Origin of the sequence: Streptomyces sp. yr375, from assembly GCF_900110755.1 — a bacterium.
In the GTDB taxonomy this organism is placed as follows: Bacteria; Actinomycetota; Actinomycetes; order Streptomycetales; family Streptomycetaceae; genus Streptomyces.
Genome location: NZ_FOFF01000031.1, coordinates 1 through 56907 on the forward strand (window position 1 = coordinate 1; position 56907 = coordinate 56907).

A 56907-nucleotide genomic window follows, 5' to 3' on the forward strand; every position below is an offset into this window, starting at 1 on the left:
AGCGCCTGCGGCACCGTCCACGACCGGGACACCAACGCCGCGATCAACGTGAAGACGGCCGCCGGACTGGCGGTATCGGCCTGCGGAGCGCCGGTAAGACCAGAACTCGTTCTGGCACAGCGTGAAGAAACAGGAAGCCACGGATTCCCCATCGGAAACTGTGCCGCGTAGCGGCACAGCAACCGGTAGAGAAGGCCAGAATCCTCGTCCTTCAGGACGAGGAGCATGTCAAGACAGCTCTTCCTCGACTACGACCACGCGCACGACCTCGACCCCGACGATCCCCGCATCGACGACCTCGCCCGCCGGATCGCCGAGGCACATCGGGAACGCTACGGATCCGACGAAGCGCCCCAGATGGACACGGCCTCCGAGATCCCGGCGCTCATCCAGGGCACGGTCAGCGCCTCGTCCCCGGCATGGCAGCGACTCGACACACTCATCCGCGCACACCTGGACGCGTGACCTCAGGCAAGTCCAGACTCCCGCAGAACCGCCTGTACCGTCTCGTCGTCGATGCGTCGGACCATTCGGTCGAGGACGTCCGCTCCGTGGCGAAGCGTTCCGCGTCCCACGGAGCGGCGGACGCCCGTGTCCGGTTCGTGCCAGAGCAGGGGATTGGCGGCGAGGACCCGGGGGTCGAGCTCCAGGCTGTGGCCGTGGACGTCCCGCAGGACCAGGTGGGAGGAGACGCCCTCGTACTGTCGTACGGCTGCCAGCGCGTCCGTGTGGACCAGGTGTCGGCGCCACGGGGTGCGTACCGCCAGCCAGCCGGGGCCCGCACTCACCCGCTGCGGCAGGAGGACGACGCATACGGCGGCCGACATGGTGATCCAGAGCAGGCCGCGGAGCGGATTCAGGATTCCCGCGTCCGAGTCGACCAGAAGGCTCATGACGCAGAACAGCAGGGCGCAGCTCACCGCGAGCCGCGCGCTGCCACGCCAGTGGCGGTCGCCGGCCTGGACCACCGGTTTGTTGTGCCGCATGGAGCTGACGCTAGGCACGTGTGTGCCTTGAGCGGCCGACGCTGACGGGCCCCTGACGGAGAGCGGCTGGTGCGTGCCGAGAGAACATCGGGACGAGGAGGTCGGGGCCGGACACCCGACGTCGCTTCGTCGTGGGGTCGGCTGCCTGCGGCCGGGCGGAACGCTTCGAGAGGTTCCGTCCGACCGCAGGGGGTGTGTCAGTGCTCAGCGGGTTGCGGTGACGGTTTGCCGGGCGGTGTGGATGCAGGTGTCGAGGATGTCGATCGCGGTGTCGACATCGGCGTCCGTGTGGTCCGCCATGGCCTGCATACGGAAGCGCGCCGCGTCGGAGGCGACGGCCGGCTGTTCGACGAGGTGCGCGACGAGGCCGGCGCGGGCGATGAGGCCCGAGGCGGTGCGGCCGGTGGGGGTGTCGCCGATGAGGACCGGGACGACCGGGCAGACCACGTCGCCCATGACCTCCAGGCCGCGGGCGGTGAGTCCCTCGCGCAGCCGGGTGGCGACGGCCGCGACCGCCGCCCGGCGCCGGGCACCTTCGGGCGAGGTCACGATCCCGAGGGACGCGAGGGCCACCGCGGTCTGTACGGGGGTGATGGCGCTGGAGAAGGTCTGCGGACCGCCGAACATCCGCACGAACTCCCGCGCCGAGGCGGACGGTGTGGCGAGGAAGCCGCCGGTGGTGGCGAAGGTCTTGGAGAAGGCGCCGACCACGAAGTCGACCTCGCCGAGGATGCCGTGCACCTCGAGCTGGCCGCCGCCCAACTCGCCCATGGCACCGAAGTCGTGGGCCACGTCGACCATCAACTGGGCGCCGAACTCCCGGCAGATGCCGAGCAGTTCGGCCAACTGCGGGGTGTCGGAGTCCATGGAGAAGACGCCCTCGGTGACGACGAGGACGGCGTTGGTGGTGTCGGTCGCGCGGATGCCCTCCAGATGGCGCCGTACGGCCTCGTTGTCGAGGTGCCGGAAGAACTCCACGCTCGCCCCGCTCGCGGCGGCGCCCTGGCGCAGCGAGTCGTGGGAGAGCTTGTCGAGCAGGATGTGGTCGCGGCGGTGCATCAGGGCCCGGATGGTGCCGAAGCCGGACGCCCAGCCGGTGGGGAAGAGCGCCACGTGCTCGGTGCGCAGGGCCTCGGCGAGGCCGGCTTCCAGCGCCCTGCTGATGGGGGTCGCGCCGCCGAGGGCCGGGGAGCCGGCGGTGAGGGGGCCGTAGTCGCGCAGGGCCTGGTGGGCGGCGTCGAGGACGGCGGGGTGGCCGGTGAGGGAGAGGTAGTCCTGGCCGCCGAAGTTGGGGCCTTCGGTGATCACGCCGGTGTCGGAGACGACGGTGGCGCGGGTGGTCAGGGCGGTGTCGTAGCGGCGGAAGTACGGCCACAGGTCAGCCTGTTGGCGGTCGAGCTGCCAGGCAAGGTAGGCGTCGTTGCGGGTGGTCAGATCCGGTCCGGACACCGTGCGGAAGCGCATGATGTCCTTTTCCCGGGCATCGGTCCGCCGGTCGCCCAGCGGCCCGGCCGCAAGGGTGGTGCCGGGCACGGTGGTGGTCATGTTCGTTCAGCTCCTCGGTGCGGGCATGTGGGGCCCGCTGCGCAGGCGCCGGTCGGGCGCCCACGGCGACGCTACGGCCCGGATCAGGGCCGACTGCCTCTCGTTGACGGGGCTTTGATGGGGCGGCAAGACCTTCCTAACGGCGGCCTTACCGAGGCTTTGAACTTCACGTCGACGCAGGCCATGGCCCCGTCAGCCGCCCCGCACCACCCGATACGGCCCTGGGTCGCGCAGCCGGACCACGTTCGCCGCGCCTTCGGCGGGCGACACGCCCTCGTGCGAGTACAGGGAGAGCAGCGCCGTGTCGCAGACGCCGGGGTCGGTGACGCGGGGGTCGGTGACGCGAGGGTCGGCCGCGAACACCGCCTCTCGTCGGCCAGGGACGACATCTGGGCCGCGTCGGCGAGTTGCCGTTCGTCGATGCCGGGCAGCGGAACGAAGGCGACGGCCTCGCGGTTGCCGAGGGGATGGTGCCGGTCTTGTCGAGCAGCAGGGAGTTCACGTCACCGGCCGCCTCGACAGCCCGGCCCTGCGACATGGCGACCACGTTGCGCTGGACCAGGCGGTCCATGCCGGCGATGCCGATCGCGGACAGCAACGCGCCGATGGTCGTGGGAATGAGGGTGACGAGCAGGGCGACCAGGACGGTCGTCGGCTGGGCGGCGTCGGCGTACTCGGTCATCGGCTGGAGGGTGACACGGCGACGCGCGCACGTCGGCGAGGGAAGACGACGGGACGCCACACGCCGGTGCCTGCCGTTCGGTGGCACACACGAGGCCGCCGCGAGCCGCTCTTCGGATGGGGGACTCCGGAGCGGGTGAGGCGAGGCCGTCGACGCCCCGGCCCTCGGCGGCGGACCACAGGAGTCCAATCGCGACCAGCGGTCGAACAACCTTGCTCAGCAAGGAATTTGCGGCTTTCATGCGGATCCGGCGTGAACGCCGTCAAGGCCCCGTCAAACAAACCTGGCCAGCCGTCAGGAAGGTGTCAACGCAGTCCGTCCATGGCCTGATCCGGTCGCAGACTGAGCGGCAACGGGGGGCGGGGTCACCGTCCTCGGCATGGCGGGGGAGGGACCGTGACCATCACGGCCGGCGCATCGCACAGACCTCAGCCGGAGGCCGGTGCGCGGTCATCGCAGCCGGCGATCACCCCGCCAGTGGGCAGCCCCGGACCGCAGCGACAAGAGGCGTCGCGGACGGGCGGTCCGGGGCACCGCCCCGCGCAGCGGACCGTGGCCGCGTGGGCCGCTCTGCGCCGCCGCTACTGGGCCACCGTGCCCGCGCGGCTGCGCCTCCTGCGCGCGGCCACGGTCGTGCTCGCCGCGGCCCTGGCCCTGTTGCTGACACTCGCCGGACTCGCGGCCCTGGGCACCTGGAACAGCGTGGCCGACCGCGACGCGCCCCGGACCACCAGCGCCGCCGACCTCGATCTCGCCCTCAACGACATGGACGCGCAGGCTGCCAACATCCTGCTGTCCAACGGCGACGCCGGCAAAGGACGCCTGCAGACGCCCTACCAGAAGGCTGTCGGCTTCTACGGTGGCGCGCGCAAGGAGATCGGCCACGATCTGCGCACGCTCGCCGTCGCCGCGCAGGGCGACAAGACCGATGAGAAGAGCGTGGAGTCCCTCACCGACGACTTCGCCGAGTACCAGGAGCTGATCGGCCGGGCCCTGGAGAACGACGGGCACCACGGCGGCAAAGCGTCCGCGCTTGTCGACTACCGCAGGGCCACCGATCTTCTGCAACAGCAACTCGTCCCGGCAGCACGGACGTTGGTGTCCTCCAACGACAAGGCGTTCGACGCGGAGTACAGCTCCGCCCGATCCGCCCTGTCCTCCCAGCCCTCCAACGCGCACTTCGGGGCCTGGATGGCCGCGCTGGACAAGGTGACCGACATCAACCGCGCCCACTTCACGGCCTCGACCGACGCGGGCCGCTCGGCGGTCACCGGCCAGCTGCCCTGGGCGGGTGGACTGCTGCTCGCCGCGATGGCTCTCACGGCCCTCGGACTACGGCCCAGGCTGGCGGAGTTCCGTTAGGACCTGTCTGCCGGATCATCCTGGATGCAGGGCTTGGCAGCCCCCTTTTTTTGGCGCGGGGCTGTATCAATATGCGGCTCCGCCGCGTGGGCGCGACAAGCCACGACGTCGCCGCAGACGACCAACGACCGTATCTCGGCCCCCCAGCGGAGCGCTCACGAATCGGCCAGCCGAGCCTCCTCCAGGTCCAGTGACCGCTGCAGTCGGCGGCGGGTGGTGTCGCTGATGGCGTGGCCGTCGTAGAGGCGCTGGAGTTCGCCCGTCTCGACGGCGATCAGGTCGCGGCGCAACTGTCGGTACACCAGGTCGGCGGACTCGGTCGTGGCTCCGTCGCCGTCCTGCTCCGCGAGGCGGTCGCGGGCGTCGTCGAGGCGGGCGGCCAGGCCGCGGCGGAGCCGGTCGAGGACGACGTCCGGTACGACCTCGAGCTCGCCCAGTTCTTCCAGGCGGGCCAGTCCCGCGTGGGCGAGGTGGGAGCGGGCCTCGGCCTCCTCGCGCGCGGTGTGGGCGGGCTCCAGGGCGATGCCGGCGCGGTGGACGACGGGCGCCAGGGTGAAGCCCTGCACCACGAGGGTGACGACCACGACCGAGGTGGTCAGGACGAGGACGAGCGGCCGTTCCGCGAGAGCGGTGCCGTTCTGCGCGACCTCCGGGATGGACAGGGCGGCGGCCAGCGGCATCACCCCTCGGGTGCCGGCCCAGGTCAGGACCACGGGGATCCGCCAGTTCATGCGGGTGATGCCGCCCTTGCGCTGCACCACCGCCGACAGGGGGGCCAGCCACAGCATGCGCACGGCGACGAGCGTGACGGCCACGGCGAGGGCGTACAGCGGCCAGGCACCGTCGCCGTCGTCCAGTGCCCGCACCTGGGCGGGCAGGGCCAGCCCGATGAGGCTGAAGACCACGCTCTCCAGCAGGAACACCACCGTGCCGTACACGGCGTGCAGTTGGAGCCGGATGCGGGCGTTGGTGAGGCGGTCGCCCCGGCCGCCCAGGACCACGCCGGCCACCACGCACGAGGTCACGCCGGAGGTGTGTGCCGCCTCAGCCAGCAGATAGGCCGCGTACGGGGTGACCAGGGCGATCACCGTTTCCAGGACCGGGTCCTCGGTGCGCCGCCGGATCAGGGCGATCACGCCGGCCACCGCTGTTCCGATCAGGGTGCCGCCGCCGGCCAGCAGCAGGAACTCGCCGCCCGCCGCGCCCCAGTTCGCGGCGGCGGACGCCACGGCGATGCCCGCGGCCACCCGGACCAGCACCAGGGAGGTCGCGTCGTTGAAGAGACTTTCCGCCTGCACGAGGACCTGGACCTTCGGCGGCAGGGCGAGGCGTCTGCCCAGCGCTGTGACGGCGACCGGGTCCGTGCTCGCCAGAATCGCGCCCAGGACGAAGGCCATCTGCCACGACAGCGGCGTCACCAGCGCCGCCACCGCGCCGACTGCCGCCGCGGACGCCAGGACCAGGCCGATGGAGAGGATCCCGACCGGTTTCCACACCGCGCGCAGCTCACGCCAGGGCATCTCCTCCGCGGAGGCGTAGAGCAGCGGCGGGAGTACGACGAGGCCGATGATCTCCGGGCTGATCTCGATCTGAGGGGTGCCCGGCAGCAACGCCACGCCGAGGCCGGCGACCACGAGCAGGGACGGGGCCGGGATGCGCCACCGGCGCGCGAAGGTGGCCACCATCGTGGCGAGGACCACGAGGGCGAGAACCGTACCTACGCTGCGCATGCCGCCTCCTGGAACTACGAGGGGAACCGACTTGGCTCCCCTGCCGACCAGGCTTCCCGGCACACCGCTTTCACCCTATCCGCTGCAGGTCACGTCAAGACAGTGTCAAGGTCCGCGGGACCGGCGCCAAGGAAGCGCTAACACGCGTACCTCCCGGCCCCCGGAGGGGCTTCCTTAGGAACAGCCCCCTTCATGAGAGGGGGAGTTGACCCAGTGATGGAGCGCGTCGGCGGCGATGAGTGACGTACGGCCCGGACGACTGAAGGTCTACCTCGGGGCAGCCCCGGGAGTCGGCAAGACCTACCGCATGCTCGACGAGGGACGGCGCCGCGCCGCCCGAGGGGCGGACGTGGTGGTGGGATTCGCCGAGTGCCACGGCCGCCCCGGTACGGAGGCGATGCTCGACGGCCTGGAGGTCGTCCCCCGCGCCCGCTGCTTCTACCGCGGCGGACACTTCCAGGAGATGGACCTGGCCGCGGTCCTCGCGCGCCGCCCGCAGGTCGCGATCGTCGACGAGTTCGCCCACAGCAACGTCCCGGGCGACGGCCGCAACGCCAAGCGCTGGCAGGACATCGAGACACTGCTCGACGCCGGCATAGACGTCGTCACCGCGCTGAACGTCCAGCACCTGGCCTCACTCAACGACGTGGTCGAGAAGATCACCGGGGTACCGCAGCACGAGACGGTCCCCGACGAGGTCGTACGGCGCGCCCACCAGGTCGAGCTGGTGGACATGCCGGCCGAGGGGCTGCGCCGCCGCATGGCGCACGGCAACATCTACACCCCCGAGAAGATCGACGCGGCGCTCGCGAACTACTTCCGGCCCGGAAACCTGACCGCGCTGCGGCAGCTGGCGCTGCTGTGGGTGGCCGACCGGGTCGACGAGGCGCTCCAGGAGTACCGCTCCCAGCACGGCATCGGTGGGGTGTGGGAGACCCGGGAGCGGGTTGTCGTGGCTCTGACCGGCGGCCCGGAGGGCGACACGCTGATCCGCCGGGCCGCCCGTATCGCAGCCCGCTCGGCCGGGGGCGATCTGCTCGCCGTGCACGTGGCCCGCAGCGACGGCCTCGCGGCCGGAGTCTCGCACGCCTCCCTGGCCCGGCAACGGCGGCTGGTGGAGGACCTGGGCGGGAGCTACCACTCGGTCGTCGGCGACGACGTGTCCACCGCGCTGGTGGACTTCGCCCGTGCCGAGAACGCCACCCAGCTCGTCCTCGGCACCAGCCGCCGCGGCCGCTTCGAGCGGTTCCTGACCGGACCCGGCACGGGGGAGACGGTGACCGCCCTCTCCGGTGACATCGACGTCCACCGGGTCACGCACGAGCGGGCCGGCCGCGGGACCCTGCTGCCGTCCCGGCGACGCACCCTGTCCACGCGGCGGCTGATCGCGGGTCCGGTCGCAGGGCTGGTGCTCCCGGTGCTGCTCACGGCCGTCCTGGCGCAGGTGCGCGGGACGGTGAACCTGACCAGCGAGGCGCTGCTGTTCCTGCTCGCCGTGGTGGGGGTGGCCTGCATAGGCGGGGTCACCTCGGCGGTGATCGCGTCGTTGACGGCGTCGCTGCTGCTCAACTACTGGTTCATCCCGCCCATCGGGCAGTTCACCCTGGACGATCCCAACGCCCTGTTGGCGCTGGGAGTGTTCGCGGTCGTGGCCGCCACCGTGGCCGCCGTCGTCGACCGCTCCCTGCGCCTGTCACGCCGCTCGGCCCGTGCCACCGCCGAGGCCGAGACCATGTCGTCCCTGGCCGGCACCATCGTGCGCGGCGGCGCGACCATTCCGGCGCTGCTGGAACGTACCCGGGAGACCTTCGGCATGGAGTCTGCGGAACTCGTGGACGAGCCGCCCGATGCCAACGGCGTGACAGCCGTGCCGGCCGGTCCCGACGCGTATCTCGTCCTGGCCGGCCGCACTCTGTCGTCGTCCGAGCGGCGGGTGCTGGCCGCCTTCGCCGCACACGTCGGAGCCGCGGTGGAACGGGCCCGGCTCGCCGAGGCCGCCGCCGAGATCGAGCCGGTCAAGGCCGCCGACCGGATGCGTACGGCGCTGCTGCGGGCCGTCGGCCACGACCTGCGCACACCGCTCGCCGCGGGCTGGGCCGCGGTCACCTCGCTGCGCAGCCGGGACGTCGAGTTCTGCGCCGAGGACCGCGAGGAACTCCTCGCCACCGCCGACGAGTCCATGGCCAAACTCAACCGGCTGGTGGAGAACCTCCTCGACCTCAGCCGTCTGGAGGCCGGAGTCCTCACCCTGAACCTCCGCGCCACCACGCTTGAGGAGGTGCTCCCCATGGCGCTCGCGGACACGACCGGCGTCGAAGTGACGGACACCCAGGGGATTCCCGCGGTGCAGGCCGATCCGCCCTTGCTGGAGCGCGTGATCGCCAGCCTGGTCGGAAACGCCGCCCGCCACACGCCTGAGGGGCAGAAGGCGCTGGTGACCGCCAGTGCACTGGCCGGCCGGGTCGAGTTGCGTGTCGTCGACCGGGGGCCCGGCCTTCCCGCCGACAGCCGGGAGCGGCTCTTCGAGCCGTTCCAGCGGCTCGGCGACACGGACAACACCACCGGGCTCGGCCTCGGGCTGGCCCTCGCCCGTGGTCTGACCGAGGCGATGAACGGCACCCTCACTCCCGAGGACACCCCGGGCGGCGGCCTGACCATGGTCGTGTCGCTGCCCTTCGCCGAACAGGCCGAATCGTCGGAGTACCCGGACCCCAGCGGTGCGCAGAGATTAGGAGGTGCCTGACGATCATGGAGACCGGCACAGGCCGGCTGTCGCACCGCACGGCAGGACCGCGCGTCGCGTCGGCGGGTGCCTGGCCACTGCGGGACCGGCTCGCCCTGACGGCGGGCCTGGCCGCTCCGTTCCTGGTGGCCCTCGCCCTGGTCCCGTTCCGCACGGACCTGTCCCACACCAACGCCGCCCTCATCCTCGTCGTGGTGGTCGTCGCGGTCGCCGCGCTGGGGAGCCGTACGGCGGGTGCGCTCGCGGCGCTCTCCGCGGCGGCCTGGTTCGCCCGCGGCGTAGCCGCAATCGGACACAGCTTCCTCACGCGGCCGTACGAGACGTTCGACATCACCGCGTCCGCCGACGTCGAGACGGCCGTGCTCCTGTTGCTCGTCGGCATCATCGTGTCCCAACTGGCGGCCCGGGCGCGCCGGTTGGAGGTCATCACGGTGACCGACGCGGATCACCTGTCCCGGATCCACCGCACAGCCGCCCTCGCCCAGTCGGCCGACTCCGCGGACACCGTGGTCGACCACGTCCGCCGGGAACTCACCGACCTCCTCGCCCTGAGCGCCTGCCGCTTCGAGTACGGCACCCTCATCGGCCGCCCGCCCCGACTGTTGAAGGACGGCAGTGTGACGGGGGCGAGCGCCTGGCCACAGGATGAGATCGAACTGCGGACCTACGGCAACGGCCACTACCTCGGCCGCTTCATGCTGACCCCCGGCCCGGGCCCCGTACCCCTGCTCCAGGCACGCCTGGTGGCACTCACCCTGGCCGACCAGACGGGCGCGGCGCCGGACACGGCGGGGCCGGTGCGGGAGGACTGACAGCGGTGGCTATTACTCCAGGCCGGAGATCCTGAACACGGACTCGGCGGTCTCGCGGTCCACGCGCTCCGAGACACGGCGCAGCGCGGTCTCGCCGCACACCAGCGTGCCGACCGCCACCGACTTCCGTGCGTCCTCGTCGAGGCGGTACCAGAGCTGGGGATTGGTCACGAGGACGTCCGGGTCGATCTCGACGCGTCCACCGAACGCGTCCCGCAGCAGGAGCCGTTGCGAGATGCCGTCCAGGCAGCGGACGGATACCAGCGCATCCGTACGGACCCGGTGCTCCCGCAGCATCCGACGTGAGGACAGCCAGCCCTCGCCGGCGGACACCCGGGCGGGAAACAACGCGACGAACAGCAGCCCTGCCAGGCCCAGCCACAGTGCGGCACGCCAGGGGGCGAGCCGCCCGGAACCCCAGTCGATCAGGAGGAGCAGGACGAGCAGGACGCCCGCGCAGCGGACGGAACTCCACAACTCCTGTACCCACTGGAGGCCGTTGGTTGCCTCACCGGGCTTCTCTCCGTGTGCGTCGACCGGTTCGTGTCGCGCGTCGTCGCGGCGTCCCATACCGGTGACGGTAGAGATCCGGAGAACCCGATCGGCACACTTTGATGCGCCTCTGACGGATATCCGCCGCTTCTTGACGCCCTGACTGCGGTGTACGGCAGTCCCGAGCGACGGAACGACAGTCGCCTGGATCACACGGCCGTCAAGATCCCGTCAGGGTCTGGCTCTTCAGCGCGAAGATGCCGCAAGGACCAGTCGGGAGCGACGGGATTCGGACAGAACCTGGAGTGCACCGCGCACTCCTCAGCCCCTGTGCGTGGCCTTGGAAGAAGGAGCACGCACCCATGTCCGTCCTGACGACCGAGCCGGACGCCGTCCCCGCCGGTGAGGAACCGCCGGATACCGGCGAACGTCATCGCCTGACCACGCTCACCGGCCTCGCCGCGCTGTCGCTGGACGCGATGGCGTCGGTGGCGTACGGCCCCGAGGCGATCGTCCTCGTCCTGGCCGCCGCGGGTGGGCACGGACTCGGCTTCACGCTCCCGGTGACGCTGGCCATCGCGGGCCTGCTGGCGGTGCTGGTCGCCTCGTACCGGCAGGTGATCGCAGCCTTCCCGGACGGCGGCGGGTCGTACGCCGTCGCGAAGACGCACCTGGGCGCCCGTACGAGCCTGGTCGCGGCAGCCTCCCTCGTCCTGGACTACGTCCTCAACGTGGCTGTCGCCGTCACGGCCGGCGTAGCCGCCCTGACCTCCGCCTTCCCGTCCCTCTACGACGACCGGCTGTGGCTCTGCCTGGCGGTGCTAGCCCTGATCACGGGCGTGAACCTGCGGGGCATCGTGGAGTCGGCGAGGGCGTTCATCGTGCCGACGGCGGTCTTCGTAGGCTCCATCTTCGTCCTCATCGCGGTCGGCCTGTTCCGGTCGGAACCGGTGAGCACCGCCACCGCGGCGGGACACGCCACGGCACTCGCGGACAACGCCTCCACGGTGGGCGCGCTGCTCTTGCTGAAAGCTTTCGCCTCAGGTTGCGCCGCACTGACCGGAGTGGAGGCCATCGCCAACGCCGTGCCGTCCTTCCGCCGCCCGCGCGTGAAGCGGGCCCAGCGCGCGGAGGTCGCCCTCGGCGCGGTGCTCGGCGTGATGCTGATCGGGCTGTCGGTGCTGATCTCCCGCTTCCACCTCCAGCCGGTCCAGGGCGTCACCGTCCTCGCCCAGCTCGCGGACGCCTCGCTCGGCCACAACTGGGCTTTCTACGTCATCCAGTTCGCGACGATGATCCTGCTCGCCCTGTCCGCGAACACGTCCTTCGGCGGCCTGCCGGTGCTGCTGAAGCTGCTGGCCCGCGACAACTACGCGCCGCACGTGTTCGCGCTGAAGGCCGACCGCCAGGTGCACCGGCACGGCGTCCTCGCCCTGGCCGTGGTCTCGGCCGCGCTGCTGGTGTTCTCCGGCGGCGACACCAACACCCTGGTGCCGCTGTTCGCGATCGGTGTCTTCGTCGGCTTCACCGTCGCGCAGGTGGGCATGGTCCGGCACTGGCGGTTGGAGCGTGGGCCCGGCTGGAAGGGCAAGGCGCTGCTCAACGGGTTCGGCGCGCTCCTCACCGGCGTCGCGACCGTCGTCGTCACGGCGTCGAAGTTCGAGGAGGGCGCCTGGCTGATCGTGATCGCGCTGCCCCTGCTGGTGCTCGCCTTCGAGACCGTCCACCGCGCTTACCGCCGGATCGGTGAACGCCTCGGCCTCGGCAGCATCCCCGAGCACCCCCACCGCGACCGCTCGGTGGTGATCGTGCCGGTCTCCTCACTGTCCCGCCTCACCTCGGAGGCCCTGACCGCCGCCGCCTCCCTCGGCGACGAGGTCCGTGCGGTCACCGTCTGCTACCCCGACCCCGAGGACCGGGCCCAGATGCACACCCTGGAGCGTGCGTGGGCGCAGTGGGACCCGGGCGTCCCGCTGGTCCGGCTGACGTGCGAGCGCCGCACCCTCGGCCGACCCATCGCCGCGTACGTCCGCGAGGTGACGGCGTCGGAGCCGGCCACCCGGGTCACCGTCCTGATCCCGGAACTGGAGCCGGAGCGGCTGTGGCAGCGGCTGCTGCAGAACCAGCGCGGCGCCGTCGTCGCGCACGCGGTACGGCGGGAAACCGACGCCGTGATCTGCAGGCTGCGCTTCCGGTTGTTCTGACGCACCCCGACGCGCCCGACAGCGGCCCCTTGTCACAGGTCGGCGCAGGTGCCGTAAGAGTTCCGTCAAAGGTGTACGACACGCCGTAAGGGACCCGTCAACGGCACTCGATTCCGGCCAGAGACGGGGTTTCCTCTAGTCGTCCGATCCGCTCGCGGACGAATCGCTGCGGATTCCAGAACCTCCTCTAGGAGCTCGCGATGGCCGATCTGGCCTTCGTCGTCACCACGATCGCGGTGTTCGCGTTGGTGGCCCTCGTCGCCAAGGGGGTGACCAAGCTGTGACCGCCGAGAACATCGTCGGCCTCGTCGTGGCCGTCGCCCTGCTGGGCTATCTCGTCCTCGCCCTGATCTTCCCGGAGAGGTTCTGAGACACGACATGGGTCCCGTACTTGCCGGCTTCCTCCAACTGCTCGCCCTGATAGGAGCACTGGCGCTCGCCTACGTCCCGCTTGGCAACTACATGGCCAAGGTCTACTCCTCCGACAAGCACTGGCGTGTCGAGAAGTGGATCTACAAGGGCATCGGTGCCAACCCCGACACCGAGATGCGCTGGCTCGCCTATCTGCGCGGCGTGCTGGCCTTTTCCGCGATCGGCGTCCTCTTCCTCTACCTGCTCCAGCGGATCCAGGGCGTGCTCCCCGGTTCGCTGGGCTTCTCGTCGATCTCGCCGGCGCAGGCGTTCAACACCGCCACGTCGTTCGTCACCAACACCAACTGGCAGTCGTACTACGGCGAGCAGGCCATGGGCCACGTCGTACAGACCGCCGGTCTGGCCGTGCAGAACTTCGTCTCCGCGGCCGTCGGCATCGCCGTCGCGGTGGCTCTCGTACGGGGCTTCGCGCGCTCCCGTACCGGTGAGCTGGGCAACTTCTGGGCCGACCTGGTGCGCGGCATCATGCGCATCCTGATCCCCGGCTCGATCATCGCGGCGATCGTGCTGGTCGCCTGCGGTGCCATCCAGAACTTCTCCGGGATCCACGAGGTCGGCCAGTTCATGGGCGGCCACCAGCAGTGGAACGGCGGCGCGGTCGCCTCGCAGGAGGCCATCAAGGAGTTCGGCACCAACGGCGGCGGCTACTTCAACGCCAACTCCGCGCACCCCTTCGAGAACCCGACCCCGTTCACGAACCTCTTCGAGATCTTCCTGCTGCTGGTGATCCCGTTCTCGCTGACGCGTACCTTCGGCGTGATGGTCGGGAGCGTGAAGCAGGGCTACGCGATTCTCGCCACCATGGCCACCATCTGGCTCGGCTTCGTCCTCCTGATGATGTGGACCGAGTTTGCGCACCACGGCCCGGCGCTGCAGGCCGCGGGCGGTGCGTTGGAGGGCAAGGAAACACGCTTCGGTGTCGGGGCCTCGTCCATCTTCGCGGTGTCGACCACGCTGACCTCGACGGGCGCGGTGGACTCCTTCCACTCCTCGTTCACCGGTCTCGGCGGCGGAATCACCATCCTGGGCATGCAGCTCGGCGAGATCGCACCCGGTGGTACCGGCTCCGGCCTCTACGGCATGCTGATCATGGCGGTCATCGCGGTGTTCATCGCCGGTCTGATGGTGGGCCGTACGCCCGAGTACCTGGGCAAGAAGATCGGCACCCGCGAGATGAAGCTCGCGGCCTGCTACATCCTGATCACACCGGCCCTGGTGCTGATCTTCGCGGCGGCCTCCATGGCGCTGCCGACCCCGCCGCACTCGATGCTGAACTCCGGCGCGCACGGCTTCTCCGAGGTGCTGTACGCCTTCACCTCCGCCGCCAACAACAACGGCTCCGCCTTCGCGGGCCTGAACGCGAACACCGACTGGTTCAACACCATGACCGGGCTCGCGATGGTGCTCGGGCGCTTCCTGCCGATGGTGTTCGTGCTGGCGCTGGCCGGTTCGCTCGCCGAGCAGAGGCCGGTCCCGGCGACCGCGGGCACCCTGCGCACCGAGAAGCCCCTGTTCACGGGGTTGCTGGTGGGCGCGATCCTGATCATCACCGGTCTGACCTACTTCCCGGCGCTGGCGCTGGGACCGCTGGCCGAGGGGCTGGCGTCATGAGCACTCGTATAGAGAAGTCAGAGGACTCGATGTCCACAGCCACCCCGACCAGGGCGCCGCACAGCGATGTGCCGACCGGTCACAAGGACGAAGGCAAGGTCGGCGCGGGCCTGTTCGACCCGAAGCAGTTGCTGAAGTCACTGCCCGACGCCTGCCGCAAGCTCGACCCGCGGGTGATGGTCAAGTCACCCGTCATGTTCGTGGTCCTCGTCGGCTCGGTGCTGACGACGATCTTCTCCTTCAAGGACCCGGGCGACTGGTTCGGCTGGACCATCAGCGCCTGGCTGTGGCTCACGGTCATCTTCGCCAACCTCGCGGAGGCGGTCGCCGAGGGCCGCGGCAAGGCGCAGGCCGACACCCTGCGCAAGGCCAAGACCGACACGGTCGCACGCCGTCTGGGCAAGGACGGCAAGACCGAGGAGCAGGTGCCTGGCACCGAGCTCACGATCGGTGACCTGGTCGTGTGCGAGGCGGGCGACATCATCCCCGGCGACGGTGACGTCGTCGAGGGCGTCGCGTCCGTGGACGAGTCGGCCATCACCGGCGAGTCCGCGCCCGTCATCCGTGAGTCCGGCGGCGACCGCTCGGCCGTCACCGGCGGTACGAAGGTCCTCTCCGACCGCATCGTCATCAAGATCACGACGAAGCCGGGCGAGACCTTCATCGACCGGATGATCGCCCTCGTCGAGGGTGCCGCCCGGCAGAAGACGCCGAACGAGATCGCGCTGAACATCCTGCTCGCCTCGCTGACGATCGTCTTCCTGCTGGCCGTGGCCACGCTGCCGCCGTTCGCGGACTACGCGGGCACCCACCTCACGATGATCGTGCTGGTGGCCCTGCTGGTCTGTCTGATCCCGACCACGATCGGCGCGCTGCTCTCCGCGATCGGCATCGCGGGCATGGACCGGCTGGTGCAGCGCAACGTACTGGCCATGTCCGGCAGGGCAGTCGAGGCGGCGGGTGACGTATCGACCCTTCTCCTGGACAAGACCGGCACCATCACCCTCGGTAACCGCCAGGCGTCGGAGTTCGTGCCGGTGACCGGCACCACCGAGGCCGAGGTGGCGGATGCCGCCCAGCTCTCCTCGCTGGCCGACGAGACGCCCGAGGGCCGCTCCATCGTCGTCCTGGCGAAGGAGAAGTACGGGCTGCGCGAGCGCCACCAGGGCGAGCTGGCCAACGCCGAGTGGATCGCGTTCACCGCCCAGACCCGCATGTCGGGTGTGGACGTGGACGGGCGCAGGATCCGCAAGGGCGCCGCCGGTTCGGTCATCACCTGGGTCAAGGAGCAGGGCGGCACCGTTTCTGAGGACGCCGACACTCTCGCCAACCGGATCTCGGAGGCCGGCGGCACCCCGCTGCTCGTGGCGGTCGAGGACGAGCAGGGTGCCCGGATCCTGGGCGTCATCCACTTGAAGGACGTCGTCAAGGAAGGCATGCGAGAGCGGTTCGACGAACTGCGGCGCATGGGCATCAAGACCGTCATGATCACCGGCGACAACCCGCTGACCGCCAAGGCGATCGCCGAGGAGGCGGGCGTCGACGACTTCCTCGCGGAGGCCACGCCCGAGGACAAGATGGCCCTCATCAAGCGGGAGCAGGCCGGCGGCAAGCTCGTCGCGATGACCGGTGACGGCACCAACGACGCGCCCGCGCTCGCGCAGGCGGACGTCGGCGTGGCGATGAACACGGGCACGTCGGCCGCGAAGGAGGCCGGCAACATGGTCGACCTCGACTCGAACCCGACCAAGCTCATCGAGATCGTCGAGATCGGCAAGCAACTCCTCATCACCCGGGGCGCCTTGACGACGTTCTCCATCGCCAACGACGTAGCGAAGTACTTCGCGATCATCCCGGCGCTGTTCGCGGCGGTCTACCCGGGCCTGGACAAGCTCAACATCATGAACCTGTCCTCGCCCGACTCCGCGATCCTGTCCGCGGTCATCTTCAACGCGCTGGTCATCATCGCGCTGGTCCCGCTCTCCCTGCGGGGCGTGCAGTACAAGCCGGTGAGCGCGGACAAGATGCTGCGCCGCAACCTCACGATCTACGGCCTCGGCGGGCTGATCGCGCCCTTCATCGGTATCAAGATCATCGACCTGCTCATCTCCCTCATCCCCGGAATCGGCTGATCGGCTATGAACAACTCGGTTACGAACACGGCCCGGTTGCTCTGGGCCGGTCTGCGGGCCCTGCTGGTACTCACCGTGGTGACGGGCGTCATCTACCCGCTCGCCGTCACGGGGATCGCCCAGGCGCTGTTCAACGGCAAGGCGAACGGCTCGGAGATCAAGTCGGACGGCAAGGTCGTCGGCTCGTCCCTGATCGGGCAGTCGTACAACCTGCCGTTGAAGAAGGGGCAGGAGACCCCGGACCCGGATCTGAAGTGGTTCCAGGGCCGGCCGCAGAACGGGCTCGGCGCCAACAGCGTCAACACCCAGTACAAGCTGCTGCTGTCCGGTGCCACCAACCTCTCCGCCGACAGCAAGGTGCTCCTCCAGCAGGTGAAGGACGCCAAGGCCGCCGTCGTCAAGGACAACTCGGTGCCCGGCTACACGGTCAGGGCGTCCCAGGTGCCCGCCGACGCGGTGACCTCGTCCGGCTCCGGTCTGGACCCGGACATCTCCCCGGCCTACGCGGACATCCAGGTCCACCGCATCGCAGAGAAGAACGGGCTGTCCGTCACCCAGGTGCAGAAGCTGGTCAAGGACCACACCGACGGCCGTACCCTCGGCTTCATCGGTGAGCCCACCGTGAACGTGCTGGAACTCAACATCGCGCTCAAGTCCCTTGTGACGAAGAGCTGATGGCGTTAGGCGACGATCCGCGTGGGAGTCGGCGGCCGGGGACACGTCCCGGATCCGCCGACTCCCGTCGCATTGATGCCGGTTGTGCAGTTCCCGGACTTCACGACTGCCCGTACGACACGAAAGGCGCACACCCATGACACGGGTGCTGGTGGTGGAGGACGACCCGCAGCTCGTACGGGCCCTCGTGATCAACCTGCAGGCCCGCCAGTACGGCGTCGACGCGGCCCCCGACGCAGCCGCCGCGCTCCGGCTCGCGGCGGCGCGGCAGCCGGACGTCGTGATGCTCGACCTCGGACTGCCCGACATGGACGGCGTCGACGTCATCAAGGCACTGCGCGGCTGGACCCGCGTCCCGATCCTGGTGCTGTCGGCCCGGCAGGCGTCGGACGAGAAGGTCGCGGCGCTCGACGCGGGCGCGGACGACTACATCACGAAGCCGTTCAGCATGGACGAACTCCTGGCCCGCCTGCGGGCCGCCGTCCGGCGCAGAGAGGGCGCTCCGTTCGTTTCCGAGGCGACACTGGTGGAGACCGACGAGTTCACCGTCGATCTGCGTGCCAAGAAAGCCACCCGGGGCGGACACGACATCCGGCTGACCCCGACCGAATGGCACCTGCTGGAGATCCTGATCACCAACCCCGGGCGGCTGATCACCCAGAAGCACCTGCTCCAGGAGGTGTGGGGCGTCACCCAGAGCAACAAGACCAACTACCTGCGGGTCTATATGGCCCAGCTCCGCCGCAAACTGGAGACGGACCCCGCCCACCCCCGTTATCTGATCACCGAGCCCGGCATGGGTTACCGCTTCGAAGGATGAACATGGCTCGCGGCAAGCTCCGGATCTACCTCGGCGCGGCACCGGGCGTCGGCAAGACGTACGCGATGCTCTCCGAGGCGCACCGGCGCGTGGAACGCGGCACCGACTGCGTGATCGCTTTCGTGGAACACCACGGCCGGCCGCGCACCGAGGTGATGCTGCACGGCCTGGAGGAGATTCCGCGCAGGGAACTGGAGTACCGGGGCACGACGTTCACCGAGATGGACATCGACGCCGTCCTGGCCCGGAACCCAGAGGTGGCGATGGTCGACGAGCTGCCTCACACCAACGTCCCCGGCTCCCGCAACACCAAGCGCTGGCAGGACGTCGAGGAACTCCTCGCGGCCGGCATCGACGTCGTCTCGACCGTCAACATCCAGCATCTGGAGTCGCTCGGCGACGTCGTCGAGTCGATCACCGGTGTACGGCAGCAGGAGACCGTGCCGGACGAAGTGGTGCGCCGGGCCGACCAGATCGAGCTCGTCGACATGTCGCCGCAGGCGCTGCGCCGCCGCATGGCGCACGGCAACATCTACAAGCCCGACAAGGTCGACGCGGCCCTCTCGAACTACTTCCGGCCCGGAAACCTGACAGCCCTGAGGGAGTTGGCGCTGCTGTGGGTGGCCGACCGGGTCGACGCCTATCTGACCGAGTACCGCAGTGAGCACCAGGTGTCGACGATCTGGGGCTCGCGGGAGCGGATCGTGGTGGGCCTGACCGGCGGACCGGAGGGCCGGACACTGATCCGCCGGGCCGCGCGGCTTGCCGAAAAGGGCGCCGGCGGCGAGGTGTTGGCCGTCTACATCTCCCGCAGCGACGGTCTGACCTCCGCCTCGCCCAAGGAACTGGCCGTCCAGCGAACGCTGGTGGAGGATCTGGGCGGCACGTTCCACCAGGTCGTCGGCGACGACGTCTCGGCCGCGCTGCTGGACTTCTCCCGCGGGGTGAACGCCACCCAGATCGTGATGGGTGTCTCCCGGCGCAGGAGTTGGCAGTACGTGTTCGGTCCCGGCGTCGGAGCCACGGTGGCCCGCGAGTCGGGACCCGATCTCGACGTCCACCTGATCACGCACGACGAGGCGGGCAAGGGACGCGGACTGCCCGTGAACCGTGGCGCACGGCTCGGCCGGGCCCGGATCGTCTGGGGCTGGCTCGTGGGCGTGCTCGGCCCCGTCCTGCTCACCCTGCTGCTGACCAGCGCCACACCGAATGTCGGCCTCGCCAACGACATGCTGCTGTTCCTGACCCTGACCGTCGCGGCGGCCCTGCTCGGCGGACTCCTCCCCGCGCTGGCCTCGGCGGTGGTCGGATCGCTGCTGCTGAACTGGTACTTCACCCCACCTGTACACACGTTCACCATCGCCGACCCCAAGAACATCGTCGCCATCGCGATCTTCGTCGGTGTGGCCGTGTCGGTGGCGTCGGTGGTGGACCTCGCCGCCAGACGCACGGACCAGGCGGCCCGGCTGCGCGCCGAGTCCGAGATCCTGTCCTACCTCGCGGGCAACGTGCTGCGCGGCGAGACCAGCCTCGAGGCGCTGCTCGAGCGGGTGCGGGAGACCTTCGGCATGGAGTCGGTGGCCCTGCTGGAGCGGGCCGGCGAGCTGGATCCCTGGACCTGCGCGGGCAGTGTCGGCCCGCGCCCCTGCCAGAACCCCGAGCACGCGGACGTCGACGTACCGGTCGGCGACCACATGTCCCTGGCCCTGTCGGGGCGCGTACTGCCGGCCGCCGACCGCCGGGTGCTCGCCGCGTTCGCCGCCCAGGCAGCCGTCGTCCTGGACCGCCGACGCCTGCAGCAAGAGGCCGACCAGGCCAAGGAGTTGGCCGAGGGCAACCGCATCCGCACCGCGCTGCTGGCCGCCGTCAGCCACGACCTCCGTACCCCACTGGCCGGGATAAAGGCGGCCGTCACCTCCCTGCGCTCCGAGGACGTCGACTGGTCGGAGGAGGACCGGGCGGAGCTCCTGGAGGCGATCGAGGCGGGCGCCGACCGTCTCGACCAGTTGGTCGGCAACCTGCTCGACATGTCCCGCCTGCAGACCGGCACGGTCACCCCCATCATCCGCGAGACCGACCTCGACGAGGTCGTGCCGATGGCGCTGGTCGGGGTGCCGGAGGACAGCGTGGAACTGGACATCCCGGAGACGCTGCCCATGGTTCATGTGGACCGGGGGCTGCTGGAGCGGGCCGTCGCCAACATCGTGGAGAACGCGGTCAAGTACAGCCCGCCGGAGGAGAAGGTCCTCGTGTCGGCGAGCGCCCTCGCGGACCGGGTCGAGGTGCGTGTGGTGGACCGCGGGCCGGGCGTCCCCGACGAGGCCAAGGACCGCATCTTCGAACCCTTCCAGCGCTACGGCGACTCTCCGCGCGGTGCCGGGGTCGGCCTCGGCCTGGCCGTGGCCCGCGGTTTCACGGAAGCCCTGGGCGGCACCCTGAGCGCGGAGGACACCCCCGGCGGCGGACTCACGATGGTGCTCAGCGTGCCGACAGCACCGGAGCGCCGGACGGAGCAGCCGGATCTGCCGGCCGCGGCCACGCCCTGAAGGGTGAGGCCCATCGGCCTCAGGCATCGGGCGGCACGGTCTCGAACGCCTTCGCCACATGCCCGGTGTCCAGGCGCAGCCGCCAGGCGTTGCGGCGGTGCGCGGCGGCCAGTTCGGCCTCCAACGGCGACGGCGGCACAGCGAGGACGGGACATGTGGCGTGCGCGAGGCAGTAGCGGCTGACCGACGGCCACAGCGCGCGGTGCAGACGGCCGCGGGGCCCGGCACCGACGACGAGGAGGTCGTCCTCGCGGTCGGCGATCTCGGTCAGCGCCCGGCCCGGGGAACCACGGACGACGAGGGCCTGCGTCGGAAGCCCCGTGTCCGTACTGCCGACCACGTCACGGAGCGCCGTGACCAGCCGCTCCCGCGCCAGCCGCTTCCCCTCCTCGACCAGGTAGGACGCAGCCGGTGAACGACGTGCGGCGAGATCTCCGCCGGGCGGCTCCCAGGCCAGCACCGGCCACAGCTCGGCACCCCTGTGCCGTGCTTCGCCGGCGGCCCGGCACAGGGCGGCGAGACTGCCCGTGGAGCCGCTCACTCCGACCACGACACGAGCGGCTGGGGGCGCGTCGGACTCGGACATCACTTCACCGTTCTCCACGCGTCGGCGGTCGGTTCCCGCCGGCGATCCTCATCGGAACGCCTCCCATCTCACTCCTCGGCGAGGCGTTCGAAAAGCCCGCGGGCCAGTTCTTGGCGCCCTTCTGACGGACCCCGCCCGGGCCGCTCACCAGGCACGTCAGCATCTCGTCAACGTCGTCCCGATCACCGTCAGCGTCCCGTCAGGAGGGGGCCGCCGACCCCGGTGGGCGGGCGTAACGTCGTTGGTGAGCCCCGGTCCGCCTCCCCGCGTCCGGGGCACTTCAGCTCCTTCCGGAGGTATCCCGTGAAAGATCTCGTCTACGGCGAAGACCCCGAGCCCTGGGATCGGTTCCCGGCCGGACTCCTGTTCGTCCCGGTCCGGCCGGGCCCCTCACGGTGTGCGGCCCGCCTCTTCCGCACACCCCTCGGCGGTCGCACGGCCGTCGGCTTCACCTCCCTGCGCAGGCTGGCCGGGACGCTCGGTTCCGGCCAGACGTGGATCCGCCTCGCCGATCCCGCACTGCGCGCCCTGGTCGCACCGCTCGGTGTCACCACCGTCACGGTCGATCCCCGGTTCACCGCCCCGGCGCCCACACCGGTCGGACCGGCAGTTCCCGACTCGGCCCCGACCGTCCCGGCCCTGCGGGCCGGTTGAGAACCCGGCTGAGACCGGCTGAGACCGGCTGAGAGGAGAGCAGCAGTCGATGACCACCCGTCACGAACCCGCCGTCCCTTCCACCTCCGTCGAACTGTCGGTGTGGTCGGGCCTCGACAGCCGAGCCCCGACCGGGCGACCTGGCCGTGGGCGGCGTACCGCTCGCGGAGATCGCCGACCGCTTCGGCACCCCTGTCTAGGTCCTCGACGAGAACGAGGTCCGCGACCGCTGCTGCCGTGGGGCGGCCCGGAGCCCGACCGGGAGACGAAGAAGTTCCCGCTACATGACCCACGAAACGGGTGGGCACAGCGATCTGCTGTGCCCACCCGTTTCGGCGTTCCGCAAGGGAAGTTCGCTGCTCTCCGTGCTGATCCTTGCTCCCAGCCTGCGCTTCAACGGTGAGGCTTCCGCAGGTCAACGCCCGCGATCGCAGGAGACCGCTCGCATCGGAGCGCGGCTCATTCTCCCCAGATTCTCCCCAGCGGCCTGGAAGGAGTCGTCGGAGCCTGCGATCCGGGCCGTGCCCACTCCCGGGAGCGTCCTCCGAGGCGATTGCTCAGAGCCAGTCCTTCCGTTTGAAGATGATGTACAGGCTGGTGCAGACGACCGCCATCAAGACGATGGCGAAGGGGTATCCGAGCACCCAGTGGAGTTCCGGCATCCGGTCGAAGTTCATGCCGTAGATCGTCCCGACCAGTGTCGGGGCGAACAGGATCGCCGCCCAGGACGAGATCTTCTTGATCTCCTCGTTCTGTTCGAAGCCCGCTTCCGCCAACGCCCGCATTTCCGCGTTCTGTTGCTGGGTGACGAGGGTGGCGTTCACGGTGAGGATCTCGGTGAGGGCCTGGCGGAAGCCGTCGACGCGTTCGCTGGTGTGGGTGACGTGGTCGGCGACGTCCCGTAGGTAGCGCTGGAGTTCGTCGTCGGTGCCGTACTTGGAGAAGCCGGCCATCAGGGCGTGCAGCATGCCGACGAGGGGGCGGGTGGCGCGCTGGAACTCGACCATTTCGCGGGAGAGTTCGTAGATGCGGCGGGAGACCTCCGGGTCGCCGCGGAAGACCTCGGTCTCGATCTCGTCGATGTCGTTCTGGACGCCCGAGACGACCGGGAGGTAGCCGTCCACCACCGCGTCCAGGATCGCGTACAGCACCGCCTCCGGGCCCAGTTTCAGCAGTTCCGGCGTCTCCTCCATACGGCGGCGCACCGCCGACAGGTCGGGGGCCGCGCCGTGCCGGACGGTGAGGACGAAGTCGGGGCCCACGAACACGTGCAGCTCGCCGAAGTCGATCTCCTCCTGGGCGTCGAGGTAGCGCGCCGCCCGCAGGACGACGAAGAGGGTGTCGCCGTAGCGTTCCAGTTTCGGCCGCTGGTGGGCCTCCTTCGCGTCCTCGACGGCGAGCGGGTGCAGGTCGAACTCCGCTGCCAGGGAGTGGAGTTCACCCTCCGTCGGGCGGGCCAGGCCGATCCACGCCATGCCCGACGGCTGCTCGCGCAGCGCCCGGTAGGTCTCCGAGAGCGTGGCCGGGGCGACGACGCGGACGCCGTCGCGGTACAGGACCGCCTGGACGATGCTGGCGGCCTCCGGAGACTCCGTGGCCGGCGGCGCCGACGGGCGGGACGGCCGCGGTCGCGGCTGAGGTGCGGGCGGGGTGCGGCGCCAGACGGGTTTCCTGGGACGCTCGGGCATCGCGGCTGCCTCTCGGTCGAGCCTACGTTTCGGTCGGGCCGGCCTGCGTTCGTTCGTCTTGCAGGTCGGCGTGATCACTTAGCCGGATATGCGGGATATTCAGGATATAGGGGGCAAACGGTCTGGGGGCGTTGCGGACAGCCGGTGTCCGCATGCCCCGTTAGCTTGCCGTGCATGACGAAGACGACGCCCCCGGCGGCCCCCGTGCTCGGCGCCCGCGCCCTCAACCGTGCCACCCTCGACCGGCAACTGCTGCTGCGTCCCTCCTCGCTGTCGGCCGGAGCCGCCGTGGCGCACCTGCTCGGGTTGCAGGCGCAGAACGTCAAGCCGCCGTACTACGCGCTCGCCGCCCGCCTCGACGGCTTCGTACCGCAGGAGCTGTCGACGTTGATGGCCGAGCGTGCGGTCGTCCGGATCGTCAGTATGCGTTCCACCATCCACACCCACACCGCCGACGACTGCCTGACCCTGCGGCCGTTCGTCCAGCCTGCCCGCGACCGTGAGCTGACGTACTTCCGCAAGGGGCTCACCGGGGTCGATCTCGACCGGCTCGCCGCCGTCGCCCGGGACCTGGTCGAGGCCGAGCCGCGCACCATGAAGCAGTTGCGCGAGGCGCTGTCCGCCGAGTGGCCCGACGCCGATCCCCGGTCCCTCGCGGTCGCCGCCCGGTGCGGGCTGCCTCTCGTCCAGGTCACCCCGCGCGGGCTGTGGGGCCGGAGCGGGCAGGTCGCGCTGACCACCGCCGAGCACTGGCTCGGCCGGCCCGCCGAACCGGCCCCCGCCGCGGACACCGTCGTCCGGCGCTACCTGGCCGCCTTCGGTCCGGCCTCCGTCAAGGACATGCAGACCTGGGCCGGCCTGACCCGGCTGCGCGAGGCCTTCGAACGCCTCCGCCCGCACCTGCTCACCTTCCGCGACGAGCACGGCGTCGAACTCTTCGACCTCCCCGACGCCGTGCGCCCCGACCCCGAGACCCCGGCCCCGCCCCGCTTCCTCCCCGAGTTCGACAACCTGCTCCTCTCCCACGCCGACCGCACCCGGGTCGTCCCACCCGAGTACTGGGGCCGCAGTTGGCAGGGCAACCAGGCCCACTGCACCCTCCTCGTCGACGGCTTCCTGGCCGGCCTGTGGAAGCTGGAGAAGGACGCTCTCGTCATCGAGCCCTTCGCCCGCCTCGCCAAGACCCGGCAGGCGGACGTGACCCGGGAGGCCGAACGCATGCTGGCCACGATGTATCCACAGCAGCCACGGCATCAGTACGACATCCGCTTCGGTGCCGTCGTGCGCCCCTGAAATACCGCTGCCCCCGACAGCGAGAAGCCCCCACCCGTAGAGGTGGGGGCTGGATAGAGGGCGCTGCGGGCCGCTCGTGGAGGCTCGCAGCGCCCCCTGGTATGTCCCTGAGGGGTGCTCAGGAAGTCTTGGGGGCTAGGAGTTGACCTGCGCGGTCACCAGGCTGGAGAAGGTGGTCAGCCGGGTGTAGACACCCGGGAAACCGGCCTGCGCGCAGCCTTCGCCCCAAGAAGTGATCCCTGCCAGGACGCCCCCGATGAGCAGGGGACCGCCGCTGTCGCCCTGGCAGGTGTCTGTGCCACCGGACGTGAATCCGGCGCAAACCATGTCGGTCTGGACGAAGTCCGAACCGTAGGAGCTCTTGCAGCTCGCGTCGGACACGATCGGGACGGTCGCGGTCCGGAGCTGGTTGGAGGAGCTGCCGCTCTCCGAGGTGGCGCCCCAGCCGAGGATGCGGGCGGTGGTGCCGGCCGCGTAGACGCTGGTCTGGGACGAGGAGACGTACGACGCCGTGGTGTACGGCATCGAGGTCGAGAGGGTCAGGACGGCCAGGTCGTCACCCTTGGTGGCGGTCGTGTAGTCCGGGTTGACCCAGATCTTGCTGACCCGGGCGACCGTGCCGTTGGTGCCGCTGAGGCTGGTGCGGCCACCGATGACGCGCACGCCGCTCGCGGTCTCGTCGACCATGCAGTGGGCGGCCGTGACCACCTTGGTCGGCGAGACGAGGGTGCCGCCGCAGAACTGGTTCTGCGAGGCGTCCGTGATCTGCATCATGAACGGGTACGTGGTCGTGGTGGTCGTCGTGCCACCGACGATCGGCTGCGGCGCTGCGACAGCGGTGGGGGCGCTGAGCAGAGTGGTCGCTGCCGCGGCGGCGGTCGCCACCACTACGGCGGCGGTCTTCTTGGCACGGTTGAGCCCGAACATGAGTCTCCTTGCAACGGGATTGCCGGTGGGGGGTCGCGCGGGTGTGGGGGTGAGCACGGAGGTCGCGGGACCGACCCCCGTGTGCCCGGGCGAGCGGCACATCCCTTACGCTAGGCCCGCTCCCTGCTCCCCCCAATGAGGGAACCCCCTAAGGGAGTTGGGGAAGGGAAAACCCTCGGTCCCTTCAGGGAACCCACAGGCGCCGCCGACCGTCCACGCAGGGAGGCCAGGGGACCGTCAGGGGAGAGTCAGGGGAATCCAGCAGAACCCGCCAAGGGTGCGTAGCCCCTGAGATGGTCCCCGAGGCGACCCGCGAGGCATCCCCTGACGGGGAGTTAACCCGCGGATTCCTCACTTCGCGTGACGTCCCGCCGCCAGTCGGACGATGTCCACCCGCGAGCGGATCCCCAGCTTGCGGTAGACCCGGGTCAGGGTCGCCTCGACCGTCTTGACGCTGATGAACAGCCGCGCGGCGATCTCCCGGTTGGTCGCGCCCTCCATGACGAGCGCGGCGACCTGACGTTCCATCGAGGCCAGGCCTTCGAGGGCGTCGGAGGACGCGGCCGCCAGCGGGGCGACGGCGGCCGGCTGCGCCTGACCCTCCGCCGCGGCCAGGTCCACCTGCCGCAGCCAGGGCAGCGCCCGGCACCGCCGAAACAGCCGCGCCGCCTCGTCGTACGACGTCGGACCCGCGCCCGCCCCCGGCCGCAGGGTGCGCAGCCGGGCCAGCGCGAACGCCGCCCGCGCCTCCTCCAGGCCGTAGCCCAGCTTGGCGAGCCGGTCCTGCACGGACGTCAGCCGGGACAGCGCCGCCTCGTGGTCGCCGAGCGCCGCCCGCACCATCGCCTCCGACCGGTCGAGCACGGCGAGCACGCTCTCCCGGCCCAGCCGCAGCGCGTGCTCGCGCGTCACGTCGATGACGTCCTGCGCCTCGCCCGGCTCGCCGACCCGCACCAGCGCCTCGGCGAGGTCGCCCTGCCAGCGGCCGCGCGCCGGGTCGGTGATGCCCAGGCCCTGTTCCAACTCCCGCACCCGGCGCAGCGAGCCGACCGCGCCCGCCGCGTCCCCGGCCACCAACTGGGCGTGGCCGAGGGCGGCCAGGGCACGGGAGACGTACATCTGGTCGCCGTCCTCCTCGGCGTGCTCCGCCGCCTCCCGGGCCAGCGCCAGCGCCCGGTCGACGTCACCGCCGGAGGCCTCGGCGAGGGAGGCGAGCATCGCGGACGCGCCCAGGCCGATGCCCGAGTCGCGGGCCAGCCGCAGGCTCTCGCGGGCCAGGTCGAGGGCGCGCCCGCAGTGCCCGGAGCGCAGTTCGGTCTCGGCGAGGAAGCGCTGGAAGTGCACCTCGCTCTCGACCATGCCGCGCCGGCGCACCTCGCGCAGCAGCGCGGTGATGGTCGAGCGGGCCTCGGGCAACTGGTCGCTCATCAGCAGCCAGCGGAAGCGGGCCGCGCCGACGCCGTTGTGATGGCAGGCCACGTAGGGGTCCTGAGGTTCCTTCAGGGCGCGCTTGATGGTCTGGGGGGCGTTCGGATGGCCCATCAGGGTCTCGGTGGACGACTGGAAGGACAGGGCCATCAGCTCGGTGCGCCGGTCGCCGCCGCGCGCGGCCAGCTCCGCCGTGTGCGCGGCCTCCTGGCGGGCCTCGGCGAAGTCGCCCTCGACGATCAGCTTGCGCCAGGCCAGCCGGTAGTGGACCAGGGCGAGCAGCCGCGGATCGTCGCCGGCGTCGGCCAGGGCCTGCGGGAAGACGGCGTCGACCTCGCCGAGGGACTGCCCGGCGGCCTCGATGACCACCTCCCAGGCGCGGATCCGTTCGGCGGGCACGGTGGCCCGGGTCAGCACCTCGCGCGCGATGTCCCGGGCGAGGTCCACCTCACCGGCGGTGATCGCGTCCTCGGCGGCCTGGAGCCGGCGGTCGTCGGGCGCGGGTGTGCCGTCCGGCGGGGTGTGCCGGGCGGCGAGCAGCCCGAGCGAGGCGGCGACCGAGGGTGCGCCCCGGTCGCGGGCGAGCGCCGCCGCCTCGGCGAGCCGGGCCGCCACCTCCGGGTCGGTGCCGGTGGTGGCGAGGGCGAGGTTGCGGGCCCGCTCGATCGGGTCGGAGGCGGCCGTGGACAGCGCCGCGTGTACGGCCCGGCGCTCCTGCGCGGGTGCCTCCGCGTACAGCGCGGCGGAGATCAGCGGATGCGCGAACCGTACGGCCGGCCCTTCCGGCTCCGTCGCCAGCAGGCCGAGCGCGGCGGCCTGCGCGGTCTCGGCCTCGGCGTTCTCCCGGCCGGCCGCGTGCAGCAGGGCCAGGGTGGGGCGGGCGCCGGCGCTGGCCACGAGCAGGGTGCGGCGGGCCTCGTCGGAGAGCATGTCGAGGCGGCTGAGCACCAGGGCGCGCAGCGAGGTCGGCACCGGCAGGGGTTCGCCGGGGCGCGGCGGGGTCGGGCTCTCGCCCAGGGCGCGGCCCAGTTCCAGGGCGAACAGGGGGTTGCCGCCGCTGGTGCGGTGGATCTCGCGCATCGTCGAGCGGGGCAGGTCGGTGTAGCCGCGGTGGTCGAGCAGCGCGGAGACCTGGGCACGGGAGAGCGGGTTGAGGCGGACGGCGAGGGTGTCGGGCGGGGACGCGCGTAGATGACGGTCGTACTCCTGCCCCTCGGTGCGCACCGCGCACAGCAACTGGACCGGTGTGTCGCCCAGACGGCGGGCGGCGAAGCCGAGGAGTTCGGCGCTGGCGGAGTCCAGCCACTGGAGGTCGTCGGCGACGAGCAGGACGGGGCCGGTGGCGGCGAGGGCGCGCAGGGCGGACAGCACGGCCAGCCGCAGGGCGAGGCCGTCGCGTTGCAGAGTCGATTCGCCACGGCCGGTGAGCGCCGATTCCAGGGCGGTGCGCTGGGCGGCCGGCAGCTTGTCCGAGATTTCGTCAAGGACCAGGCCGAAGAGATCGGCCAGGGCCAGGAAGGGGAGGTGGGATTCGGACTCGGTCGCCGAGCAGCGCAGGACGGTGCGCGCCGACTCGCCGTAATCCGCGGCCAATGCCCGCAGCACGGTCGACTTTCCTATTCCGGCAGGCCCGTGCAGCAGCACACTGCCGCCGCGCGTCAACTGCTCACGGGCGGCCGTGAACAGCTCCTCCCTGCCGATGACCTGGTCGGAACGGCATCTGGCAGGCTCCTTGAAGTCCCGTCGCACGGTCACCGCTCCCTTCCGAGTGTCGTGTCCGGGCCAAATTCTAGGCAACGTCTCTTTGAAATTCGGAGGCACGGCGTGGTGAGGGATATAACAACGTGACGCATAGGGAAATTCAGGTTGACGATGAGTGAATGGTCTCTTGTCGTGTGGGACCTCCCTGGCTGGATGTGATCGCTGCTTGCGGGCATCCTGCACCGTCCGCGCTACGCCCGTGTTGCACACCCCCGCCCAAACGCGCCGCACCCCTCCCACCGACCCGCCTGCCACCCCTCCCACCCAGCCCCTCACGGGGCCCTCGCCGAGTTTTCGCGACTCTCCTGCCGAGCCGCTTGCTGGGCCCGGCCGAGCCCGTCGCCGGCCCCTGCGTAGCCCTTCAAGGGGGCCTGCCGAGCGATTCGCGGTCCTCCTGTCGGGCTGCTTGCCGGCCCCTGCCTGGTCCCTTCTCGCCTTCCTGGCTTGCCCTTCGTGGGCTGCCGAGCCCTTCGCGGCCCTCCCGTCGAGCCCTTGCCTGGTCCCTTGCCGCCCTGCTGCCTTGCCCCTCGTGGGGGCCTTGCCGAGCCCCCTCGCCCACCTCCTCCCTAGTTGCCTGGCGGCCCCCGTCGAGTCCTCGGGCCTCCCGTGTGGCCCCTCGCCGGGCTTCCGCCCGGCGTCTCGTCGGACCCCGCCAATTCCTCCCTACGGCAGCAGGCCCGCTCTGCGGGCTGCGGCCACCGCCTCTCCTCGGGTGTGGGCGCCCAGTCTGCGCATTGCTGATCTGAGGTAGCCCTTGACGGTTTCCGGGCGTAGGCCCAGCCGCTCGGCTGCCGCCGCGTTCGTCGCGCCTGCCGCCACGCATGCCAGTACGTCCAGTTCGCGCGCGGCGAGTGTGACCCGTTGATCGCCGGTGTCGGACGTGAGCAGGCCGCAGGCGTCGAGGAGTTCGGCGCGCAGGGCCGGGTCGGTGATCCGGGGGGCCAGGGCGCGCAGGGCCGTGTGCGCCTCGCGCACCTGCTCCCAGTGGGCCGCCGTACCGGCCCCGCCGCTCGCCGCGCCCGGCCGGGCCGCCGCCGCCAGCAACAGGTCGCCGACCTCGTCCCCGACCACGAGCGCCTGCTCCATGTCCCGCGCCACCTGCACGGCCGCCGTCAGCGTGCGGTCGCCCAGCGGCTGCGCCGTACGCAGCGCGCCGTACAGCACCCCGCGCACCCGGCGTCGTACGACCACCGGGATCGCCACCACCGAGCGCAGGCCCTCCTCGGCGACGGCCGCGTCGTACTCGTGGCTGATCTGCCGGGAGAGGGAGTAGTCGACCACGGCGCACGGGCGGGCCAGCGCGACCGCCTTGCCGCCGAGGCCGTTGCCCGGGGGCACCGCGAGCCGACGCAGCGCGAGACCGGTCCCGCCGCTGAACTCGCTGATCCGCATCCGCTGCCGCCCCGGCTCCACCAGGCCGCCGAAGGCGACCGGCAGCCCCGTCGCGCGCCGCAGTCGCGCCAGCGCACCGCGCATCTCCATCGCTTCGGCCGAGTCTGCCGTCACGTTCACGCCTCGCCCTTTCCGTGCGGCGGGTGCCGCACACCCCCGTTCGGGGGTAGTGAGACCTGCATCACGGATTACACGATGGCAGAGAGCCGCCCGGCAATGGTCCGGCACCACGGGAGTGAACCTCGGGGCGCATCCGCCGGGCGCGCCCCGGCGGTGGACGACCGCGAACGCGAGGAGGACAGATGACGACGGCGACGACGACAGCGACGCAGCTTTTCCGCACGGCCCGGGACTTCCTGTTGGCACACCGGGAGGACTACCCGACCGCCTACGAGCGTTTCGAGTGGCCCCGCCCGGAGCACTTCAACTGGGCCCTCGACTGGTTCGACGTCATCGCCGACGGCAACGACCGCACCGCCCTGCACATCGTCGAGGAGGACGGCTCCGAGACCCGCCTCACCTTCGCCGAGCTGTCCGAGCGCTCCGACCGCGTCGCGAACTGGCTGCGCGGGCGCGGGGTCGCCGCCGAGGACCGGATCCTCGTCATGCTCGGCAACCAGGCCGAGCTGTGGGAGATCGCGCTCGCCGCGATGAAACTGCGCGCCGTCGTCATCCCGGCCACCCCGCTGCTCGGCCCCGCCGACCTCACCGACCGCGTCGAACGCGGCCGGGTCCGGCACGTCCTCACCCGGTCCGCGGACACCGGCAAGTTCGACGAGGTCCCGGGCCGCTTCACCCGCATCGCGGTCGGCGGCGCCCCCGAGGGCTGGCAGCCGTACGAGGACGCGTACACCGCCCCGGCCGGCTTCACCCCCGACGGCCCCACCCTCGCCGACGACCCGCTGATGCTCTACTTCACCTCCGGCACCACCGCCCGCCCCAAGCTCGTCGAGCACACCCACACGTCGTATCCGATCGGGCACCTCTCGACGATGTACTGGATCGGGCTGCGCCCCGGCGACGTGCACCTCAACATCTCCTCGCCCGGCTGGGCCAAGCACGCCTGGTCCAACCTCTTCGCGCCGTGGAACGCCGAGGCGACCGTCTTCATCCACAACTACACCCGCTTCGACGCGGCCCGGCTCATGACCGAGATGGACCGGGCGGGCGTGACGACCTTCTGCGCCCCGCCCACCGTCTGGCGCATGCTCATCCAGGCCGACCTGACCCAACTGCGCACCCCGCCCCGCGAGGCCGTGGCCGCGGGCGAGCCCCTCAACCCCGAGGTCATCGAGCAGGTGCGGCGCGCCTGGGGACTGACCGTACGGGACGGCTTCGGCCAGACCGAGACGGCCGTGCAGATCGCCAACAGCCCCGGCCAGGAACTGAAGACCGGCTCGATGGGCCGACCCAGCCCCGGCTACCGGGTGGAGCTCCTCGACCCGGTGTCCGGCGCGCCGGGCGCGCGGGAGGGCGAGATCGCGCTCGACCTGTCGGTCCGCCCGGTCGGCCTGATGACCGGCTACCACAGCGACCCCGACCGTACGGCGGAGGCGATGGCCGGTGGCTACTACCGCACCGGCGACATCGGCAGCCGCGACGAGAACGGGTACCTCACCTACGTCGGGCGGGCGGACGACGTCTTCAAGGCCTCCGACTACAAGATCAGCCCGTTCGAGCTGGAGAGCGCGCTGCTGGAGCACGAGGCGGTCGCCGAGGCGGCCGTCGTCCCCGCCCCGGACGAACTGCGCCTCGCCGTGCCCAAGGCGTACGTCGTCCTCGCGGCGGGCTGGGAGCCGGGCCCCGACACCGCGAAGGTGCTGTTCGAGCACTCCCGCCAGGTCCTCGCCCCCTACAAGCGGGTCCGCCGCCTGGAGTTCGCGCCGCTGCCCAAGACCGTCAGCGGCAAGATCCGCCGCATCGAGCTGCGCGAGGCGACGGCGGCGGGCTCGGCGGACGAGTACCGGGAGGAGGACTTCCGGTGACCTCGCACGAGTCCGGCTCGCCCACGCACGGTTCGTATGCGCACGGTTCGCCCACGCACGGTTCGTATGCGCACGGCACGAGTGGTACGGCTCTGCTCGGTGACACCATCGGCGCCAACCTCGTCCGGGTGGTGGCCACTTGGCCGGACCGCGACGCGCTCGTCGACGTGCCGTCCGGGCGGCGCTGAACGTACGCCCACTTCGGTGCGGACGTCGACCGGTTGGCGTCCGCGCTGCTGGCGAGCGGGGTCGTCAAGGGCGACCGGGTGGGCATCTGGGCGGTCAACTGCCCGGAGTGGATGCTCGTCCAGTACGCCACCGCCCGCATCGGCGCGATCATGGTGAACATCAACCCGGCGTACCGCACCCACGAAATCGAGTACGTGCTCAACCAGGCCGGAGTGTCCGTCCTGTTCGCCTCCCTGAGTCACAAGGGGAGCGACTACCGGGCGATGGTCGACCAAGTGCGGGGCCGCTGCCCCGGGTTGCGGGAGGCCGTGTACATCGGCGACCCGAGCTGGGACGCGCTGCTGGCCCGGGCGGTCCCCGACCCCCACCACGAGGACGCGTCCTGCGACCTGTCCGGCGACCTGTCCTGCGACGACCCCGTCAACATCCAGTACACCTCGGGCACCACGGGCTTCCCCAAAGGCGCCACCCTCTCCCACCACAACATCCTCAACAACGGTTACTTCGTGGGGGAGTTGCTCGGCTACAGCGAGCAGGACCGGGTCTGCGTCCCGGTGCCGTTCTACCACTGCTTCGGCATGGTCCTCGGAAACCTCGCGGCCACCTCGCACGGCGCCTGCCTGGTCATTCCCGGCCCGTCCTTCGACCCGGCGGCCACCCTGGCGGCGGTCCAGCAGGAGCGGTGCACGTCGTTGTACGGCGTCCCGACCATGTTCATCGCGGAGTTGAACCTCCCCGACTTCGCGGCCTACGACCTCTCCTCCCTGCGCACCGGCATCATGTCGGGCTCGCCCTGCCCGGTCGAGGTGATGAAGCGGGTGGTCGCCGAGATGAACATGGCGGAGGTGTCGATCTGTTACGGCATGACCGAGACCTCGCCGGCCTCCACCCAGACCCGCCGCGACGACGACCTGGAGCACCGCACGGGCACGGTCGGCCGGGTCCTCCCACACGTCGAGGTCAAGGTCGTCGACCCGGCCACCGGCGTCACCCAACCCCGGGGCGTGGCGGGCGAGTTGTGCACCCGCGGCTACAGCGTGATGCTCGGCTACTGGAACGAGCCCGAAAAGACCGCCGAGGCGATCGACGCGGGACGCTGGATGCACACCGGGGACCTGGCGGTGCTGCGCGAGGACGGTTACGTCGAGATCGTCGGCCGCATCAAGGACATGATCATCCGGGGTGGGGAGAACATCTACCCGCGCGAGATCGAGGAGTTCCTCTACACGCACCCGAAGATCAGGGACGTCCAGGTCGTGGGCGTCCCGCACGAGAGGTACGGCGAGGAGGTCCTCGCCTGTGTGATCCCGTACGACGCGACGGACTCCCGGTCGGCCGAGCCCCTGTCGCTGGAGGAGCTGCGCGCGTACTGCCAGGGCCGGCTGGCGCACTACAAGATCCCGAGCAGGCTCCAGATCCTGGACGCGTTCCCGATGACCGTCTCGGGGAAGGTCCGCAAGATCGAACTGCGGGAGACGTACGGCCGTTAGGAGCCGGCGATCACCGGTTGCTGCCTCGGGCGTCGAGGGCGTCGGCCACCGCGTTGACCGGCTGCGGGGTGCCCGTGAGGTCCAGGACGAAGAGCGGGACGCGGAGGTGGTCGGCGCGGGCGCGGGCGTCGTCGTCGTATCCGGCGAGGGAGAAGTAGACGCAGTCCGCGGACTCCGTCATGGCCGTCAGCCACAGACACTCCACGTCCCGCAGCGAGGCCGGGTGCACGCTCGGGTCCACCTGGGCCAGCAGCCCGCGCGCGGCGAGACCGACGCCGGAGGTGGGCCGCTGGTCGGCCCGCCGGATGTCCCCGTGTCCGAGCCAGTTCAGATACAGCGCGGTGGCCGTGACGGCGTCGCGTGCGGTGCGGATGGCGATGGGGCGGAAGGCACGCGGTTGCGCCGACGGTATCGGTGACGGTGACGGTGCCGGTGTCGACGGCGGGGGCTCCGGGGTGGCATACGGCGTGGCCACCGGGATGCGTAGCACCGTGCCGCAGGTGCAGCCCAGTTCCGGGTGCGGCCACTGGTCGCGGCGGCCGCAGGCGGGGCAGCACAGGGCGATCCAGTCGTCGTCCCATGTGCGGTGTGCGACGGTCGTCGGCGCCGTCCGCGCGTCGAGGACCGGCGTGACGGGGGCGCCGCACGCGCAGGGATAGGAAGGCGCGGTGTACAGGCGCTCGCGCCGACAGGCCGGGCAGCGCACCGGCACGCTCTCGGGCATGGCCCCCATCGTCCTCCTTCGGCCCCCGCTTGTCCGTCTCTTGACGACCTTCGCGCACCCACTTACATTATTTCCAGATAGTAGAAAATATTTTCCGCGATACGGAATTTGTGAGGGCGGGAAGAAGAGTTCTCACCGCGGGGCGCGACGGGAGAGCGAATCCGACGGCAGGACCCGCTGAACCAGCAGTTCCAGCAGTTCCAGCAGGACCCGCTGAACCAGCCGATGCAGTCGAATCAGCCGATGCAGTCGAAGCAGGAGTACTCCATGGCTCGTATGACCGCTGCCCGCGCGGCAGTCGAGATCCTCAAGCGCGAGGGCGTCACCAGCGCGTTCGGTGTCCCCGGTGCGGCGATCAACCCCTTCTACGCGGCACTGAGGGCCTCCGGTGGCGTCACCCACACCCTCGCCCGCCATGTCGAGGGCGCCTCGCACATGGCCGAGGGCTACACCCGCACCCGCCCGGGCAACATCGGCGTCTGCATCGGCACCTCCGGTCCGGCCGGCACCGACATGATCACCGGGTTGTACTCCGCCCTCGGCGACTCGATCCCGATCCTGGCCATCACGGGGCAGGCTCCGACCGCCGTGATCCACAAGGAGGACTTCCAGGCCGTCGACATCGCCTCCATCGCCAAGCCGGTGACGAAGATGGCGGTCACCGTCCTGGAGGCGGCGCAGGTTCCCGGCGTCTTCCAGCAGGCCTTCCACCTCATGCGTTCCGGGCGGCCGGGCCCGGTCCTGATCGACCTGCCGGTCGACGTCCAGCAGACGGAGATCGAGTTCGACCCGGACACGTACGAGCCGCTGCCCGTCTACAAGCCGGTCGCGTCCCGCGCGCAGATCGAGAAGGCGATCCGGATGCTGAACGCCTCCGAGCGCCCGCTGATCGTCGCGGGCGGCGGCGTCATCGCGGCCGACGCCACCGAACTGCTCGTGGAATTCGCCGAGTTGACGGGTACGCCGGTCATCCCGACCCTGATGGGCTGGGGCGCGATCCCCGACGACCACGAGCTGAACGCCGGCATGGTCGGCCTCCAGACCTCGCACCGTTACGGCAACGCGACCTTCCTGGAGTCCGACTTCGTCCTCGGCATCGGCAACCGCTGGGCCAACCGGCACACCGGTCGCGTCGACGTCTACACGAAGGGCCGCACCTTCGTCCACGTCGACATCGAGCCGACCCAGATCGGCAGGATCTTCGCCCCGGACTACGGGATCGCCTCCGACGCGAAGGCGGCTCTGGAGCTTCTCGTCACGGTGGCAAGGGAGTTGAAGGCGGCGGGGACGCTCCCCGACCGCTCCGCGTGGGCGACCGCCGCGCAGGAGAAGAAGGCGACTCTCCAGCGCCGTACGCACTTCGACGACATTCCCATCAAGCCGCAGCGCGTCTACGAGGAGATGAACAAGGCCTTCGGCCCGGAGACCCGTTACGTCACCACGATCGGCCTCTCGCAGATCGCCGGCGCCCAGATGCTGCACGTCTACCGGCCCCGGCACTGGATCAACTGCGGCCAGGCGGGCCCCCTCGGTTGGACGATCCCGGCGGCCCTGGGCGTGGCGAAGGCCGACCCGGAGGCGCAGGTCGTCGCGCTCTCCGGGGACTACGACTTCCAGTTCATGGTGGAGGAGCTGGCGGTCGGCGCGCAGCACAAGATCCCGTACGTCCATGTCCTCGTGAACAACGCCTACTTGGGGCTGATTCGCCAGGCGCAGCGGGCGTTCGACATCGACTTCGAGGTGAAGCTGGAGTTCGAGAACGTCAACTCGCCCGAGCTGGGCGTCTACGGCGTCGACCATGTCAAGGTCGCCGAGGGCCTCGGCTGCAAGGCGATCCGGGTGACGGACCCCGCCGAACTGGGCGCCGCCTTCGAGCAGGCGAAGAAGCTCGCCGCCGAGTTCCGGGTGCCGGTCGTCGTGGAGGCGATCCTCGAGCGCGTCACCAACATCGCGATGAGCGTCACCAACGACATAGGAAACATCGTGGAGTTCGAGGAACTCGCCACCGAGCCGGAACACGCGCCGACGTCGATCAGGACACTGAAGGTCTGACGCTCTGACGCCCTCCGCAGCACACAGGGGCGGCCCCACCTCCCGAAGGGTGGGGCCGCCCCTGTGTGTGCATGCCATCCGCGTACGGGTCTCAGTCCGTCCCGCCGCCGCTGCCTCCGCCACAGGAGACATAGCTGCCCCCGCCGGTGCCGCCGCCCCGGGGCGCGCGTCGGTGGAATCCCTTGTCGGCGACCTCGGCCCGGGCAGTGAGTCCTGCCCGCAGGGCGAAGCGTGCGGCCAGGATGTTCAGGGCGGACTCCCCATGCAGGGCAACCGCGAGCAGGGTGTCGTCCGCCGAAAGCCCCTTCCGGTCGGCCGGAAGGGGCGGCAGGGGATGTTCGACGAGCAGGGCGCTCAGGGCGCGCCGGGCGGCGCGTGTCCGGCGCGGAGGAAGCGAACGCAGCATCCCGGCGGCCACAAGCCCGGCCCGCACCCCGGCGAGCGCCTCACGCACCTCGGGCCGGGCCTCCAACTCGGCGACACTCATGGGCCGTTGGAGCGCGGCGCGCACGGCTGCGGGCAGGACGGGAAGGGCGTTTTCCGTGCCCTCCGAGGGCGCGACTGCGCTCGCCCGGATCCTCCCCGGCCGGCCCACGTCGATCAATCCCCGTAGATGCAGGGCGAGTACGGCCACCGTGACCGCGGCGCGGGAACCGCCCCGCAGCAGCGCGACCTCGTAGGGCTCCAGCCGGACCGGCGTACCACCGCTCATGTCGTCCCCCCTGTGACGACGGGGCCCGCCGCCCCCGTGCAGGCGGGCCCCGCGTGACGACAATGTGCCCTGTCCTGGGGGTGGTTGAAGCCTCCTGAACCATGTTCAGAGGTTCATTTGAGGTTGCCGCACCTCACGTCCCATGCGGCTCGGAGAGCCCCGGCCAGTCCTCGGGGCCGCCGCCCTGCCACTCGATGAGATCGCTCTCCTCCACCTCGATCCGGTCCAGATCGGCCAGCCGCAGGATCTCGACGACATCATCGAGATGCGAGGCGACCCCGAGGACGGCGTCCCCGGCGGTGACCCGCCGCGACCCGTCGAGCGCCGGGCTGTGGACCACGATGTGCGGATACCGCGTCGGATTACCCATGCCCTCAGCCTCCTGCGGACGGCGCGGATCCGCACGCCGACAAGGGCGAGGAGCGCTGGGCGGGGAGTACGGAGGTGTGGGGGGCACGGGTATGGCCGTCCGGCGGCGCGAGGCCGGGCGCGACGGGACGTTCGCGCCGCCGGACGGGGTTCGGTACGGCAGGGACCGCGGCGGGTACGACGGAACCGGGCGTGCCTTCCCTCAGGTCGAGAAGGCGGCTCGGATCCTTCACCACCGCACTGGCTCACACGCCGCCGCGGTCCTCACCTCGCCCGCATGCCGCCGACCGGTCAACCCTCATCCGGGCCGTTCGGCTGCTGCGGGCCGCTCCTGTGGTCAAAAAAGTGTGCGGATGGATTGGACGGTGGGTTCAGACCCGGTCGCCCGAGAGGCGCTCCACCGCTCGCAGTAGGGCCGAGTGGTCCAGGTTGCCGTCGCCCTGGGCTCGTAGGCTTGCTACGAGTTGGGCTACCAGGGAGCCGACGGGGAGGGCCGCGCCGACGTTGCGGGCGGCGTCGGTGACGATGCCCATGTCCTTGTGGTGGAGGTCGATTCGGAAGCCCGGGTTGAAGTCGCGGGTGAGGAAGTTGTTCTTTTTGCGTGTCAGCACCGTTGAGCCGGCGAGGCCGCCGTTCAGGACGTCCAGCGCGGCCTTCAGGTCGACGCCCGACTTCTCCAGGAAGACCACGGCCTCGGCGCAGGCCTGGATGTTCACGGCGACGATCAGTTGGTTGGCGGCCTTCACGGTCTGGCCCGAGCCGTGCGGACCGCACAGCACGATGGTCTTGCCGAGGGCCTCGAAGAGGGGCTTCGCCTCGTCGAAGTCGGCCTGCCCGCCGCCGACCATGATGGACAGCACGGCCTCGACGGCGCCGGCCTCACCGCCGGACACGGGGGCGTCGAGCACCCGGATGCCCTTGTCGTGGGCGGCCAGCGCGAGGTCGACCGAGGTCTGCGGGGTGATCGAGGACATGTCGATCAGGAGCGCGCCGGACCGCGCGTTCTCCAGGATGCCGTCGGGGCCGTACGCGATGGCCTCGACCTGCGGGGAGGCGGGCACCATCGTGATCACGACGTCGGCGTCGCGGACCGCCTCGGCGATGGACGACGCCGCGCTGCCGCCGGCGGCGGTGAGCCGGTCCAGCTTGGCCTGCTCCAGGGTGAAGCCGGTGACGTCGTAACCCGCCTTGATCAGGTTCTCGGCCATGGGGGAGCCCATGATGCCGAGGCCGATCCAGGAGACCTTGGGGAGTGCGTTGCTCATCGGGAATGCCTCTCGGTACGGGGGCGGGTCAGCGGGTCGGCAGCCAGTCGAAGGCCTCGGCGCTCGGGCGGTCGCCGGGCTTGTACTCCAGGCCGACCCAGCCGTCGTAGCCGGACTTCCGCAACTGGTCGAGGAGCTCCGCCAGTGGCAGCGTCCCCGTGCCCGGCGCGCCGCGGCCCGGGTTGTCGGCGATCTGCACATGGCCGGTCTTCGAGGCGTACCGCTCGATCACCGACGGCAGGTCCTCGCCGTTCATCGACAGGTGGTACAGGTCCATCAGGAACTTCGCGTTGCCGAGCCCCGTCGCCTCGTTGACCCGGTCGACGACCTCGACCGCGGCCGGTGCGCCGACCAGCGGATACCTCGGCGACTCGGGCCGGTTCAGCGCCTCGACCAGCAGGATCGCGCCGATCCGGTGCGCGGCCCGCGCGGCGCGGGCCAGGTTCTCCAGCGCGAGCGCGTCCTGTTCGGCCGGGGTCACGCCGTCGACGCGGTTGCCGTACAGGGCGTTGAGCGCCGTACAGCCCAGGGACTGCGCGAAGTCGGCGGCCACGTCGATGTTGGCGCGGAACCGCTCCGACTCCTCGCCGGGCAGCGACAGGGCGCCGCGGTCGGGGCCAGGCAGTCGGCCGGCGTAGAAGTTGAGCCCCGTGAGGTGCACGCCCGCGTCCTCGATCGCCTGCTTCAGCGCGGCGAGCTCGGACCGCTCGGGGGTGGGGGAGTCGATCCACGGCCACCACAGCTCGACCGCGGTGAAGCCGGCCGCGGCGGCTGCCGCCGGGCGCTCCAGGAGCGGGAGTTCCGTGAAGAGGATCGACAGGTTGACGTTGAAGCGCTGCTCTTCGAAGCCCATGGAGTTCCGCGCTCCCTTCCGTGTCGACTGTTTCTGTTTACCTTTATGTTTCCGTATTGCGGAAGTTCGTTTCTGCTTAATGGAAGATTGCCGCTCTGGGTCGGAGCTTGTCAAGGGGGGGTGCGGAAGTGGTCCCGCTGCCGTCCGGCGGGTCCGTTAAGGTCGAGGTTCGGGCGGTGACCTTCCGGTTCGGTCCGGTTCGGTTGGTTGGCTGGTTGAGAGAGGTGTGGGCGCGATGCGGCTGAAAGTGGAGTTCACCACCGAGCCCTTCGATCTCGACGAGGCGCCCGCGCACGCGCTGGTCGCCCGCGAGGTGATCGAGGCCGCCGACCTGGACACGGTGGACGTCGGACCGTTCGGCAACACCGCGGAGGGCGCCGGCGACGCGGTCCTCGCCGCCGTGGACGCCCTGCTGCGCAAGTCCCTCGGCGCGGGCGCCACCCGTATCTCCCTCCAGGTCAACGTCGTCGGGGAGGGCGCGTGAGTACCGGCGGCGACGAGGACTTCATTGCGGCCGTGAAGCCGCTGGTCGACGCGATGGGCGGGGAGATGCTCCCGCCGGACGAGGCCGGTCCCGACGACGTCGTGCTCGCCTGGGCGGGTGTCGACGCCGTCGCCGTACGCCTGCCGCAGCTCGCCGACTCCCTCGATCACATCCTGGCCGCCATGGAGCGCAAGAAGGGCAGGCCCCTCGCCGACCTCGACCGCAAGGCCAAGCAGGAGGTCGTACGGATACTCGAGGCGCGCGGCGCCTTCTCCGTACGGCACGGCGTGGAGACCGTGGCGAGCGCGCTCGGGGTGAGCCGCTTCACCGTCTACAACTACCTCAACCGGGAGAAAGAGGCCTGAGGGGTCTGCCCGTAGGGGCGGCCCGCAGGGTTCCGGCGGGTTCCGTTACCCGGAATTTTCAACAAAGTGTTGACGCGGTGTCGTGGAGGGGCGTTAGCTGAAGGCAGCCCGCTCACGCACGAAGGCCGTCCCGCGGCCACGGAGGCTCCCGTGACTTCGACTTTCCCGCCCCCGGGCCTGGCCCGGTTCAACGACCTCGAGGAGGCCGCGGCCCGCGCCGCCCTCCACGAGGCGTGCGCCGCCACGGCGTGGGCGGACCGACTGCTCGCGGCCCGGCCGTACGCCACCGTCGACGCCCTGTACGCCGTCAGTGACGCCGCGATGGCCGACCTGACCGCCGCTGACCTCGCGCAGGCGATGGCCGGACACCCCCCGATCGGCCGCCCCAAGCCCGGCGACCCGACCTCGGCCCGCGAGCAGCGCGGCATGGCCGGCGCGTCCGAGGAGCTGAAGGCCGAGATGCTCGAACTGAACCTGGCCTACCAGGAGAGGTTCGGCCATGTCTTCCTGATCTGCGCCACCGGTCGCACCGGCGAACAGATGCGGGACGCGGTGATGGAACGGATCGGCAACCCGCCCGAGCGGGAGCGGGAGATCGTCCGCACCGAACTGGGCAAGATCAACCGTATCCGCCTGGCCGGTCTCGTACAGGAAGAAGCGGCATGAGCACCGATACCCCCGCCTCCGACACCCCCGCCTCCGATACCACCACGTCCGTCACCCCCGCCTCCGTGTCCACGCACATCCTGGACACCAGCGTCGGCCGTCCCGCCCGGAGCGTGGCCGTGCTGCTTGCCGCGCGGGCGGGGCGCGACGCCGACTGGCAGTCGCTCGGCGGCTCCGCGACCGACGCGGACGGCCGGTGCAAGGACCTCCCGGCGCTGCCGGAAGGCACCACCCACGTGCGGCTCGACTTCGCGGTCGAGGCGTACTTCGAGACATCCGCGAACAAGCAAGCCGATGCGCAGCAGGATGCCCCCGCGAATCGGGACAGCGGTACCGCCGGGGCCGGGGCGTTCTTCCCGGAGGTGGCGATCACGTTCGCCGTCGTGCCCGGCGAGCACTACCACGTACCGCTGCTGCTCAACCCGTTCGGCTACTCCGTATACCGAGGGAGCTAGCAGACACATGGCAGACAATTCCCGCCCCACCCAGCCTGTGGTCGCCCAACCTGTGATCACCCACCCGGTGATCCTGGGGCAGAACCAGTACGGCAAGGCCGAGAACCGGGTCGTGAAGATCACGCGGGACGGCGCCACCCACCACATCAAGGACCTCAACGTCTCCGTGTCGCTCAGCGGCGACATGGACGAGGTCCACCTCTCCGGTTCGAACGCCAACGTCCTGCCGACCGACACCACCAAGAACACGGTGTACGCGTTCGCGAAGGAGCACGGCATCGAGTCCGCCGAGCAGTTCGGCATCCACCTCGCCCGGCACTTCGTGACGAGTCAGGAACCGATCAAGTCGGCCCGGATCCGGATCGAGGAGTACGCCTGGGAGCGCACGACGGGGGGCCACTCCTTCGTCCGCAAGGGCCAGGAGACCCGGCTCACCCAGGTCACGTACGACGGGCGGAGCTGGGAAGTCGTCTCCGGGCTCAAGGACTTGACGGTGCTCAACTCGACGGACTCCGAGTTCTGGGGCTACGTCAAGGACAAGTACACGACGCTGCCCGAGGCGTACGACCGCATCCTGGCGACCGAGGTGCACGGGCGCTGGCGCTTCAACTGGTCCGACGACGCACAGGAGATGCCGGACTGGGAGGAGTCCTACGCGCAGACGAAGCAGCACCTGCTCCAGGCCTTCGCCGAGACGTACTCGCTGTCGCTCCAGCAGAGCCTTTACCAGATGGGTGCGCGGATCATCGATCAGCGCGAGGAGATCGACGAGGTCCGCTTCTCGCTCCCCAACAAGCACCACTTCCTGGTGGACTTGACCCCGTTCGGCCTGAAGAACGACAACGAGGTGTACTTCGCCGCCGACCGCCCCTACGGGCTGATCGAGGCCACCGTCCTGCGGGACGGCAGCGAGGCGAGGATCCCGGCGGACCTCACCAACCTCTGACCCGAACCCGGCACGGCAGTACGGAAGTTAGGACGAACGATGGGTACGACGGTTCAGCGCATCGTCATCGAGAACTGCGCGATCGCGACCGTGGACGCCGCCGACACCGAGTACACCACTGGGTACGTCGTCATCGCCGGCAACCGCATCGAGTCGCTCGGCGCGGGCAAGGCGCCCGAGGGGCTGGCGGACGTGGTCCGGCGCATCGACGCGACCGGTCACCTGGTCACCCCCGGCCTGGTCAACACGCATCACCACTACTACCAGTGGATCACCCGGGGCCTGGCCACCGACCACAACCTGTTCGACTGGCTCGTCGCCCTCTACCCGACCTGGGCGCGCATCGACGAGCCGATGGTCCGCGCGGCGGCGCAGGGCTCCCTCGCGATGATGGCCCGCGGCGGCGTCACCACCGCGATGGACCACCACTACGTCTTCCCGAAGGGCTCCGGCGACCTGTCCGGCGCGATCATCGGCGCCGCCCGTGACATGGGCGTGCGCTTCACCCTCGCCCGCGGCTCCATGGACCGCAGCGAGAAGGACGGCGGCCTGCCCCCGGACTTCGCCGTCGAGACCCTCGAAGGCGCACTCGCCGCGACCGAGGAGACCGTCAAGCTGCATCACGACGCCTCCTTCGACGCCATGACACAGGTCGCCGTCGCGCCCTGCTCACCCTTCTCCGTCTCCACCGAACTGCTGCGCCAGGGCGCTGAGTTGGCCCGTCGGCTCGGAGTGCGCCTGCACACCCACGGCTCGGAGACGGTCGAGGAGGAGAAGTTCTGCCACGAGCTGTTCGGCATGGGCCCGACCGACTACTTCGAGTCCACCGGCTGGCTCGGCGAGGACGTGTGGATGGCGCACTGCGTCCACATGAACGACTCCGACATCGACGCGTTCGCCCGTACGAAGACGGGTGTCGCCCACTGTCCGTCGTCCAACGCCCGGCTGGCGGCCGGCATCGCCCGCGTCCCCGACATGCTGGCGGCCGGTGTCCCGGTCGGCCTCGGCGTCGACGGCACGGCGTCCAACGAGTCCGGCGAACTCCACACCGAACTGCGCAACGCCCTCCTCATCAACCGCCTCGGCGCTCACCGGGAAGCCGCCCTGAACGCCCGTCAGGCGCTGCGCCTCGGTACGTTCGGCGGTGCCCAAGTCCTGGGCCGGGCGCGGGAGATCGGCTCGCTGGAGCCGGGCAAGCTCGCCGACCTGGTGCTGTGGCGGATGGACACCCTGGCCCACGCCTCGATCGCCGACCCGGTGACCGCCCTGGTCTTCGGAGCGGCGGCCCCGGTGACCGCCTCCTTCGTGAACGGCCGTCAGATCGTCGAGAACGGACGCCTGTTGCACGCCGACGAGGACGAGATCGCCCGCTCCACCCGTGCCGAGGCCCAGCGCCTGGCACGCATCGCCGCGCAGGCGTAGGGCCGGCTGACGGCAGGGCTGAGTGCCTGAGAACTCCGGCCGAGGGGGACGGCCCTCGGCCGGAGCCATGGACCCGAGCAGGGGTCATGGCGGACGGGTCGGTTCCGGGGCGCGCGTGGACACGTGCGCCCCGGCCAGCTCAGTCGGCTAGAGGCCGAACAGGCCCGGGTCCGTGGCCAGTTCCTTGAAGTAGCCGTGGGGGTTCGTGATCATCCGGCGGTTCTCCAGGTCCAACAGGCCGCCGACCGAGGTGAGTTCGGCGGCGACCGTGCCGTCCGTCCTGGTGATGGTCTGCTGGATCCGGAAGGTCTTGCCGTCGCCCCACTCGAAGGCGCAGGTGACGTCGACCTCGTCCCCGGCGAGGAGTTCACGCCGGTAGCGGATGGTCGTCTCCAGGGCGACCGGGCCGACGCCCTTGCCGATCAGTGCGGCTTGCGTGATGCCCGCGGCCTGGAGGAACGACCAGCGAGCGTGCTCCGCATAGTTGATGTACACGCTCTGGTTGAGGTGTCCCTGTACGTCGGTCTCGTACCCGCGGACAGTGACCCGGACGGAAAACGGCTCGCTCACTGCTTCCCCTTCTCGTCGACGGATCGATCTTGGCATGTCTGCTACACGCGGCGGGGGGAAGCCAGCAGATAGCGCGCTCTCGTCCGGGGATCGGTGTGCTCGCCGACCTGCCAGCCCGTCTTCTCCAGTGTCGCCGCGCAGGCCCGCAGCGTCGCGTCGTCCGGCCCGTGCACGGCCACCGCCTCCGGCTGCGGGGTGGCCCGCACCCGGTAGCCGTCCGTGCCCCGCGGTCCGGCGGGGTGGTGGCCGGCCGCCTCCAGGGCGAGCGCGGCGGCCCGTACGAGATGCGTCCGCTCCCAGCCGCAGGGCCGGTCCGTGCCCCCGTCCGGGTTGGTCATCCGGCGCAGCTCCAGCAGCCCCTGCCAGGCACTGTGCACCTCCCGGACCCGGGAGGGACCGCCCGCCCCGGCACCCTCCTCGCCCCCGACACGCGCGGCGAAGACGCCGGTATCACCGGTTTCCGAGTCCGTCGCCGTCGGCTTCGAGGGCTCGGGCACCGCTTCCCGTATCCGATGTCCCGTCGGGGTCAGAAAGTGGTCGTGCGGTGGCCGCGGGTGGCGGAACGCGAGCCCATGTCTGACCAGGGCCGCTAGCTGAGCCTCCGTACCCCGCAGCCGCCCGGTGACCGGATCGGCGGCGTCGATCACCCGCCGCTGCGCGGCGGTCGGCGGTCGGGTCACGGCGTGTGCGCCCCCTCCGGGTGCGTGCCGCCCCTCGGCAGGGCGGCCTTCTCGAAGGCTACGACCCGGGGCTGACATTCCAGGCGGCGATCACCGGTCGCCCGTGCTCGGTGCCCAGCCGGCCGAGCGTTCCTGTCGCCAGTTGGAACAGTGCCCCTGCCGACGGGGGCAGTCCGAGGCGGCGGGCGGTCAGTACGCGTAGGAAGTGGCCGTGTGCCACCAGCATCACATCGCCGTCGGTGGCGGAATGTGCCGCCACTACCTTGGCCAGCATTCGGTCGGCCCGTTCTCCGACCTGCTCGGGTGTCTCGCCGGGGTGGTCGGGTGGCCCGGGTGCGACGCCGTCCGTGAACAGGAACCAGTCCGGCCGGGTGCGCTGGATCTCGGCCGTCGTGACGCCCTCGTAGCCGCCGTAGTCCCACTCGTGCAGGTCCGGGTCGACCTGGACGTCGGGCAGGCCGATCAGCTCCGCCGTCTCCCGCGCGCGCTGCGCCGGGCTGGCGAACGCGGCCCCGATCCGGAGCGAGCGGACCAGCGGCGCGAGCCGCCGCGCCTCCTCGCGTCCGTGGTCGGTGAGCGGGAGGTCCGTCGAACCGGTGTGCCGTCCGGAGCGCGACCAGGAGGTCTCGCCGTGCCGGACGAGGAAAAGATCACCCATGGGTACAGGCTGGCACACAGTCGGCCGGCGCTACTGCCGGTACCCGCTGAGGAACCGTCCGATCCGTCCGATCGCCGCCTCCAGGTCGTCCGCGTGCGGGAGGGTGAGGATGCGGAAGTGGTCGGGGGTGGGCCAGTTGAACCCCGTGCCCTGGACCACCTGGATCTTCTCCCGCAGCAGCAGGTCCAGGACGAACTTCTCGTCGTCGTGGATCGGATGCACCTTGGGATCGATGCGCGGGAACGCGTACAGCGCGCCCTTGGGCTTCACACAGGACACGCCCGGGATCTCGTTGAGCTTCTCCCAGGCCGTGTCCCGCTGGTCGTACAGCCTGCCGCCCGGCACGGTCAGCTCGCGGACGGACTGCCGGCCGCCGAGCGCCGCCTGGATGGCGTACTGGGCGGGCGCGTTGGCGCACAGGCGCATGGAGGCCAGCATGGTCAGGCCCTCCAGGTAGTCCCTGGCGTGCTGCCTGGGGCCGCTGACCACCAGCCAGCCCGAGCGGAAGCCCGCCACCCGGTACGTCTTCGACAGGCCGCAGAAGGTCAGGACCACCAGGTCGGGGGCGAGCGCGGCGGCCGAGTGGTGGACGGCGTCGTCGTACAGGATCTGGTCGTAGATCTCGTCGGCGAAGACCATCAGGCCGTGCCGGCGGGCGAGGTCGAGGATGCCCTCGATGATCTCCTTGGGGTAGACCGCGCCGGTCGGGTTGTTCGGGTTGATGATGACGACGGCCTTCGTGCGGTCGGTGATCTTCGACGCCATGTCGGCCAGGTCCGGGTACCAGTCGGCCTGTTCGTCGCAGAGGTAGTGCACCGCCTTGCCGCCGGCCAGCGTGGTGACCGCCGTCCAGAGGGGGAAGTCGGGGGCCGGGATGAGGATCTCGTCGCCGTCCTCCACCAGCGCCTGTACGGCCATCGACACCAGCTCCGAGACGCCGTTGCCGAGGAAGACGTCGTCGACGCCGACCTCCAGACCCCGTTCCTGGTAGCGCTGGGCGACGGCGCGGCGGGCCGAGAGGATGCCGCGCGAGTCCGTGTAGCCGTGCGCCCGAGGGAGCATCCGGATCATGTCCTGGAGGATCTCCTCCGGCGCCTCGAAACCGAAGAGCGCGGGGTTGCCGGTGTTCAGGCGCAGGACGCTGTGGCCCGCCGCCTCCAGCGCGTCGGCGTGCTCGATCACCGGGCCGCGGATCTCGTAACAGACCTCGCTCAACTTGTTCGACTGCCGGAACTCCATGCGCGCTCGCCCCTCCGGTTCGTTGTGTCGCTTGGTTTTACCAAGTATCAGCTTGGAAAGTCCAACGACATGTCTAGACTGCGTGCCATGTCACCTCGCCGAAGCTACGACCAGTACTGTTCCGCCGCCCGCGCGCTCGACACCGTCGGCGACCGCTGGACCCTGCTGATCGTCCGGGAGCTGCTCGCCGGCCCGCGCCGCTACACGGACCTGCACGCCGACCTGCCGGGCGTGAGCACGGACGTGCTCGCCTCGCGGCTGAAGGACATGGAGCGCGACGGCCTGGCCACCCGGCGCAGGCTGCCTCCGCCGGGCGCGGCCTACGTGTACGAACTCACCGGCCGGGGAGGGGAGTTGCTGCCCGTCCTCCAGGCGCTGGGCACGTGGGGCGAGGGCGAACTCGGCGAACGCCGGCCCACCGACGCCCTGCGCGCCCACTGGTTCGCCCTGCCCCTGCTGCGCGGCCTGGAGGGCGAGGGGCTGGGAGGGGGCGGGGGAGTCGTCGAAGTCCGTTTGGCAGAAGGAGAGTTCCATCTGTTCGTCGGTGCGGAAGGTGGGCCGGTGTACGGCTATGGGCCCGCGCTCGTGGAGCCGGACACGCGGCTCGGCCTCGACACGGACACCTGCACGGCCATCGCCCAGGGGGAGTTGACCGTGTTCGACGCGGTGCGTGCCGGGCGGATCGACGTGAGCGGTGACGGCGCTGTGGCCAAGGCGCTGCGAGAGGCATGAAGGCCCGCCACGATGTCGTGGCGGGCCTTCTGATGATGCGTCAAGCCTGGGTCAGGCGCCTGGCGGTACCTGGCGTGGGCGGCCCGATCCACGGGTCAGCGTGTAGCCGCCGATGCCGGCGAGGGCGGCCAGCATCGCGCCGATCGCGGTCCACACCCAGCGGTCGGACCACCAGCCGGACGCCCACCCGTCGTCCGGCTCGATGCTCGACAGCACGGCCGAGGCCGACGAATCGTCCTTCTCCGCCTCGGACTTGACCGCGATGCCCGGAACCAGCGGCTGCGAAAGCGAACCGTCGACGGCCGCGGCTCCCCCGATGTCCTTGGAGTCCACCCGCAGTTCGGTACTGACCGGCAGGCCCAGGTCGGACGGCTTCAGGTCGAGTACCGTCAACCGCACGTAGTAGGTGCCCGGCAGCGGGTCGTTCGCCCACGGCTCCGACCAGGCGCGGACCGTGCGCAGCACGCAGGTCAGTTCGACGGAGGCCGCGTCGGCCGCGGCGGTGCGGGTCTGGGCGCCGTACTGGCAGGCCTGACGGCGTCGCAGACCGTCGTACACGTCGACCTGCCAGGTCTGCGCGGTGTGCGCCTGAGGAAGCTTCACCGTCGCCTTCACGGTGGGGCGTTGACCCGAGTCCGCCGGGAACGACCAGTACAGGTAGTCGCCCGCCGAGCCGCTCGCCGTCGCCGTCTGGCCCTGGTCGACCTCCGTCGCCGTACGGAACGACGTGCCCGCCTCGGTGGGCGCGGAGCCGCCGCCGGACGGGCTCGCCGACGGGGTGGAGTCGGCGGCGGCCGGCGAGACCGCCGGGCCGAGCGTCAACCCGGCCGCCAGGGCGAGCGACAGGCCCAGCGACAGTCTCAGCGTCGGCAAGGTGCTGCTCAACACACGTGTGATACGCATCAGTTGGTCCTCCAGACCGCTACCCGCCAGCGTGACAGCCAGCCCCACAGGACACCCGCGAGGAAGCCGGCCAGCACCAGGACGCCCAGCAGCCACCAGCCGCGGCCGAGGCCGAAGGAGGCCACGTCGCTCGCCTGCGACGGGCCGTCGACCACGTCCACGGTCAGCTCCAGCGGCATGCCCGGCGTGGTCTTCACACCGGCCGCCGCCGAGTAGGAGTTGGTCACCTGCACGCACACCGTCTCGGCGGGCGCGTCGTCCTCGTCGCTCTCCGCCTTCGGATAGCGCAGACCGGTCGAGACGACGTCGGTACGGCCGTTACCGGCCGCCTCGCCGCGCACGATCTCCCGGCCGTGCGCCGTGACCGCCCGCAGCAGCACCCCGTAGTCGGGGTTCATGGCCCGGTCCGCCGACACGCTCACCGAGGCCCGCAGCTCCTGGCCCGGCTCGACGTCGACCCGGTACCAGCGCTCCTGGCCGAACTCCTCGCGGTCCGTGTACAGCCCGGACTTCAGCGTCGGCGCCTTGGCGCAGGAGGCCGCGCCCTCGGTGGCCACCGGCGTCACCACGGGGTCGGCGGCCCGGTCGACCAACTGGTTGACGCGGTCGGCGAGTTCGTCGGTGTGCTCCACCGACGTGTAGGTGCCGCCGGTCGCCTCGGCGATGCAACTGAGCTGCTGGCGCATCTTGACGTTGGGCACCAGGCCCAGGGTGTCGATGGTCAGGCCGATGCCCTTGGCCGCGATCTCGCGGGCCACCACGCACGGGTCGAGCGGAGCGCAGGTGTCCTCGCCGTCACTGATCAGCACGATGCGCTTGGAGCCGGTGCCGCCGTCGAGATCGTCGGCCGCCTTCAGCAGGGCCGGACCGATCGGCGTCCAGCCGGTCGGCGACAGGGTCGCCACCGCCGTCTTCGCCTCGGTCCGGTCCAGCGGGCCGACCGGGTAGAGCTGCGCGGTGTCCTTGCAGCCCGTCTTCCGGTCGTCGCCCGGGTAGTTGGCGCCCAGGGTGCGGATGCCCAGGAGCACGTTCTCCGGGGTCGCGTCCAGCACCTCGTTGAACGCCTGCTTGGCCGCGGCCATCCGCGTCCCGCCGTCCATGTCCTTCGTCCGCATCGAACCGCTGACGTCGAGGACCAGGTCGACCTTGGGCGCGGTGGCGGTGGTCTCGTCGGCGACCGCCCCGGCCGGGAACGCGATCCCGGCCGCGAGCGCGGCGAGCAGGGCGCAGACGCCCGCCGCCAGCCGTTGTGTTCTGATCATCGGCGGATCCTATTGATCAGAGGCGTCCCGCCACAAAACGGCGACCGGTCCGGTATCGATACTGGTATCGAAAGCACCCTCAGTTCGCGTCCGTGCGCAACGGGTTGGGCAGCAGGGCCCACTGGTCCCCGGGTGTCCCCGGCGACAGCCGCATCAGCGTCAGCGCCTTCGTCGGGAGCGGGTTCTCGCACAGCGCCACGAGGTCCGGGGTGCGCGGCAGGTCCCGTACGGCCGTCTCCAGGGCCGCGCGCAGGGCCGGGCGGCTGCCGGCCGTCGCCGCGAGCGCGCCCGCCACCAGGGAGCCGAACAGCTTGCGGCGCAGCGCCGTCACGTCGTCGGTGAGGATCCGCGCGGGCAGGCCGTCGGGCAGCGGGACGCCGTGCCGGGCCAGCCGGGCCGGGCTGACGCGGATGTCGGCCAGGTCGCGGTAGACCAGCCGCAGCGGCGCGCCCGACGCCGACAGCACGACCAGCAGGTTCTGGCCGTGCGCCTCCAACGCCACGCCCAGCTCCAGCAGTCGCAGTCCGACGGCGAGCGAGAGCCGCGCGAACCGCGCCAACCAGGCGGCAGAAGCGAGCAGTTCGGTCCCGGCGAGGGCCGCCACCGGGACGACGTGCTCGCCCGGCGCGCCGTATTCGCGCGGCGACTCGCGCAACACGGCCGCCAGATCGGGGGAGTCGGCGGTGGCCGCGCCCAGGGTGCGGGTCATGTGCAGCAGGCCGTCCGTGCGCGGCGCAAGGCTCTCCGCGAACGCCGACAGGGTCGCGGAGGCGGCGATGGAGCCGATGGAGATGTCCCGCACCGAGGACGTCAGCCGGGTGCTCAGCGCGGTCTTGACGTGCGGCCCGTCCGGCAGCGCGAGCGTGCGCAGCGACATCAGCGGATGCGCCACGACACCCTCCGCGCAGGACCGCTTGAGCACGTGCGCCGCCTGCCACGGGTGCACCGGGATCAACAGCCGCCCCCCGTCCCGCAGATGCTCCGGCCACGCGCCCGACACCAGGCACTCGCCGGCCGGCACCGGCAGCAGCCCCAGTTGCACCGACGGCCGGTGCTCGGGCCCGTACGCCAACTGCTCGGCCACCGAGAAACCGGGCCGGGTACGGCAGTTGGGGTGATACGGATGCCCGTCGACCACCCGCTGCTCCCACTCCCAGTCGGCCACCGGCCACGCCCGCCGGTCCGCCAACAGGGCATGACCGGGCTCCTGTCCGGCCCGTGACAGTGCCAACGACGCGACGCTGTGGCCGAGTTCGGCGGCGAAGGCCGCGCCGTGCGGCACCCCCAGCTCCGTCATCAACCGCGCCGGATCGTCGTACGCCACCCCCGCCAGCCGTACGTCCGTCACATAGGCGGCGGTCGCGTACGGGTCCGCGCGCGGGCCGTGCAGCCGGCGGCCGTCGCGCAGCCGCACCGAGCTCTCCGCCCCCGGCTCCCCGGGCCCCCTCGACACCTCCCGGCGCTCGATCCAGGGCAGCGGCTCGTGGACGAGGGCCCGCCACAGCCGGGTCAGCACGGCCGCCCGGGCCCCGGGCAGCGCGGCCGCGTACCGCGCGCCGAGAGCGGGGCGGACGGCCTCCAGTTCCGCGGCGACCTCGGCCTCGGCGGTGGGGGAACGGTGCACAGGGGGGCTCCTGGGGGTACGGGTACGGCGTCGACGTCCACGGGTACGACGTCACGGAGGGCCGCGACGCCAGCGATACTGATCGTCTCCGCCCCGAAGAACCGTAGGGAACCAGGGAACCAGTGGATCGCGTGGACCTCATATCCCCGGCCGCCGGGGCCGCCGAGCCCGTGGCGCCCGCCGACGGCGTCGCCGAGCGCGCCGACGCCTACGCGGCCGCGCCGCTGCTCAACTGCCTGCTGCGGGAACTCGCCGAACCCCTGCCCGGCGCGCCGGGCGGCGCGGGCCGGTCCGGGTACCGGCTGCCCGCCAGCGGCCGGCTGCTGCGGGTACGCGGCACCCGGCGGCCCGCCGCGCCCGAGGTGCACACGGCGGGCGCCTGGCACCGCCTCGGCCACCCCGAGCTCGTCGCACTGGTCGCGGACGAACTGCGCCGGCACACCGGGCTGGCCAACCACGAGCTGCCCGCCGAGATGACCGACAGCCGGGACGCGGTCGCCGCGCTGCTCACCGCACGCGCGCGTGCCACCCCGCCGGACTCCCCCTACCTGCGCTCCGAGCAGTCCCTGATCACCGGCCACCCCCACCACCCGGCCCCCAAGGCGCGCGGCGGCGGCCCGCCCGCCGGCTGGCTGCCGTACGCCCCGGAGGCGCACGCGCGCTTCCCGCTGGCGCTGCTGGGGCTGCGCGAGGACCAGGTCGTCGAGGAGGGCGACACCTCCGCACTGGACGCCCTCGGCGAGGCCCCGCCCGGCTACCGGCTGCTGCCCGCCCACCCCTGGCAGCTCGACCTGGCCGGGCCGCGCCTCGCGCCCGCCTTCGCCGACGGCCGCCTGCTGCGGCTCGGCACGACCGACTTCGACGCCTGGCCGACGGCCGCCGTACGCACGCTGTACGCGCCCGAGCGCGACCTGTGCCTGAAGTTCAGCCTCGACGTCCGCATCACCAACGACATCCGCCGCCTGTGGCGCCACGACCTGCTGAAACTGCGCCGCACGGACACGGCGGCGGCCCGCGCCTTCGAAACCTGTGGACCCCCTGCGGTCTGGCTGAGCGACCGCGGCTACCGCACCGCCGCCTTCGCCTTCGAGGAGCTCGCCGCCCTGGTCCGCGACGGTCTGGACGGCCATCTGCTGCCCGGCACGACCCCGCTGCTCGCCGCGGGCCTCGTGGAGGGCTTCGACGGCAGCCCGCTGGCCGCCGCCGCGGACCCGGCGGCCTGGTGGGAGGCATACCTCGCCGTCGTCGTGCCGCCGGCGCTGCGCGCCTTCGCCGACCACGGCGTCGTCCTGGAGGCGCACCTACAGAACACCCTGGTCGCCGTCGACGCCGACGGCACCCCCGTGCAGGCCCTGTTCCGGGACGCCGAGGGCGTGAAACTGCTGCCGGACGTGGAGCGGGCGGCCGGCTGGGAGCGACTGGTGTACTGCCTGGTCGTCAACCACCTCTGCGAGGTCGCCGCGGCCCTCGCCGAGCACCACCCCGGCCTCGACCCCTGGCCCGCCGTCCGCCGCGAACTGGCCCGCCACGACCTCCCCGAGGCCGCCGCCCTGCTCACCGCGCCCACCCTGCCCGGCAAGACGAACCTGCTGCTGCGCTGGACGGGCGCGGACGGCGCGGACGCCCGCTACCTGCCGCTGCCCAACCCGCTGGCCGGGGCCGCCGAGCCGTTCGGCACGTGACCGCGCCGAGGTCCGGCGGCTCCTTGCGAAGGCGCAGGTCAGAGGCCGTAGCCGCCGTCGACCCCCAGGGACTGGCCGGTTATCCAGCCGGCCCGCGGGGACATCAGGAAACCGACCGCCGCGGCGATGTCCTGGGCGGTGCCGAACCGGCGCAGGGCGATGGCGCGCAACGTGGTCCGCAGGACGTCGTCCGGGAGATGACGCTCCTTGAGTTCGTCCCACATGCCCGCCTCGACCGCGCCCGCGCCGACGCTGTTGGCCCGTACGCCGTACCGTCCCTCCTCGGCGGCGACCGCCCGGACGACCGCTTCGACGGCTGCCTTGGGGCCGACCGAGAGAACGTCCCGCTTGGCGTACCGGCGCAGCGCGGCGGTGCTCACGGCGACCACGGCACCGGCGGTGAGGCGCAGTTGGGGCAGAATCGGCTGAAGGACGTTGAAGAAGCCGACGGCGTCCTGGGAGACCTGTTCCCGGAACCGGCCGGGAGCCGTCTCGGACACGTACTGCATGGTCACGAAGGGCCCCGCCGCGTAGACGAGGCCGCCCAGCGGTGCCTCGGCACCGAGGCGGGCCACGAGGTCGGCGGCCGCGGCCTCGTCCGTCAGGTCGAGGGCGTGGACCGACGTGCCGCGGCCTCGCGCCACCACGTCCTCGTAGGTCCGGCGGGCGGCCTCCTCGTTACGGTGATAGGTGAGCGCCACATCGCGGCCGTCGTCGGCGAGGACGCGGCAGACCGCGCTGCCGATACCTCCCGAGCCGCCCACGACGAGCACCTTGCCGGGGGCGGCCTCCGGGCCGTTCCGGGAGGCGGATGAAACCGACATCTGCGGAGTCTCCTGACTGCGGGGGGGGGGGGGGGGGTGGGTGAGGCCGAAGTGCGGATCTCAGAGGGAGCGGGCGATGAGTTCCTTCATCAGCTCGTTCGTGCCGCCGAAGATGCGCTGCACCCGGGCGTCGGCGAAGGCACGCGCGATCGGATACTCCGTCATGTACCCGTAGCCGCCGAAGAGTTGTACGCATTCGTCGACCACGCGGCCCAGCCGGTCCGAGGCCCACCACTTGGCCATCGAGGCGGTGGCGTCGTCCAGCGTGCCGTTGTCGAACCGCTGGATGCACTCGTCGACGAAGGTGCGGGCGACGGTCGCCTCGGTGGCCGCCTCGGCCAGTTTCATCCGGGTGTTCTGGAACCGGATCAGTTCGCGGTCGAACGCCGTCCGCTGTTTGACGTATTCGACGGTGGAGGCCAGCGCCTGTTCCATGATGGCCACGCAGTCGATCGCCACGACCAGCCGCTCGCGCGGGAGTTGCTGCATCATCGAGGAACCCGGTGGCGGATGCGGTCGCGAGCAGGTCGTGGGCGGCGCCGAAGGAGCCGCGGCCGGACGGGGTGCGGGCCCGCTCCCGCAGCCAGCTCCAGACCTCCTCGGTCCGGCCGGGGTCGATCGCCGTGAGGGCGTCGTGTTCGGCCCGGGCCAGGCGGTCGAGCGCCGTGGCACCCGTGCGGGCAGCGGCTCTGAGGGAGGAGGACGAAGGCAGACGAGAGATGCGTGGCATGAGCAACTCCTGCGGGACCGCAGGCGAGTGGCCTGCGTCGGGGCATGTTGTCCCGAGATGTCATCGTTGACGTATGTCATCGTTGACACTGCTTGCGAGGATGATGGACCCGGTCCCCGGTAACGTCAATGCTTTGCGCCCGTCACGCATCGGCAATGCCCGCGGCCGGTCTCTCGCCCGATACCGCTCTACGGCCGCCCGCACCGTGCCCGTTCCGCGGGCGCTCCCCGGTGACGTGCTCGGATACCCGCTTTCCGGCGATCACCCCCGGTTACTATGCTCACTTCCCAGGGCCGTCGACGGGTCGTTCCCGCTGTCGCACCCCTCTGGGGCAGGTCGTGGATCATAAGGCTAAAGAGACAGGTGGCCTGGGAAAATGCTGAGAGAGGTCACCGCGACCCGCTACATCGAACCCCTGCGTGAGGGCGGCTCGCTGCCGGGACTCGTCGAGGCCGACGACCTCGGCACGTACGTCGTGAAGTTCACCGGCTCCGCGCAGGGCCGTAAGGCGCTGGTCGCCGAGGTGATCGTGGGCGAGCTGGCGCGCGCCCTCGGCCTCAGGTTCCCCGAGCTGGTGCTCGCGCACTTCGACCCGGCGATCGCCGACGGCGAGCCCCACCAGGAGGTGCGGGAACTGCACGGCGCGAGCGCGGGCCTCAACCTGGGGATGGACTACCTGCCGGGCGCGCGGGACTTCACCCCGGAGGTCGCCGAGAGCTTCAAGGTCGACCCCCTGGAGGCGGGCCGGATCGTCTGGCTCGACGCCCTCACCGTCAACGTCGACCGTACGGTGCACAGCTCCAACCTCATGGTGTGGCCGACGCTCGGCATCGCGCCCCCGCGCCTGTGGCTGATCGACCACGGCGCGGCCCTCGTCTTCCACCACCGCTGGGACGCCTCCGACCCCGCCAAGGCCTACGACTTCCGGCACCACGCGCTCGGCCGCCACGCGCCCGATGTGCGGGCGGCCGACGCGGAGTTGGCCCCCCGGGTGACGCCCGAACTCCTGCGGGAGATCACGGCCGTCGTCCCGGACGCCTGGCTGGCCGACGAGGAGGGCTTCGCCGGCCCGGACGCCGTCCGGCAGGCGTACGTGGACTACCTCCACGCGCGCGTGCGGGCCGCCGCGGCCTGGCTGCCCACCGACTTCCCCACCCGGGAGGAACTCGCCGCCGAGGAGGCCCAGCGGGCGGCGAGGACACAGGAAGGCCGGCCGAACTGGCTGAAGCGGGTCCCCGACCTGCACGGCAGACCGGCGGCGGAACAGGATTGGTCGGTGCACCTCGGATGACGGATGTCCAGCGCGTGGAGATCGAGTACTGCACCCAGTGCCGCTGGCTGCCCCGCGCGGCCTGGCTGGCGCAGGAGCTCCTGACGACCTTCGAGACCGAGCTGACGGAACTGTTCCTCAAGCCCGGCAAGGGCGGTGTCTTCGTCGTCCGCGTGAACGGCGAGGTCGTCTGGGACCGCCGCGAACAGGGTTTCCCGGAGCCGACGGCGGTGAAGAGGCTCGTACGCGACCGAG

50 protein-coding genes and 3 pseudogenes (1 of these 53 only partly in view) are annotated in these 56907 nt (G+C 71.1%); 27 read left to right on the forward strand and 26 right to left on the reverse strand.

The genetic code is table 11. The features are described from left to right. A partial coding sequence (locus tag BMZ82_RS42775; RefSeq protein WP_218159050.1) for a hypothetical protein occupies positions 1–227 on the reverse strand: 227 nt, incomplete at its 3' end. Here BMZ82_RS42775 and BMZ82_RS26050 point away from each other — a divergent pair. Then, positions 226–465, forward strand: a complete 240-nt coding sequence (locus BMZ82_RS26050) for a hypothetical protein (protein ID WP_256252115.1) — start codon at positions 226–228, stop codon at positions 463–465. The genes BMZ82_RS42775 and BMZ82_RS26050 overlap by 2 nt on opposite strands. 2 nt (positions 466–467) lie before the next feature. Here the strand turns inward: BMZ82_RS26050 and BMZ82_RS26055 are convergent, their stop codons facing one another. From BMZ82_RS26055 to BMZ82_RS42780, 4 genes and pseudogenes are all read right to left on the reverse strand, one after another. After that, a complete protein-coding gene (locus BMZ82_RS26055; RefSeq protein ID WP_093779833.1) occupies positions 468–986 on the reverse strand; it encodes a hypothetical protein in 519 nt (172 codons plus the stop codon). 204 nt (positions 987–1190) lie between these two features. After that, complete coding sequence (locus tag BMZ82_RS26060; RefSeq protein ID WP_093779834.1) at positions 1191–2531, reverse strand: aminotransferase class I/II-fold pyridoxal phosphate-dependent enzyme; 1341 nt, start codon at positions 2529–2531, stop codon at positions 1191–1193. Positions 2532–2723: 192 nt separating this feature from the next. Then, the gene (locus BMZ82_RS39620) at positions 2724–2894 is read right to left on the reverse strand and encodes a hypothetical protein (RefSeq protein WP_256252124.1); all 171 of its coding nucleotides are present in this window, start codon (positions 2892–2894) and stop codon (positions 2724–2726) included. A 5-nt stretch (positions 2895–2899) separates the two neighbouring features. After that, a pseudogene (locus BMZ82_RS42780) lies at positions 2900–3228 on the reverse strand (potassium-transporting ATPase subunit B); the annotation flags it as partial. Positions 3229–3609: 381 nt separating this feature from the next. Here BMZ82_RS42780 and BMZ82_RS26070 point away from each other — a divergent pair. Further along, positions 3610–4575, forward strand: a complete 966-nt coding sequence (locus BMZ82_RS26070) for a hypothetical protein (protein WP_143098914.1) — start codon at positions 3610–3612, stop codon at positions 4573–4575. A 155-nt stretch (positions 4576–4730) separates the two neighbouring features. On the opposite strand, the gene BMZ82_RS26075 is transcribed toward BMZ82_RS26070, so the two are convergent. Then, a complete protein-coding gene (locus BMZ82_RS26075; RefSeq protein WP_093779836.1) occupies positions 4731–6305 on the reverse strand; it encodes a Na+/H+ antiporter in 1575 nt (524 codons plus the stop codon). 235 nt (positions 6306–6540) lie between these two features. Between BMZ82_RS26075 and BMZ82_RS26080 the strand changes: the two genes are divergently transcribed. Together BMZ82_RS26080 and BMZ82_RS26085 are read left to right on the forward strand one after the other, a co-directional pair. Next, on the forward strand, positions 6541–9048 hold the full coding sequence (locus BMZ82_RS26080) for a sensor histidine kinase (RefSeq protein WP_093779837.1): 2508 nt from the start codon (positions 6541–6543) through the stop codon (positions 9046–9048). A 5-nt stretch (positions 9049–9053) separates the two neighbouring features. Continuing rightward, the gene (locus tag BMZ82_RS26085; RefSeq protein ID WP_093779838.1) at positions 9054–9860 is read left to right on the forward strand and encodes a DUF4118 domain-containing protein; all 807 of its coding nucleotides are present in this window, start codon (positions 9054–9056) and stop codon (positions 9858–9860) included. A gap of 12 nt (positions 9861–9872) precedes the next feature. Here the strand turns inward: BMZ82_RS26085 and BMZ82_RS26090 are convergent, their stop codons facing one another. Next, a complete protein-coding gene (locus BMZ82_RS26090) occupies positions 9873–10430 on the reverse strand; it encodes a hypothetical protein (RefSeq protein WP_256252116.1) in 558 nt (185 codons plus the stop codon). A gap of 284 nt (positions 10431–10714) precedes the next feature. Here BMZ82_RS26090 and BMZ82_RS26095 point away from each other — a divergent pair, with 284 nt between their 5' ends. From BMZ82_RS26095 to BMZ82_RS26125, 7 genes are all read left to right on the forward strand, one after another. Further along, positions 10715–12556: an APC family permease gene (locus BMZ82_RS26095; protein ID WP_093779839.1), complete on the forward strand. Its 1842-nt coding sequence runs from the start codon at positions 10715–10717 to the stop codon at positions 12554–12556. A gap of 280 nt (positions 12557–12836) precedes the next feature. Then, positions 12837–12926 carry a K(+)-transporting ATPase subunit F gene (gene kdpF / locus BMZ82_RS26100; RefSeq protein WP_016434100.1) on the forward strand — a complete coding sequence of 30 codons (90 nt, stop codon included), beginning with the start codon at positions 12837–12839 and terminating at the stop codon, positions 12924–12926. Between the two features lie 8 nt (positions 12927–12934). Then, positions 12935–14599 carry a potassium-transporting ATPase subunit KdpA gene (gene kdpA, locus BMZ82_RS26105; protein WP_093779840.1) on the forward strand — a complete coding sequence of 555 codons (1665 nt, stop codon included), beginning with the start codon at positions 12935–12937 and terminating at the stop codon, positions 14597–14599. Then, the gene (gene kdpB, locus BMZ82_RS26110; protein ID WP_093779841.1) at positions 14596–16731 is read left to right on the forward strand and encodes a potassium-transporting ATPase subunit KdpB; all 2136 of its coding nucleotides are present in this window, start codon (positions 14596–14598) and stop codon (positions 16729–16731) included. Before kdpA ends, kdpB begins: the two co-directional genes overlap by 4 nt. A 6-nt stretch (positions 16732–16737) precedes the next feature. Continuing rightward, positions 16738–17406: a potassium-transporting ATPase subunit C gene (locus BMZ82_RS26115; RefSeq protein WP_093779842.1), complete on the forward strand. Its 669-nt coding sequence runs from the start codon at positions 16738–16740 to the stop codon at positions 17404–17406. Positions 17407–17542: 136 nt separating this feature from the next. After that, entirely contained in the window at positions 17543–18226 is a 684-nt protein-coding gene (locus BMZ82_RS26120; RefSeq protein ID WP_093779843.1) for a response regulator, read from the forward strand. A gap of 2 nt (positions 18227–18228) precedes the next feature. Beyond that, the gene (locus tag BMZ82_RS26125; protein WP_093779844.1) at positions 18229–20772 is read left to right on the forward strand and encodes a sensor histidine kinase; all 2544 of its coding nucleotides are present in this window, start codon (positions 18229–18231) and stop codon (positions 20770–20772) included. Between the two features lie 19 nt (positions 20773–20791). Here BMZ82_RS26125 and BMZ82_RS26130 read toward each other — a convergent pair whose 3' ends face one another. Continuing rightward, the gene (locus tag BMZ82_RS26130) at positions 20792–21358 is read right to left on the reverse strand and encodes a universal stress protein (RefSeq protein ID WP_093779902.1); all 567 of its coding nucleotides are present in this window, start codon (positions 21356–21358) and stop codon (positions 20792–20794) included. A gap of 303 nt (positions 21359–21661) precedes the next feature. Here BMZ82_RS26130 and BMZ82_RS26135 point away from each other — a divergent pair, with 303 nt between their 5' ends. Then, positions 21662–22012: an SAV_915 family protein gene (locus tag BMZ82_RS26135; RefSeq protein ID WP_093779845.1), complete on the forward strand. Its 351-nt coding sequence runs from the start codon at positions 21662–21664 to the stop codon at positions 22010–22012. A gap of 49 nt (positions 22013–22061) precedes the next feature. Beyond that, a pseudogene (locus BMZ82_RS42035) lies at positions 22062–22209 on the forward strand (diaminopimelate decarboxylase); the annotation flags it as partial. 360 nt (positions 22210–22569) lie between these two features. On the opposite strand, the gene BMZ82_RS26140 reads toward BMZ82_RS42035, so the two are convergent. Further along, entirely contained in the window at positions 22570–23700 is a 1131-nt protein-coding gene (locus BMZ82_RS26140) for a magnesium and cobalt transport protein CorA (protein WP_093779846.1), read from the reverse strand. A 174-nt stretch (positions 23701–23874) separates the two neighbouring features. Between BMZ82_RS26140 and BMZ82_RS26145 the strand changes: the two genes are divergently transcribed. Beyond that, a complete protein-coding gene (locus BMZ82_RS26145; protein ID WP_093779847.1) occupies positions 23875–24993 on the forward strand; it encodes a winged helix DNA-binding domain-containing protein in 1119 nt (372 codons plus the stop codon). A gap of 135 nt (positions 24994–25128) precedes the next feature. Here BMZ82_RS26145 and BMZ82_RS26150 read toward each other — a convergent pair whose 3' ends face one another. From BMZ82_RS26150 to BMZ82_RS26160, 3 genes are all read right to left on the reverse strand, one after another. Further along, positions 25129–25920: a S1 family peptidase gene (locus tag BMZ82_RS26150; protein WP_093779848.1), complete on the reverse strand. Its 792-nt coding sequence runs from the start codon at positions 25918–25920 to the stop codon at positions 25129–25131. Between the two features lie 351 nt (positions 25921–26271). After that, positions 26272–29103: a helix-turn-helix transcriptional regulator gene (locus BMZ82_RS26155; protein WP_093779849.1), complete on the reverse strand. Its 2832-nt coding sequence runs from the start codon at positions 29101–29103 to the stop codon at positions 26272–26274. 669 nt (positions 29104–29772) lie between these two features. Further along, on the reverse strand, positions 29773–30615 hold the full coding sequence (locus BMZ82_RS26160; RefSeq protein ID WP_093779903.1) for a helix-turn-helix transcriptional regulator: 843 nt from the start codon (positions 30613–30615) through the stop codon (positions 29773–29775). A 188-nt stretch (positions 30616–30803) separates the two neighbouring features. Between BMZ82_RS26160 and BMZ82_RS26165 the strand changes: the two genes are divergently transcribed. Continuing rightward, positions 30804–32486 carry an AMP-binding protein gene (locus tag BMZ82_RS26165; RefSeq protein ID WP_093779850.1) on the forward strand — a complete coding sequence of 561 codons (1683 nt, stop codon included), beginning with the start codon at positions 30804–30806 and terminating at the stop codon, positions 32484–32486. A gap of 92 nt (positions 32487–32578) precedes the next feature. Continuing rightward, positions 32579–34165: pseudogene (locus BMZ82_RS26170) on the forward strand (AMP-binding protein). 10 nt (positions 34166–34175) lie between these two features. Here the strand turns inward: BMZ82_RS26170 and BMZ82_RS26175 are convergent. Next, positions 34176–34898 carry a hypothetical protein gene (locus BMZ82_RS26175; protein ID WP_093779851.1) on the reverse strand — a complete coding sequence of 241 codons (723 nt, stop codon included), beginning with the start codon at positions 34896–34898 and terminating at the stop codon, positions 34176–34178. A 258-nt stretch (positions 34899–35156) separates the two neighbouring features. Here BMZ82_RS26175 and gcl point away from each other — a divergent pair, with 258 nt between their 5' ends. Then, the gene (gcl, locus tag BMZ82_RS26180; protein ID WP_093779904.1) at positions 35157–36941 is read left to right on the forward strand and encodes a glyoxylate carboligase; all 1785 of its coding nucleotides are present in this window, start codon (positions 35157–35159) and stop codon (positions 36939–36941) included. A gap of 91 nt (positions 36942–37032) precedes the next feature. Here the strand turns inward: gcl and BMZ82_RS26185 are convergent, their stop codons facing one another. From BMZ82_RS26185 to BMZ82_RS26200, 4 genes are all read right to left on the reverse strand, one after another. Then, positions 37033–37716 (reverse strand): TIGR04222 domain-containing membrane protein, encoded by a 684-nt coding sequence (locus BMZ82_RS26185; RefSeq protein ID WP_256252117.1) that lies wholly within the window; start codon positions 37714–37716, stop codon positions 37033–37035. A 70-nt stretch (positions 37717–37786) separates the two neighbouring features. Beyond that, on the reverse strand, positions 37787–38023 hold the full coding sequence (locus tag BMZ82_RS26190; protein WP_093779853.1) for a hypothetical protein: 237 nt from the start codon (positions 38021–38023) through the stop codon (positions 37787–37789). Between the two features lie 370 nt (positions 38024–38393). Further along, positions 38394–39287, reverse strand: a complete 894-nt coding sequence (locus BMZ82_RS26195) for a 2-hydroxy-3-oxopropionate reductase (protein WP_093779854.1) — start codon at positions 39285–39287, stop codon at positions 38394–38396. Between the two features lie 28 nt (positions 39288–39315). Further along, complete coding sequence (locus BMZ82_RS26200; RefSeq protein ID WP_093779855.1) at positions 39316–40140, reverse strand: TIM barrel protein; 825 nt, start codon at positions 40138–40140, stop codon at positions 39316–39318. A 235-nt stretch (positions 40141–40375) separates the two neighbouring features. Here BMZ82_RS26200 and BMZ82_RS26205 point away from each other — a divergent pair, with 235 nt between their 5' ends. From BMZ82_RS26205 to BMZ82_RS26230, 6 genes are all read left to right on the forward strand, one after another. Next, a complete protein-coding gene (locus BMZ82_RS26205) occupies positions 40376–40624 on the forward strand; it encodes a YkoF family thiamine-binding protein (RefSeq protein ID WP_093779905.1) in 249 nt (82 codons plus the stop codon). Next, a complete protein-coding gene (locus BMZ82_RS26210; RefSeq protein WP_177244674.1) occupies positions 40621–40989 on the forward strand; it encodes a helix-turn-helix domain-containing protein in 369 nt (122 codons plus the stop codon). The genes BMZ82_RS26205 and BMZ82_RS26210 overlap by 4 nt, the downstream gene beginning before the upstream one ends. A gap of 150 nt (positions 40990–41139) precedes the next feature. Continuing rightward, positions 41140–41655 carry a 2-oxo-4-hydroxy-4-carboxy-5-ureidoimidazoline decarboxylase gene (gene uraD, locus BMZ82_RS26215; protein ID WP_093779856.1) on the forward strand — a complete coding sequence of 172 codons (516 nt, stop codon included), beginning with the start codon at positions 41140–41142 and terminating at the stop codon, positions 41653–41655. Further along, the gene (gene uraH, locus BMZ82_RS26220) at positions 41652–42110 is read left to right on the forward strand and encodes a hydroxyisourate hydrolase (protein WP_093779857.1); all 459 of its coding nucleotides are present in this window, start codon (positions 41652–41654) and stop codon (positions 42108–42110) included. Before uraD ends, uraH begins: the two co-directional genes overlap by 4 nt. A gap of 7 nt (positions 42111–42117) precedes the next feature. Then, positions 42118–43056, forward strand: coding sequence for a factor-independent urate hydroxylase (gene pucL / locus BMZ82_RS26225; RefSeq protein WP_093779858.1), 939 nt, complete (start codon positions 42118–42120; stop codon positions 43054–43056). Between the two features lie 39 nt (positions 43057–43095). Next, positions 43096–44478, forward strand: coding sequence for an 8-oxoguanine deaminase (locus BMZ82_RS26230; protein ID WP_093779859.1), 1383 nt, complete (start codon positions 43096–43098; stop codon positions 44476–44478). A gap of 147 nt (positions 44479–44625) precedes the next feature. Here BMZ82_RS26230 and BMZ82_RS26235 read toward each other — a convergent pair whose 3' ends face one another. The 4 genes from BMZ82_RS26235 to BMZ82_RS26250 are packed head-to-tail and all read right to left on the reverse strand — an operon-like array spanning position 44626 to position 47625. Then, positions 44626–45048, reverse strand: a complete 423-nt coding sequence (locus BMZ82_RS26235; protein WP_093779860.1) for an acyl-CoA thioesterase — start codon at positions 45046–45048, stop codon at positions 44626–44628. Positions 45049–45089: 41 nt separating this feature from the next. Further along, positions 45090–45728, reverse strand: a complete 639-nt coding sequence (locus BMZ82_RS26240) for a hypothetical protein (RefSeq protein ID WP_093779861.1) — start codon at positions 45726–45728, stop codon at positions 45090–45092. Positions 45729–45786: 58 nt separating this feature from the next. Then, positions 45787–46386 (reverse strand): histidine phosphatase family protein, encoded by a 600-nt coding sequence (locus BMZ82_RS26245; protein ID WP_093779862.1) that lies wholly within the window; start codon positions 46384–46386, stop codon positions 45787–45789. 30 nt (positions 46387–46416) lie between these two features. Beyond that, a complete protein-coding gene (locus tag BMZ82_RS26250; RefSeq protein WP_093779863.1) occupies positions 46417–47625 on the reverse strand; it encodes a pyridoxal phosphate-dependent aminotransferase in 1209 nt (402 codons plus the stop codon). Positions 47626–47712: 87 nt separating this feature from the next. Between BMZ82_RS26250 and BMZ82_RS26255 the strand changes: the two genes are divergently transcribed. After that, complete coding sequence (locus BMZ82_RS26255) at positions 47713–48357, forward strand: winged helix-turn-helix transcriptional regulator (protein WP_093779864.1); 645 nt, start codon at positions 47713–47715, stop codon at positions 48355–48357. A 51-nt stretch (positions 48358–48408) separates the two neighbouring features. Here BMZ82_RS26255 and BMZ82_RS26260 read toward each other — a convergent pair whose 3' ends face one another. From BMZ82_RS26260 to BMZ82_RS26270, 3 genes are all read right to left on the reverse strand, one after another. Continuing rightward, positions 48409–49260, reverse strand: a complete 852-nt coding sequence (locus tag BMZ82_RS26260; protein ID WP_177244675.1) for a hypothetical protein — start codon at positions 49258–49260, stop codon at positions 48409–48411. Continuing rightward, positions 49260–50522 (reverse strand): VWA domain-containing protein, encoded by a 1263-nt coding sequence (locus BMZ82_RS26265; protein WP_093779865.1) that lies wholly within the window; start codon positions 50520–50522, stop codon positions 49260–49262. Before BMZ82_RS26265 ends, BMZ82_RS26260 begins: the two co-directional genes overlap by 1 nt. A gap of 79 nt (positions 50523–50601) precedes the next feature. Then, positions 50602–52146 carry an IucA/IucC family protein gene (locus tag BMZ82_RS26270; protein WP_093779866.1) on the reverse strand — a complete coding sequence of 515 codons (1545 nt, stop codon included), beginning with the start codon at positions 52144–52146 and terminating at the stop codon, positions 50602–50604. Between the two features lie 122 nt (positions 52147–52268). On the opposite strand from BMZ82_RS26270, the gene BMZ82_RS26275 reads away from it, so the two are divergent. Then, complete coding sequence (locus BMZ82_RS26275; RefSeq protein ID WP_093779867.1) at positions 52269–53828, forward strand: IucA/IucC family protein; 1560 nt, start codon at positions 52269–52271, stop codon at positions 53826–53828. A gap of 38 nt (positions 53829–53866) precedes the next feature. Here the strand turns inward: BMZ82_RS26275 and BMZ82_RS26280 are convergent, their stop codons facing one another. Together BMZ82_RS26280 and BMZ82_RS26285 are read right to left on the reverse strand one after the other, a co-directional pair. After that, the gene (locus BMZ82_RS26280; RefSeq protein WP_093779868.1) at positions 53867–54652 is read right to left on the reverse strand and encodes an SDR family NAD(P)-dependent oxidoreductase; all 786 of its coding nucleotides are present in this window, start codon (positions 54650–54652) and stop codon (positions 53867–53869) included. A 60-nt stretch (positions 54653–54712) separates the two neighbouring features. Further along, entirely contained in the window at positions 54713–55144 is a 432-nt protein-coding gene (locus BMZ82_RS26285) for an acyl-CoA dehydrogenase family protein (RefSeq protein ID WP_107487686.1), read from the reverse strand. Between the two features lie 614 nt (positions 55145–55758). Here BMZ82_RS26285 and BMZ82_RS26290 point away from each other — a divergent pair. Together BMZ82_RS26290 and BMZ82_RS26295 are read left to right on the forward strand one after the other, a co-directional pair. Beyond that, entirely contained in the window at positions 55759–56673 is a 915-nt protein-coding gene (locus BMZ82_RS26290; RefSeq protein ID WP_093779869.1) for a HipA family kinase, read from the forward strand. Continuing rightward, positions 56670–56907: the 5' portion of an Rdx family protein gene (locus BMZ82_RS26295; RefSeq protein ID WP_093779870.1), read on the forward strand. It continues 47 nt past the right edge of the window; the window shows 238 of its 285 coding nt (coding positions 1–238); it begins with the start codon at positions 56670–56672; the stop codon falls past the right edge of the window. The genes BMZ82_RS26290 and BMZ82_RS26295 overlap by 4 nt, the downstream gene beginning before the upstream one ends.

Coding starts and splice junctions, on each gene's coding strand:
- BMZ82_RS26150 (WP_093779848.1), bottom strand. CDS start 25,920: ATGTTCGGGCTCAACCGTGCCAAGAAGACCGCCGCCGTAGTGGTGGCG.
- BMZ82_RS26060 (WP_093779834.1), bottom strand. CDS start 2,531: ATGACCACCACCGTGCCCGGCACCACCCTTGCGGCCGGGCCGCTGGGC.
- BMZ82_RS26075 (WP_093779836.1), bottom strand. CDS start 6,305: ATGCGCAGCGTAGGTACGGTTCTCGCCCTCGTGGTCCTCGCCACGATG.
- BMZ82_RS26080 (WP_093779837.1), top strand. CDS start 6,541: ATGAGTGACGTACGGCCCGGACGACTGAAGGTCTACCTCGGGGCAGCC.
- BMZ82_RS26125 (WP_093779844.1), top strand. CDS start 18,229: ATGGCTCGCGGCAAGCTCCGGATCTACCTCGGCGCGGCACCGGGCGTC.
- BMZ82_RS26055 (WP_093779833.1), bottom strand. CDS start 986: ATGCGGCACAACAAACCGGTGGTCCAGGCCGGCGACCGCCACTGGCGT.
- BMZ82_RS26260 (WP_177244675.1), bottom strand. CDS start 49,260: ATGCGTATCACACGTGTGTTGAGCAGCACCTTGCCGACGCTGAGACTG.
- gcl (WP_093779904.1), top strand. CDS start 35,157: ATGGCTCGTATGACCGCTGCCCGCGCGGCAGTCGAGATCCTCAAGCGC.
- BMZ82_RS26200 (WP_093779855.1), bottom strand. CDS start 40,140: ATGGGCTTCGAAGAGCAGCGCTTCAACGTCAACCTGTCGATCCTCTTC.
- BMZ82_RS26175 (WP_093779851.1), bottom strand. CDS start 34,898: ATGGGGGCCATGCCCGAGAGCGTGCCGGTGCGCTGCCCGGCCTGTCGG.
- BMZ82_RS26095 (WP_093779839.1), top strand. CDS start 10,715: ATGTCCGTCCTGACGACCGAGCCGGACGCCGTCCCCGCCGGTGAGGAA.
- BMZ82_RS26130 (WP_093779902.1), bottom strand. CDS start 21,358: ATGTCCGAGTCCGACGCGCCCCCAGCCGCTCGTGTCGTGGTCGGAGTG.
- BMZ82_RS26280 (WP_093779868.1), bottom strand. CDS start 54,652: ATGTCGGTTTCATCCGCCTCCCGGAACGGCCCGGAGGCCGCCCCCGGC.
- kdpA (WP_093779840.1), top strand. CDS start 12,935: ATGGGTCCCGTACTTGCCGGCTTCCTCCAACTGCTCGCCCTGATAGGA.
- BMZ82_RS26265 (WP_093779865.1), bottom strand. CDS start 50,522: ATGATCAGAACACAACGGCTGGCGGCGGGCGTCTGCGCCCTGCTCGCC.
- BMZ82_RS26285 (WP_107487686.1), bottom strand. CDS start 55,144: ATGATGCAGCAACTCCCGCGCGAGCGGCTGGTCGTGGCGATCGACTGC.
- BMZ82_RS26165 (WP_093779850.1), top strand. CDS start 30,804: ATGACGACGGCGACGACGACAGCGACGCAGCTTTTCCGCACGGCCCGG.
- BMZ82_RS26115 (WP_093779842.1), top strand. CDS start 16,738: ATGAACAACTCGGTTACGAACACGGCCCGGTTGCTCTGGGCCGGTCTG.
- BMZ82_RS26230 (WP_093779859.1), top strand. CDS start 43,096: ATGGGTACGACGGTTCAGCGCATCGTCATCGAGAACTGCGCGATCGCG.
- kdpB (WP_093779841.1), top strand. CDS start 14,596: ATGAGCACTCGTATAGAGAAGTCAGAGGACTCGATGTCCACAGCCACC.
- uraH (WP_093779857.1), top strand. CDS start 41,652: ATGAGCACCGATACCCCCGCCTCCGACACCCCCGCCTCCGATACCACC.
- pucL (WP_093779858.1), top strand. CDS start 42,118: ATGGCAGACAATTCCCGCCCCACCCAGCCTGTGGTCGCCCAACCTGTG.
- BMZ82_RS26090 (WP_256252116.1), bottom strand. CDS start 10,430: ATGGGACGCCGCGACGACGCGCGACACGAACCGGTCGACGCACACGGA.
- BMZ82_RS26255 (WP_093779864.1), top strand. CDS start 47,713: ATGTCACCTCGCCGAAGCTACGACCAGTACTGTTCCGCCGCCCGCGCG.
- BMZ82_RS26250 (WP_093779863.1), bottom strand. CDS start 47,625: ATGGAGTTCCGGCAGTCGAACAAGTTGAGCGAGGTCTGTTACGAGATC.
- BMZ82_RS26195 (WP_093779854.1), bottom strand. CDS start 39,287: ATGAGCAACGCACTCCCCAAGGTCTCCTGGATCGGCCTCGGCATCATG.
- BMZ82_RS26205 (WP_093779905.1), top strand. CDS start 40,376: ATGCGGCTGAAAGTGGAGTTCACCACCGAGCCCTTCGATCTCGACGAG.
- BMZ82_RS26245 (WP_093779862.1), bottom strand. CDS start 46,386: ATGGGTGATCTTTTCCTCGTCCGGCACGGCGAGACCTCCTGGTCGCGC.
- BMZ82_RS26290 (WP_093779869.1), top strand. CDS start 55,759: ATGCTGAGAGAGGTCACCGCGACCCGCTACATCGAACCCCTGCGTGAG.
- BMZ82_RS26190 (WP_093779853.1), bottom strand. CDS start 38,023: ATGGGTAATCCGACGCGGTATCCGCACATCGTGGTCCACAGCCCGGCG.
- BMZ82_RS26145 (WP_093779847.1), top strand. CDS start 23,875: ATGACGAAGACGACGCCCCCGGCGGCCCCCGTGCTCGGCGCCCGCGCC.
- BMZ82_RS26120 (WP_093779843.1), top strand. CDS start 17,543: ATGACACGGGTGCTGGTGGTGGAGGACGACCCGCAGCTCGTACGGGCC.
- BMZ82_RS26140 (WP_093779846.1), bottom strand. CDS start 23,700: ATGCCCGAGCGTCCCAGGAAACCCGTCTGGCGCCGCACCCCGCCCGCA.
- BMZ82_RS26050 (WP_256252115.1), top strand. CDS start 226: ATGTCAAGACAGCTCTTCCTCGACTACGACCACGCGCACGACCTCGAC.
- BMZ82_RS26085 (WP_093779838.1), top strand. CDS start 9,054: ATGGAGACCGGCACAGGCCGGCTGTCGCACCGCACGGCAGGACCGCGC.